Raw genomic sequence first — 49951 nt, forward strand, 5'->3', positions numbered from 1 at the left:
CGGCGCAGCTCTGCGGAGCGAGGAAGCGCGAGGTTTCCAGCCACTTCGGCTGTGGGTAGTAGGCGAACACGTAGCTGCCGCGCTTGAGGGTGTTGATCAGCCGGGCGGCCACGGCCGGGCGTACCGCAGGGCAGCCCTGGCTGCGGCCCAGGCGGCCGAGCCCGGGAACCACCCTGGGATCGGCGTAGGCGGCGGAGTGCATGACGATGGCGCGTTCTTCGCTCTTGTCGTTGAAACCCGGCTCCAGGCCAACCAGGCGCAGCGACTGGCCGTGCTTGCCGGTATAGAGCTGGCCGGTCTGGAACAGCCCGATCGACGACTGGTAGCTGTTCGGCCGGTTGGAGAAGGAGGTGGCAAGGTCATCGCCGCTGTTCTTGCCGTGGGTCACCCACTCTTCGAAGAGCAGCTTGCGGGCCTTCAGGTCGAATACCCAGAGGCGCTTGTCGCGCGACGGCCGCGAGTAGTCGATCACCGTCAGCAGGCCGTTGTCGCCACCCTGGCTGGCACTCGCGCAGGCATAGGCGGTGAGGGCCAGTTCGAGGGTCGGCAGGCTGGCCTGGGGAGCGAGTTTCTGAAGGTCCTTGGCGGAGGGAAGTGGCATGGCGAACACCGGCCCGCTGGCCAGTGCGCAAAGGGTGGCGCCCGCCAGGCTCAGCCTGCGCAGGGCGGCACGGAGGAAGATTGGCATACGAGCAGTATTCCCATCGGTTCAGTGTGGTTTTTACCGGATGAGAGGCATTGTGCTCGATTTTTGAACAACTTGCCGACTACTTTTTAAGCGATTTCGTCGGATTGTTCGGTGTTTCCGTGGCGATCACCGTGAAATCGGAGTCGCTGTGGGTGTCCCGGGTCGAGGCCCAGTCGGTGATCACCAGGGTACTACCGACGTCCATGGCGCTCAGCATTTCGCGGACGAAGGTCGGGTCCATGCGGATCTTGCCCAGTTGCTCGGAGGGTGTCAGGCCCTGTCCCGGGTTGCTCACCTGGACCACCGACCAGCGCAGGTTCGGCGAGGTCTCGCCGATTTCGTCCAGGGTCGGCTTTTCCAGCAGCGAGAACACCGCCATGCCGGTTTGCGGGCGTGCCGGCAACTGCACCGGTGCGGTGCCTATGCGCTGGCCGCCGCGGTAGACATAGGCGCGCTGGTCGGCGCGGCTGATCAGCACCGACAATGGACCGCGCTCCGCGCCGGGGTCGTTCCAGGCGATCTCTCCGGGCTCAACCGGCAGCGTCACCGGTCGCCCGTCCGCTACCGTCGGCGCCAGCAGGCCGGGGTGGTCGACTTCCTTCGGCGCGCTGCTGGCGTTGGAAATGATTACCGTGGTGGAGCTGAATCCGGTGATGCCGTAGAGCTTCTTGGCGAACGCCATGGGCAGGCGGATGCAGCCGTGGGAGGCGGGATAGCCGGGCAGGTTGCCGGCGTGCAGGGCGATGCCGTCCCAGGTAAGGCGCTGCATGTAGGGCATGGGCGCGCTGTTGTAGAGGTCGGACTTGTGGTCGACGCTCTTTTGCAGGATCGAGAACACTCCGGTCGGGGTCTCCCGGCCCTTCTTGCCGGAGCTGAGGGTGCTGACCCCGATGGCGATACCGTTGCGGTAGATGTAGGCCTTCTGTTCGGTAAGGCTGACCACGATGGTCACTGGTCCCTGCGGGGAAACCTCCGGGTACCAGAGGTACTCGCCGGGCTTCATGCTCTTCAGCCGCGCCTTGATGTCGGCCGGCGGCAAAGGCGCGTTCGCTGGGCTGGCGGGCGCCGCGTGGAGGCTGCCGACGGCGAAGGCCAGCAGCAGTACGGCAAGGGATCTTTTCATCGGCGCTTTCTCTTGCTCCATGCGGGAAAGGCTGTCGCTCCGACAGACGCCATTCAGCTTAGCGTCGCTCGCGACGGCCGGCCAAACCCCTGCGGTCCGGCCTCTTTCGGTGGACAGGCGGCGGGCGGCGGGGTTTCACACCGAACAGATTTCTTCAGCATTCAGGGGGCGCCAGGCTCCCGGCGGCAACTGCGGGTCGAGACAAATATCGCCCATGCGCTCGCGGTGCAGGCGCAGCACCTTGTTGTCGAAGTGGCCGAACATGCGCTTGACCTGGTGATAGCGGCCTTCGTGCAGGGTCAGGCGGGCGCAGCGTGGGCCGATCGGTTCGAGCTGTGCGGGGAGGGTGACCAGGTCTTCGAAGCGGAAGTGGAGGCCGGCGGCGAAGGCATCCACGTAGCGTTGGTCGATGGGCGCCTCGGTTTCCACGTAGTAGACCTTGTCGCGCCGGCTGCCCGGCAGGGTCAGGCGGCGCGACCACTGACCATCGTTGGTCAGCAGCATCAGGCCGGTGGTGTTGTAGTCGAGACGACCGCCAATGTGCAGGTCGTCGCGCTGGTCTTCCGGGAACAGGTCGAGGACGGTCGGGTGTTGCGGGTCGCGGGTGGCGCTGACGCAGCCCATCGGTTTATGCAGCATGTAGTAGCGCGCCGGCTTGCCAGCCTGGAGCAGCTGCTCGTCCAGTTCCACCCGGCTGAAGACGCGCACTTCGTGGGTGCCGTCGCGCACCACCTGGCCGTCCACGCGCAGGCGTCCACCGGCGATCAGCATCTGCGCGTCGCGGCGGCTGAGTTCGGGCAGGTTGGCGAGGAAGCGGTCCAGGCGCATCAGTCGTCGGCGTCGGGCGGCAATAGTTGCGCGCAGCGCGGGCAGAGGCAGGCACGGCGGCGCAGCTCGGCGGGAATCCGCTCCAGCGCGGTCGCATCGATTTCCGTGGTGAAGCACCAGCAAGCCTGGGCGGCGCTAGCGGGATCGGCCAGGGTGCAGCGGTTGGATTGCTGGCACAGCGGGCAGCGGCCGGGGTCGATTTCGCTGTTCATGGCGCGGTGGATGGCTGGCGGGTGTCCAGGGTGCAGCGCCCGGCGCGCGGATGCAAGCATCGCGCGCCGGGCGGGGCGTTTCAGCGGCGAACGGCGTTGGTGATCCAGGGCTCCAGGCGCTGGCCGAAGCTGAGATGCAGTTCCAGCGGCGCTAGCCGGTAGTTTTGTCCGTCGACCTTGGCGAATACCGCGTGCCATTGTCGTGGCACGTTGATCGCGGCGAGGTCGGTACGGCTGATGTAGCCGCCGACCAGCGTCCTGCCTTCGTCGACCGCGGACCAGGGACGCACCCGGCCCTTGACGATGGCGTAGCGCTGGCGCTCGGGGTAGCGCTGGCGCAGGGCGGCCAGGTCGAGGCCGGCGTCGACGATGAACAGTCGGCTGGCCTCTCCCTGCTCATGCTTCAGTTGGTGGCGAGCGGCTTCCATCTGGCTGGACAGCATTTCGTCCTTGGGCAGGGCCTTGCTGCGGGCGCGGGCCTCGGCCAGGCGCTCCTCGGCCAGGCGTACTTCGCGGCGATAGGCCGGGCCGTCGAGTTCCAGGACCAGCAGCACCTGTTTTTCCTGTTGGCGGCGGTAGCGCCGTACGCTCTCTTCGTCGAGCGCGTCCGGGATGCTGAAACCGAGGGCGCGCATCTGCTCGGGCGGCAGCGGGGGCGCGAGGTCATTGGGCGGCTCGCCGTTCGGCGAGCGAAGCTCCAGGCGCAGTTCGACGCCACTGTTCTCTTCGCTCCAGAAGCCGTAGGACCAGTTGCGCTGGAGTTCGCGCTGACTGAGCACCAACTTGCTTTCGGCCTCGCCGGACCGGTTCCAGGCGACGCCACCGAGGGCGGCCAGGTTCGCCGCCAGCATCAGGAGGCTGCCGGCGATCAGGGCGTTGCGACGGTTGCGATTCATGCGTCAGTCCTCGCGGCGATGCCCAGGGGCGTGCGCAGGCGGCGCAGGACCAGCAGGATCAGCAAGGCGCTGAGGCCGAGCACCAGGAAGAACAGGTACTTCGGCATCGCTTCCCACCACCAGTCGAAGAACTTGGTGTAGAGGAAGATGACGAAGAAGGTGATCCCGGTATTGCTCACGTCGGCCCAGTTGCGTCGCGCGCCGAGCCAGATCACCAGGGCGGCGGCGACGAAGCCGGCGACCTGGTAGAGCCCCTCGATGAGCGCCGACGGCAGCGCCAGGTAGCTGCCTGAGCCCCAGTTGGCCAGCACCAGCATCGGCAGGAACAGGCCGAGCAGGGCGAACACCCGGTAGATCACGGCGAAGCCGCTGAAGTTGCGCTGCTCGAAGCACAGCGGCACGGCGAAGATCAGCGCGGCGGCGGGGAAGAAGTTCTCCGGTCGCTCGCCTACGCCCAGCCAGTAGCCGCCGCCCCAGGTGCCGACGCGCGCGGCGATGAACCCCATCACGCAGAGGATCGCCGCCGCCAGCAGCAGGCGGGCGTTGCACAGGTAGGCCAGGAGCAGGGCGTAGAGCGCCCAGGGCACCAGGGCCAGGTCGCTGGGGGTGACGTTGAATATCTGCCCGAGCATGGTCAGGTCGAGGACGAAGCAGGCGAACGCGACCATCGCCGCCAGCTTGCTGAAGTAGCCCGAGGCGTCCTTGGCCTGGACCCAGAGCGTGGCGAAGAACGCGACGAAGGCGCTGCCGACCAGGATCGCCACCTGGGCGACGGTAGGGAACAGGCCCCAGAAGCGATAGAACAGCAGGAACACGCTGGCGGCGAAGGCCAGGGCGCCGAAGAACGAGGCCACCCGCATGCCCAGCGAAAGTTGCTGGCTGCGCAGGTCGTGGTCGATGTCGAAACGGTCGCGATAGCTGTCCAGCAGGGCCAGGTGATAGTCGGCGAGTTGCCGGGCCTGGGTCGGTTCGAGGCGGAACGCCTGCTCCTGGTCGAGGCGTTGCAGCTCGCGCTGGAACACCAGGATGTCGTTGGCGCGCTGCTGTGCCTGGGCGCGGTCGATGGGTTGCATGCATGCTCCTTGAGCCTTGCCGGCGGGGCCGACAGTCCTTGATCCGCGCACTCTACCGAGAAACGCCGGCGGCGGTCACGCCCTGGAGGGGCCTGTCGTTGGTCGGATTCAGGGAATTTCCGTTTTTCCCTTCGGTCTCTAGTGCAGCCGGGTTGCAACCGCCGCAACCGGCTTCCCGCTCCATCGGGATCTTGTCCAGGCGTGGTTCGGCTGCGTTCTGCGATGAAGGAGAATGCTGATGGTCATGCGATTGATCGGGCTGCTGCCGGCGGCCTTCCTGGGGAGCGGTTGCAGCGGGGGGCCGGGCGCCTGCGTCGAACTGGACTTCGACCAGGGTTACTACGGCTACCATCGCGGCGGCCCGCCCCATTGTCCTCCAGGCCAGGCCAAGAAAGGCTGGTGCTGAGCCCGCTCCCTTTTCCCGAGTCTTCACGTCGTATGCGCGCCTCGCAGCGTCGCCGGTTGTCCGGCTGGCGGCGGGGCCGCAGGAGGCTGCCATGTGGCGCACATTCCTGAGAGTTCCGCTTCTTCTGCTTCTCGCCAGCCTGGGTGGCTGCGCGGTGTATGACTACGACTACGATGACGGCGACTGGCGCCGCTATCGCGGCCAGCCCTACGCCTACGAAGTGCCACGCTATCGCGTCTACGACGATGGCTGGCGTAGCGAACGGCGCTACTACTCGACGCGCTACTACGACCAACGCTACTACCCGGCGCCACGCCGCTACGATGGCCACCGCGACTACCGGCGCGAGCAATATCGCTACCCGCAGCGCCACCACGAATCGCGCCCGGCCCATCGCGGCGAGCGGCATCCGGGCAACTGGCAGCGCGGTGGCCAGCCGCAATGGCGCGGGCATTCTCCGCAACGCTGGCAGCAACACGGTGGGCAGGATCGTCCGCGGCACCGGGGCCAGCAGGGCGGGGCGCCTCGCTGGCGCAACTGAGGTGCGCAAGGAAAGGCGGCGCCTGCGGGCGCCGTCGTGCTTTCCAGTCGAAAGTGCGGACCCTCTTGGCGCATTTGCTCGGCACACTCTGCCGATACCGAAACGAGGAGGTTCCCATGAGTCATTTTCTGTCGTTCGCCAAGGGCGCCCTGGCGATGTTCTGGCTCGTCGCGCTGGTCAACCTGGCCTACCCGCTGGGCGAGTTGCATCGACCGATCCTGCTGTTGTCCGGCGTGCTGGTGCTGGTCCATGCCGCCGAGATCCTGCTGCTCAACGGGCGTCTCAAGGCGCGCCCGGCACCTTGGCTGGAGCGCCTCCAGGTGCTGCTGTTCGGCGTCCTGCACCTGCGTAGCCTCGGCTGATTTACCCAGGCTTTACCCTCGCCGCGGGCACCGCCCGCGCGCCGCGCAGTCCGATGTGCAGGCTCCGGAACAGGCATTCCTCCCGCATCCGCAGGAGAGGCCGGAGCCGCACAGGAGGCGCCATGCGTCGTTTGCTTTCCTTGCTGATCCTCGTCCTGCCGTTGTCGGCCTGCGTGGTCTACGACCGCGACGACCACCGGTATCGTCCCGACTACCGCTACGAGCACTATCACGACCGTGACCGTGACAACCGCGGGCGCGACTGGAACCGTACCTGGCAGGAGCGCCGCGACGACGGTCGCTGGCGCTGAGCCTCAGGTGGCGGCGAAGCGCCGGTCCTGTTCCAGCACCCGCTCGACGAACACCGCCGCGGCCGGCGACAGGCTGCGGCCGGCACGGCTGACCAGACCGTAGGCGGAGCCCTTGGCGCGGGCGGGCTCGGCGCCGGCGGGCCAGGGCAGCAGCGCCAGGCGGCCGGCCTCGACGTCGGCGGCAACCACGTCCCAGGGCGCCAGGCTGATCAGCTCGCTGGAGCCGACCAGGCCCTTGAGCATCAGCACGTCGTCGCACTGTATGCCGAGCGGTTCGTCGCGTTGCAGCAGGCGCGCCAGGTCGCCGCGGACTTCCGCGGGCAGACGCGGGCCGGCCAGCGGGTAATCGGCCAATTGCCCGGCGCTCGGCCGCTCCAGACCCAGCAGCGGATGGCCGGGGCGGCAGAAGAGTACGCCGGGATGCTCGCGTAGCGGGTGGATGCGCAACTGCGGATCGCCTTGCAGCTCGCGGATATCGGCGACGAAGAGTTCGACGGCGTCATCCAGCAGGCGCTGGCGCAGGGTCTGCCAGTCCTCGATGAGCAGTGCGACGCGCACGCGTGGGTGGGCGCTGGAGAAACCGGCCAGTGCCTCGGGCAACAGCCGTGCGGCGGGGAAGGGACCGCCGCCCAGGCGTAGCTCGCCGCTGTCGAGATTGCCCAGTTGGCTTACCGCGTTGTGCAGTGCGCGATGCCCGGCCAGCAGGCGCCGAGCGTGTTCCAGCACCAGCCGGCCGTGGGCCGTGAGGGCCACGCCGCGGCTGCCGCGCTCCACCAGGGTGCAACCCAACTGTCCCTCCAGCGCCTGGATGCTGCGTGACAGCGCCGGCTGGCTGAGATTCACCGCTTCGGCGGCGCGGGCATAGTGGCCGTGCTCGGCGAGGGCGACGAAGTGGCGGAACTGGCGTAGATCGCTCATGCGGACTCCGCATCGAATATCGGCCTGGAATGCATTGGAATTATTGCCGTGCTGCTCGGCATAGTGCCAGCCGAACCTCACAACAATAAAACGGAGCATCCGATGAGCCGTCTGCTCGCACTCCTGGCGCTCGCCCCGCTACTCGCCGGCGCCGCCGAACCCTCCGCGTCCAAGCCGCCCAGCGCCTTCACCGTCGAGGCCCAGCGGCGGGTCGAAGCGGAATTGCCGTTCGCCGACCGTGCCGACTTCGAGCGCGCCGAACGCGGTCTGATCCGGCGCCCGGAGCGGGTGCTCATCCGCAACCCCGACGGCAGCGTCGCCTGGCAGCTCGGTGGCTACGACTTCCTCCTCGACGGCAAGCCTCGCGACAGCATCAATCCCAGCCTGCAACGCCAGGCCCTGCTCAATCTCAAGTACGGCTTGTTCGAGGTTACCGAGGGTATCTACCAGGTGCGCGGCTTCGACCTGGCCAACATCACCTTCATCCGCGGCGACAGCGGCTGGATCGTGGTCGACACCCTGACCACCCCGGCCACCGCCAGGGCGGCCTACGAACTGGTCAGCCGCGAGCTGGGCGAGAGGCCGATCCGTACGGTGATCTACAGCCACGCCCACGCCGATCACTTTGGAGGCGTGCGCGGTCTGGTCGAGCCACAGCAGGTCGCCAGCGGCGCGGTGCAGATCATCGCCCCGGCTGGCTTCATGGAGGCGGCGATCAAGGAGAACGTCCTGGCCGGCAACGCCATGATGCGCCGCGCCACCTACCAGTACGGCACGCAACTGCCCAAGGGGCCGCAGGGGCAGGTCGACATGGCCATCGGCAAGGGATTGGCGCGCGGACCGCTGAGCCTGCTGGCGCCGACCCGCCTGATCGAAGGCGAGGGCGAGGACCTGGTGCTGGACGGCGTGCCGTTCACCTTCCAGAACACGCCGGGCACCGAGTCGCCGGCGGAGATGAACATCTGGCTGCCGCGGCAGAAGGCCCTGCTGATGGCCGAGAACGTGGTCGGTACCCTGCACAACCTGTATACCCTGCGGGGCGCCGAGGTACGTGATGCGCTGGGCTGGAGCAAGTACATCAACCAGGCGCTGCATCGTTTCGGCAGGCAGGCCGAGGTGATGTTCGCAGTGCACAACTGGCCGCGCTGGGGCAACGCGGAGATCGTCGAGGTGCTGGAAAAGCAGCGTGACCTGTACGGCTTCCTGCACGACCAGACCCTGCACCTGGCCAACCAGGGCGTGACCATCGGCCAGGTGCACAACCGCCTGCGCCTGCCGCCCAGCCTCGACCAGGAATGGTACGACCGCGGCTACCACGGCTCGGTCAGCCATAACGCACGGGCCGTGCTGAACCGCTACCTGGGCTACTACGACGGCAACCCGGCGACCCTCGACCCGCTCAGCCCGGAGGACTCGGCGGGCCGCTACGTGGAATACATGGGCGGCGCCGAGCGCCTGTTGGAGCAAGCGCGGGCGTCGTACGCCAGGGGCGAGTACCGCTGGGTGGTCGAGGTGGTCAACAGGCTGGTCTTCGCCGAGCCGGATAACCGGGCCGCGCGCGAGCTGCAGGCCGACGCCCTGGAGCAGCTCGGCTACCAGGCGGAGAACGCCGGCTGGCGCAACAGCTACCTCAGCGCCGCCTACGAACTGCGCCACGGCGTACCGCGCGACCAGCCGACGATGAAGGCCGGAAGCGCCGATGCCCTGGCGGCGATGGACACCGGCCTGCTGTTCGACTATCTCGGCGTGCGCCTGGACGCCGGCGCTGCGGAGGGCAAGGCGCTGAGCATCAACCTGCGCCTGCCGGATATCGGCGAGAACTACCTGCTGGAACTGAAGAACTCGCACCTGAACAACCTGCGCGGCGTGCAGAGCGAGGACGCCGGGCAGACCGTGAGCATCGACCGCGCCGATCTCAACCGGCTGCTGCTCAAGGAGGTATCGGCGGTACGCCTGGTCTTCGAGGGCAAACTGAAGAGTTCCGGCAATCCGCTGTTGCTGGGGCAACTGTTCGGCATGCTCGGCGACTTCGACTTCTGGTTCGATATCGTCACACCAGCGGCGAAGTCCGAAGGCTGACGACGAAGGCGCCCGAGAGGGGCGCCTGGTCTTTTCAGTAGGCCACGGTGAAGCGCTGGCGATGATGACGGGGCTGCTCGGCCTCGTCGAGCATGGCTACCGCCAGGTCTTCCAGGGAAATCCGGCTCTCGCCCTTGGCGTCAAACAGGACCTGGTCGCCGCCGAGGCGGAACTTGCCGCTGCGCTGGCCGGGTTCGAGGAGCATCGCCGGGCTGAGGAACACCCAGTCCAGTCGTTGCTCGCCGCGCAGTTGGTCGAGGGCGTCGGCGGCGCCGAGGGCGCCCTGCTTCCACTGCTCGGGGAATTCCGGGCTGTCCACCAGGCGCTGGCCGGGGGCGATCTCCAGGCTCCCGGCGCCGCCGAGAACCAGCAGGCGCGGCACGCCGGAGCGTTTCACGCCGTCGAGAATGGCCTGGCTGCCGGCGGCGTGGCGGGCGCGGAGGTCGGCGCTGCCCCAGCCGCCGTTGAAAGCGCTGATGACCACCTCGTGGCCTGCCACGGCGCTGGCCACCTGGGCCGGGTCGCTGACGTCCGCCTGCACTACGCAGAGGCCGTTGCGCGCCGCCAGCTTGCTCGGGTCGCGGACCAGGGCGGTTACCGCGTGGCCGCGTTGCAGGGCTTCGTTGAGGAAATAGTGGCCGACGTGGCCGGTGGCGCCGATCAGGGCGATTTTCATGCTGCACCTTCCGTTCGAGAAATGCCGCAGAGCGGCGTCGATCAGCATCATCCGCCCTGCGCTCGCCGGGATAAACCGCTGCGAGGGGGATGCACTCGTTAGCCCAGCTTAATAATCAGACCTCCTCGCTGTCGCTCATCAGGGTCAGGCTGCGGGCCACGGCGAGGGCGATGAACAGGACCCCGATCACTCCTTCGCTGCCGGCCAGCAGGCGCGCCAGCGGGTTGATCGCCTGGATGTCGCCGTAGCCCACGGTGGTCAGGGTCACCAGGCTGTAGTAGACGAAGGTATCCAGGCCGAGTGCGCCATGGCTGGCGATGAAGCTGGCTGGCTGCATCTGTTCGACCATGTAGTAGGCGAGAGCGAAGGCCAGCGCCATCTGCAGGTAGAGCGCGCAGAGTCCGTAGAGCAGCTCGTGGGTCACCGGGCGCTCCTGGGTGACGCGGCGGAACAGCGCGGCGAACAGGGTCAGGTACAGCAGGATCAGGCTCAGCCCGCGCAGCAGGCCGGGCGGCAGGCTGGAGTAGGGACTGCTGAAGTCCGCAGTGGTGTACAGGGCCAGGCTGAACAGGCCGAAGAAGGCCGTCAGGTAGACCAGCGGGCTGCGTCTGCGCAAGGTGTTCATCCCGGCCAGCACCAGCAGCAGGAGGCTGCCGAGCACCCGTGGCTTGGTGCTCGACGGCAGGCCGAGGATCGCCGTGAACAGCACGGTGGAAAAGAACAGCAGGCGGAAACGGTAACGCAGCAGCAGGGCGTTCAAGGCGGGCTCCTCGCATCGTCGAATCGACCAGCCTGGGCGCGGACCCGCCTGCCTGTCTATTGGCCTTGGGTCGGATCGAACAATTTCTGCACCACGGAAAAGTCCCGCTCCGCATAGCCCTGCTTCAGCAACAGGCGGTACAGGCTCAGCGCCAGGCTGCCCATCGGCGTGCTGCTGGCGCTGGCCTGGGCGGCTTCCTGGGCCAGGCCGAGGTCCTTGGCCATCAACTGGGCCATGAAGCCGCCGCTGTAGTCGCGCGACGCCGGAGCGTTCTCCATCACCCCCGGCCAGGGGTTGTAGACTTCCAGCGCCCAGTTGCCGCCGGAGCTGCGGCGCATGATCTCGGCCAGCACCTTCGCCTCGAGGCCGTTGGCCACGCCCAGGGCCATGGCTTCTGCGGTACCGATCATCAGCACCGCGAGGAGCTGGTTGTTGCACACCTTGGCCACCTGGCCGGCGCCGTCGGGGCCGGCATGGAAGATGTTGCGACCCATGGCCTCGAACAGCGGCCGGGCCTTCTCCAGGGCTTCGGCGTCGCCGCCGACCATGAAGGTCAGGGTGCCGGCTGCCGCGCCGGCAGTGCCGCCGGACACCGGCGCGTCGAGCATCGCCAGGCCGCGCTCGCGGGCGGCGGCGTGGACCTTGCGCGCCGAGGTCGGGGCGATGGTCGAGCATTCCAGCACCAGGGTGCCGGGGGCGATGTGCGCGAGCAGGCCATCGTCGTCGAGGTACAGGCCTTCGACGTGCTGGCTGGCCGGCAGCATGCTGATGACCACGTCGGCGCCCTGCACCGCGTCGCGGGCGCTGCGGGCGGCGCTGGCGCCGGCGGCGACCAGGCCGTCGACGGCGCTCTGCACCAGGTCGAAGACGTTCAGCAGGTAGCCGGCCTTGAGCAGGTTGGTGGCCATCGGCGCGCCCATGTGGCCGAGGCCGATGAAGGCGATCTGTTTCATGGAGCTCCTCCTGTGGCGGCCGCGAGGCCTCTTGGGGATGCTGTGAAACAGCTTAGACGCTATGGACGTGGCGGGCGCGCGCCCTCCTACGGCAGAGGGCGGCGCGGCGGATCAGAGCCCCGCCAGCGGATGCTCGCCCTCCCAGGTCGGCTCGAAGTGCGCCTCGATCACCGCCTGCGGGATCGATTCCACCTGCGGCCAATGCCAGTTCGGTGCGTTGTCGCGATCGATCAGCCTTGCGCGTACCCCCTCGGCGAAGTCCGGATGGCGTGTGCAGTTCAGGCTCATGGCGTATTCCAGGCGGAACACCTCGGCCAGCGACAGGTAGCGCGCACGCTCGATCTGCTGCCAGACCAGATGCGCGGTCATCGGGCAGCCCTCGGCCAGGGTCTTCGCGCCACGCGCAAGCAGCGGGTCGGCGTCGTCGCGCAGCGCCACCAGCGCCTGCCAGGCGCTCGCCAGGTCCGGCTGGTCGAGCAGTGCGTCCAGGCGCGGCCGGCGCGGGAGCAACTGGGCCTCCGGCAGTTCGCCGCGGGCCTCGTGTTCGAGGGCGCGAAGCAGGCTGTGAAGTTGCACCTGGGGCGACTCGTTCCAGTTCATCTGCACCAGGCCGGCGAGCAGGGCGTCCTGCTGGTCGTCGAGAAGGAAGCGGTCGGCCAGGTCGAGGTCGAGAGCGTCGCGGGCGTTCATCTGCGCCGCGCTCAGGCCGAGGAACAGGCCGAGCCTGCCGGGCAGGCGGGCGAGGAACCAGCTGGCGCCGACGTCCGGGTACAGGCCGATGCCGATCTCCGGCATCGCCAGGCGGCTGGACGGGGTGACGATGCGAATCCCGGCACCCTGCATCAGCCCCATGCCGCCGCCCATTACATAGCCGTGGGCCCAGCAGATGAAGGGTTTCGGGTAGGTGTGGATGCGGTAGTCGAGGCGGTATTCATCGGCGAAGAAGCGTCGCGCCAGGGCCGGTACCTCGCCGGGTTGCTCACGGCAGGCGTCCACCAGCTTGCGCACGTCGCCGCCGGCGCAAAAGGCCTTGGCGCCGTTGCCGCGCAACAGCACGCAGGCGATGCCGGCGTCCTCGGCCCAGGCGTCGAGTTTCGCCGCCAGGGCCTCGATCATCGGCAGGGACAGGGCGTTCAGGCTCTTTTCCGCATCCAGGGTGGCAATGCCGATGCGGAAGCCATGCAGGCTCGGGCGTTCTTCGAAAAGCACGTTCATGTCGGGGCTCTCGGCTCGGGCGGGCTGTGGCGCAGCCCGCCGGGTTCGATGGGAAGGCTCAGCAGTTGCGCCACTTGGGATCGCGCTTCTCGAGGAAGGCGTTGACCCCTTCGCGGGTGTCCTGGGCGTCGAACAGATCGACGAAGCGCTCGCGCTCCTCCGGCAGCCAGGTGTTCGGCGCGCGTTCGCGGGCACCCTGGATCAGCGGCTTGATGGTGCGGATCGCCACCGGGCTCTGGCGTGCCACCTTGGCCGCCAGCAGCAGGGCGGCGCCGCGCGCCTCGCCGCTGTCCACCACCTGTTCGACCAGGCCGATGCGCAGGGCGGTTTCCGCATCCACCCGCTCGTTGCAGAGGATCATCCGCTTGGCCCAGCCTTCGCCCACCAGCCAGGGCAGCGCCTGGGTCCCGCCGGCGCAGGGCAGCAGGCCCACCGCGGCCTCCGGGAGGGCCATCTGCGCCTGGCGCTCGGCGATGCGGATGTCGCAGGCGAGGGCGCACTCCAGGCCGCCGCCCATGGCGTAGCCGTTGATCGCCGCGATCGACACCCCGCGGAAATCGCGCAGCGCCTCGAAGGCCTCGCCGAAGCGGCGGGCCATCTCGCGAGCGCGGGCCTTGTCGCCGTCGGCGAACATGTTCAGGTCGGCGCCGGCGGAGAAGAACTTCGGCCCCTGGCCGGTCACTACCAGGGCGTAGATATCGTCGTCGCGGTTGAGGTGCTCGATCAGTTGGCGCAGGCCGATCAGCGAGTCGCGGTCCCAGGTGTTGGCCGGCGGGTGGTTGATGGTGATCAGCGCGGTGTGCCCGTGCTTTTCCACGGTGAGCTTGTGGGTCAGGTCGAAGGAGGAAGCCTTGTAGGGTTCGACGGCAGTGTTCATGAAGTCCCTCACTGGATCATGGGCCGGGGCGTCCCGGCACTATCGGATGCGATGGTTCGCGGCGTTCACAGCAGGCGATCGAGCATGCCGCCCTGCTCCAGCAGGCGGCGGGCGACGATCACCCGCATGATTTCGTTGGTGCCTTCGAGGATCTGGTGCACGCGGGTGTCGCGTACCCAGCGCTCCAGCGGATAATCGTTGAGATAGCCGTAGCCGCCGTGCAGTTGCAAGGCCTCGTTGCAGACATCGAAGCAGCGGTCGGTGGCGAAGCGCTTGGCCATTGCGCAGTACAGGGTCGCCTCGGCGTCGCCGCGGTCCAGCCGATGGGCGCCGAGGCGGACCATCTGGCGGCTGGCGGTGAGTTCGGTGAGCATGTCGGCGAGCTTGAACTGCAAGGCCTGGAAGGTCGCCAGCGGCTTGCCGAACTGCTCGCGCTCCTCGACGTAGCGCATCGACTGCTCCAGCGCCGCCTGGGCGGCGCCCAGGGAACAACTGGCGATGTTCAGGCGGCCGCCGTCGAGGCCTTTCATGGCATAGACGAAGCCCTGGCCCTCCGGGCCGATGCGGTTGCCGGCGGGGATGCGCACGCCTTCGAAGGTGATGGTGCGGGTCGGCTGCGCGCGCCAGCCCATCTTGTCCTCGTTGCGGCCGTAGCGGATGCCGGGCGCGTCGGCCGGCACCAGGAAGCAGGAGATGCCCCTGGCGCCGTCCTCGCCGGTGCGCGCCATGACGATCAGCACCTGGGTGCTGCCGGCGCCGGAAATGAAGCACTTGCTGCCGTCCAGCACGTATTCGTCGCCCTCGCGGCGGGCGCGGGTGCGCAGGCGCGCGGCGTCGGAGCCGGCATCGGGCTCGGTCAGGCAATAGGAGGCGAGCGACTCGCCGCCGATCAGGCCGGGCAGCCAGGCCTCCTTCAGCGCCGCGTCGCCGAACGAGGCGAGCATCCAGGCGGCCATGTTGTGGATGCTGATGTAGGCGGTAGTGGCCACGCAGCCGGCGGCCAGTTGCTCGAAGATCAGCGAAGTGGACAGCCGCGACAGGCCCAGGCCGCCGTCTTCCTCGGCGATGTACAGGCCGAGGTAGCCCTGTTCGGCGGCGGCGCGGAGGACTTCCACCGGGAAGTGATGGTCGCGGTCCCAGTCGGCCGCCTTCGGCGCCAGTTCGTGGCGGGCGAAGGCGCGGGCGCTCTCCACCAGCAGGCGTTGTTCTTCGGTGAGGTCGAAATCCATAGGTCCTCGGGTCACTTGAGATGGATGGTCATGTTCGGGCCGGCCGACGATTCGTCGGTCGTCGGTTCATCGTCGAACCAGCGGCTGGTGACGGTCTTGGTCTCGGTATAGAAGCGCACCGCCTGCTTGCCGTAGGCGTGCAGGTCGCCGTAGAAGGAGCCTTTCCAGCCGGTGAAGGAGAAGAACGGCAGCGGTACCGGGATCGGCACGTTGATCCCCACCTGGCCGACCTGCACCGCGTGCTGGTAGCGCCGAGCGGCGCCGCCGGAGCGGGTGAACAGGCTGGTGCCGTTGCCATAGGGATTGGCGTTGACCAGGGCAATCGCCTCTTCCAGGGTATCGACCTCCAGGCAAGCCAGCACCGGGCCGAAGATCTCCTCGCGGTACAGGCCCATCTTCGGCGTCACTGCGCGGAACAGGGTGGGACCGAGCCAGTTGCCGTTGGGATAGCCTTCGACCTGGCACTGCGAGCCGTCGAGCAGGCACTCGGCGCCTTCCGCCTTGCCTTCGGCGATCAGGCGCAGCACGCGCTGGCGCGCCTGCGGACTGATCAGCGGACCATAAGCGGCGTCCGGGTCCTGCCAGTGGCCGGGGCGCAGGGCGGCCATCCGCTCGGCCAGTTCGGGAATCCACTCGCGCGCCGCGCCGACGAACACCGCCGCGCTGATCGCCATGCAGCGCTGGCCGGCGGCGCCGCAACTGGCACCGACCAGGTTGCCGAGAACCTGGGCCTTGTTCGCGTCGGGGAGGATCACCATGTGGTTCTTCGCCCCGGCGAAGGCCTGCACCCGCTTCAGGTGCGCGGTGCCGGTGCGGTACACGTGCTGGCCGACGGCGACCGAGCCGACGAAGGAAATCGCCCGGATGTCCGGGTGGGTGAGGAGGGCATCGACCTGCTCGCGGCCGCCATGGATCACCTGCAGCACGCCCTTCGGCGCGCCGGCCTCGAGGAACAGCTCGGCGAGGCGATTGGGTGTCAGCGGATCCTGTTCGGAGGGCTTGAGGACGAAGGTGTTGCCGCAGGCGATGGCCAGCGGGAACATCCACAGCGGGATCATCGCCGGGAAATTGAACGGGGTGATCCCGGCGCACACGCCGAGGGGCTGGATCCAACTGGCGGTGTCGATCTCGCGGGCGACGTTTTCCACCGTCTCGCCCATCATCAGGCTGGCCACGTTGGCGGCGTGTTCGACCACCTCGATGCCGCGCCACACGTCGCCCTTGGCATCGGCGAGGTTCTTGCCGGTCTCCCGGGCCAGCAGTTCGCCGAGTTCGTCGTGGTGTTCCTTGAGCAGGTGCTGGTAGCGCAGCATCAACCGCGCTCGCTCGGGAGCCGGGACTTCGCGCCAGGTCTCGAAGGCGCGCTGGGCGCTGGCGATGGCCTGCTCGATCTCGTCGGCGGTGGCCTTCGGCGCCAGCGCGAGGACGTCCTGGGTCGCCGGATCGGTGACTTCGATCAGTTCGCGGGAACGGCTGCCGCGCCATTCGCCGTCGATCAGCTGGGGGATTGCCTTGGCCATCGTCGCCTCCGCTTCCCGGTGGACCGGGATGTTGTTTTGAGTCGTTATAGCCGGCCGCAAGCCGCCTGTGGATTGACGATCTTGCGCAAGGGATGGACGATCTTGGGATTCAGACTACCGAGTCGCGTCGCCGTGAAGCGTTCCGTACTGACCTCCGCCTGGCCCCTGCCAAACCAGGGGGTGCGTTTCATCACGCCGCCCCGCCTGCGTCGCGCCCTGGCCCGCCATCCGCTCGGCCAGGCCTGCTACCCGCTGGCCCTCGGTTACTACCCGGAGGCGCATGGCCACCACATGCAGCGGCGCGCGCCGGACGACCATCTGTTGATCTACTGCCGTGCCGGACGCGGCTGGCTGGAGTGCGCCGACGAGCGCGTCGAGGTCGGCGGCGGCGACCTGCTGGTCCTGCCCAAGGGCCTGGAACACGCCTACGGCGCCGACCCGCAGCGGCCCTGGAGCATATACTGGGTACATTTCGAAGGCCTCCTGGCGGAGGACTTCCTGCGCCCGCTGGGCAGCGCTCCGCGCCTGCGCCTGGGCATGCAGCCGCGCCTGCTGGCGGAGTTCGACGCGCTGCTGGCGCTGCGTCGCCAGGGCCTCAGCCTGCCGCACTTCATCCATGCCGCGCACCTGTTGCAGGGCCTGCTCACCTCGCTGGCGGTGCGTCCGGCGCGGGCCAGCCTGAAGTCCGGGCGGGTGCTGGACATCGACGCGGTGCAGGCGCTGATGCGCGCGCACCTGCACGACAGCCTCAACCTCGACGAGCTGGCGGCGCAGTTCAAGCTGTCGCGCTTCCATTTCGCCAAGACCTACCGCGCCCTGACCGGCCAGGCGCCGATCCAGGACTTCATCCAGATGAAGATGGCCCACGCCTGCCGCCTGCTCGACGAGGGCGCGCTGGAGGTGCGGCAGATCGCCGAGCAGCTCGGCTACGCCGATCCCTATTACTTCTCGCGGCTGTTCCGCAAGGTGGTGGGCATGGCGCCCAGTCACTACCGGGCGCTGCACCAGGGCTAGTGCTCCGGGCATAATGCTGCCTCCGGCCCGTGGGCCGAGACCGACAAGGATCGTCGATGCGCAAACCCCTATCGCTCTACCACCCCTGGCTCTACTGGCTGCGGGTCTGGCAACGACGTCTCTGGCGGCACTGCCGCTGGCGTCTTGGCGGCCGTCGCTACGTGCGGCTGCCATCGGTCGACGAGCGCCTGCCGTACCGCTACATCAAGCACACCTCGAAGTTGATCCGCCGCCTCGGCGACAGCGACCTCGCCCTGCAACGCAACAAGGTGGTCAACCTGCGCCTGGCGGTGGACTGCATGAACGGCGTGCGCATCGGCCCCGGCGAGTACTTCTCGTTCTGCCGGCTGGTCGGTCGGCCCAGCGCCCGGCGTGGCTTCGTCGAAGGCATGGAGTTGTCCTTCGGCGAGGCGCGCAGCGGAATCGGCGGCGGCATCTGCCAACTGAGCAACCTGATCCACTGGATGACCCTGCATTCGCCGCTGCGCGTGGTGGAGCGGGCCAACCACAGCTTCGACCCGTTTCCCGACGAGGGACGGATCCTGCCGTTCGGCTCGGGCGCGGCGATCTTCTACAACTTCATCGACCTGGTGCTGCACAATCCGACGGCGGATACCTTCCAGTTGCGCTTCCATATCGCCGCCCACCAACTGGAAGGCGAACTGCTGTGCAGTGCGCCGCGCCCTGTGCGCTACCACGTCTACGAGAGGGCCCAGCGTTTTGTCCGCGACGGCGAGGCAGTGCTGAGGCTCAACGAGATCTGGCGCGACATCCGGGAAAAGGGCCAGGCCGGCACCTTGCTGGCCAGCGAGTGCCTGTACCGCAACCGGGTGCGCGTGAAGTATCCGCTGGAGGAGGCCCGCCTGTCCCGAGATTGACAAGCGCGGCGGGCTTTTCTACGGTTCCGCGGCCACAGGCTGTCGGCGACCTTCTGAAAAAGGCCGGACGACTTTTTCAGTACCGAGACAGGGGGTTCCATGACCGATAACGACGACCGCATCAAGCTCGAGGCGAGCTGGAAGGAAGCGCTGCGCGAGGAATTCGACAAGCCCTACATGAAGCAACTGGGCGAGTTCCTGCGCCAGGAGAAAGCCGCCGGCAAGGCGATCTTCCCGCCCGGGCCGTTGATCTTCAACGCGCTGAACACCACGCCGCTGGAGAACGTCAAGGTGGTGATCATCGGCCAGGATCCCTACCACGGGCCGGGCCAGGCCCACGGCCTGTGCTTCTCGGTGCAGCCCGGCGTGCCGACGCCGCCGTCCTTGCAGAACATCTACAAGGAACTCAACCGCGACCTGAACATCCCGATTCCCAACAACGGCTACCTGCAGCGCTGGGCGGAGCAGGGCGTGCTGTTGCTCAACACCTCGCTGACCGTCGAGCAGGCCAAGGCCGGCTCCCACGCCAATGCCGGCTGGCAGCCGTTCACCGACCGCGTCATCGAGGTGGTCAACGAGCGTTGCGAGCGCCTGGTGTTCCTGCTCTGGGGCAGCCACGCGCAGAGCAAGCAGAAGCTGATCGACCCGCAGCGCCACCTGATCCTCAAGTCGGCGCACCCGTCGCCGTTGTCGGCCTACCGCGGTTTCCTCGGCAACGGCCACTTCAGCCGCACCAACAAGTTCCTCGAGCAGAACGGCAAGACGCCTATCGACTGGTCGCTGCCGGACCTCTGAAGGCCGCTGTCGCCCAACTCTTCACATGGCGGGCGCCGCTGTGTGCCCTCTGGCCGCGCGCGGAATAAAAAAGCCCGCACGAGGCGGGCTGGAAAACGCCACACATCCAGTGTGGCGGCGTGGCTCGATCAGCCGGCGCGCTTCCTCCAGTAGCGGAAGCACGGCTCGGCGAGGAACAGCACCAGCAATAGCCGCAGCACCTGCAGGGCGGTGACCAGCGGCACCGAGAGCTGCAAGGCTTCGGCGGTCAGGCTCAGCTCGGCGATGCCGCCGGGCATCATGCCGAGCATCAGCGACTGGTGGTCGAGGGTGGTCAGCCAGCCGAGCAACTCGGCGGCGAGCGCCGCGGCGAACATCATCCACAGCGTGCAGACCAGGGTGCGACTGACGAAGGCCGGAGCGCTGCGAAAGAAACTGCGGTTGAAATGGCAACCCAGGGCGCTGCCGATCAGCCATTGGCCAACGCCGCTGGAACCGGCCGGCAGGCCGATATGCAGGTCGAAGCCGAGGCTGACGCTGGCCGCCAGCAGCAGCGGGCCGAGTAGCCAGGGATTGGGTTGGCGCAACTTCTGCCAGCCCAGCGCGACCAGCGCCCCGGCCGGGAACAGCAGGGCCAGCCAGCGCCAGTCCACCGGCGCGGCCTGGTGCGGGCCCGGCTGGCCGCCGCCGAGCAGGTACTGGAACGCCGCCGGCACCAGCAGCACCACCAGCAACAGGCGCAGGCTCTGCGCTGCGGCGACGCGGCTGAGCACCGCGCCGTGGCGCTGCCCGAGGTTGACCATCTCGCTGGCGCCGCCGGGCATGCTGGCGAAGAACGCGGTGGCGCGGTCCTCGCCGCTGCGGCGCATGAAGGCGATCGCCAGTACGCTGGAAAGCGTGGTGGCCACGGCGCCGAAAACGATGATCGCGCTGTGCGCCAGCACTTGCTCGATCACTGCCGGAGTGAAGTGCAGGCCGATGCCGATGCCGACGATCCATTGCCCGCACTTGCGTGCCCCCGGCACTTCGGCCAGCGGCAGGTCGGCCAGGCAGCGCACCAGCATCACCGCCAGCAGCGAGCCGATCATCCACGGCAGCGGCCAGCCGACCAGGCTTGCCAGCCAGCCGCCAAGGGCGCCGACCAACGGCGTCGCCCAGTACAGCCTCCAGGTGACGCGCTCAGGCATCGGCCAGCCCTGTCGCGCGACGGGTCGCGCGGCGGCGCCAGGCGCGGACCAGCGGCAACAGCAGCATCACCACCACCAGGGCCCAGGTCACCAGGCTGATCGGGCTCGACCAGAGGATGCCCAGTTCGCCGTTGGAGATCGACAGCGCGCGGCGCAGGTTCTGTTCCATCAGCCCGCCGAGGATGAAGCCCAGCAGCAGCGGCGAGAGCGGGAAGTCGAGCTTGCGCAGGATGTAGCCGAGCACGCCGATGCCGACCATCAGGAACAGATCGAAGGTAGTCGCGTGCACGCCGTACACGCCGATCCCGGTGATGATCGCGATGGCCGGCACCAGGGCCCAGTTCGGCACCGCGAGGATGCGGGTGAACACACGGACCATCGGCACGTTGAGGATGATCAGCATGACGTTGGCGATGAACAGCGAGGCGATCAGGCCCCAGACGATGTCCGGTTGCTGCTGGAACAGCAGCGGGCCAGGAGTGATGTTGTACAGGGTCAGGGCGCCGATCATCACCGCGGTGGTGCCCGAGCCGGGCACGCCGAGGGTCAGCATCGGCACCATGGCGCCGCAGGCCGCGCCGCCAATGGCGGTCTCCGGGGCGGCGAGGCCGCGCATGTCGCCCTTGCCGAACTCGCCCTTGGCGCCGGCCAGCTTCTTCTCGGTCATGTAGGCCACGGCGCTGGCCAGGGTCGCGCCGGCGCCGGGCAGCACGCCCATGACGAAGCCGAGCACGCCGCAGCGCAGGTTGACCAGGAATACGCTGGCGGCTTCCTTGAAGTTGAACATCATCCGCCCGGTGGCCTTGACCGCTTCCTGGCCGTGGTGGGTCTTTTCCAGCAACAGGAGAATCTCGCTGACCGAGAACAGACCCAGTACCAGGACCACGAACTGGATGCCGTCGGCGAGGTGGATGCTGTCCCCGGTGAAGCGGTACACGCCGCTGTTGGCGTCGATCCCGACGCAGGACAGGAACAGCCCGAGCAACGCCGCCAGCAGCGTCTTCAGTGGCTTGTCGCCGGCCATGCCGCCGAGGCAGACGATGGCGAAGACCATCAGTACGAAGTATTCCGCCGGACCGAAGGCGATCGCCCACTTGGCCAGCAGCGGGGCGAACAGGACCATCCCGCAGGTGGCGATGAAGGCGCCGATGAAGGAACTCCAGGCCGACAGCGACAGGGCCACGCCGGCCAGGCCCTTGCGTGCCATCGGGTAGCCGTCGAGGGTGGTCATCACGGTCGAGGCTTCGCCGGGGATGTTGAGCAGGATCGAGCTGATCCGCCCGCCGTACTCGCAGCCCAGGTACACGGCGGCGAGCAGGATCAGCGCGGTTTCCGGTGGCAGGCCCAGGGCGAAGGCCACCGGGATCAGCAGCGCCACGCCGTTGATCGGGCCGAGGCCCGGCAGCAGGCCGACGATAGTGCCGATCAGGGTGCCGATCAGCGCGGTGATCAGGTTGGTCGGGGTCATCGCGACGCCGAAGCCCTGGCCGAGGTAGTTCAAGGTTTCCATCGCGAAGTCCTCACAGCGGCAGGAAGTCGAGGACGCCCAGCGGCAGCGGGACGTCCAGGGCGCGGTCGAACAGCCAGTAGAGGCCGATCCCGAGCAGGCTCGCGGTGATCACCGCGGGCAGTGGCCGGGCGCCGTAGAGAATGGCCATGCAGGAGCCGACCAGGGCGGCGCTGAGGATGAAACCGAGCGCTTCGAACAGACCGGCGAACACCAGCAGCAGGGCGATGCAGGCGAGCACCTTGAGCAGCACGGCGCCGCTCAGCGGCTGTTCGTCCTCGGCGTGGCGAATCGGCGTCGGCCGCACGATCAACCAGGCCAGGCCGGCGCCCATCAGCGCCAGGCAGAGCAGCGGGTAGGCGCGCGGGCCGACCGGTTCGTAGGAAAACGGCGCCTGGTAACGCCAGCCGGCGACCGCCAGGCCGACGCAGGCGAGCAGCCAGAGCCCGGCGAACAGGCGCTGGTACAGGTTGGAACGGGTCATGGGACTATCCTCGTGGCGCGGCCGGGGCCCGGCCGCGCGCGGGCTGGCTTACTGGATCAGGCCGAAGTCCTTGGCCAGTTGCTTGTACTGCTGGACCTGCTGCTTCACGTAGCCGTCGAGTTCCTCGCCGGTCATGGCGAAGGGGAACAGCTCGCGCTGGTCGCGCAGCTTGGCGAAGTCCTCGGAGGCCAGCAGTTGGTCGAAGGCGTTCTTCCACCAGGCGTAGTCTTCGTCGCTGACCTTCGGCCCGAGGTAGAACCCGCGAACCACTGGCCAGACGATGTCGTAGCCCTGTTCCTTGGCGGTGGGGATGTTGGCCATCGCCGCCTCCGGCAGGCGTTCTTCGGAGAACACCGCGAGCAGGCGCATGTCGCCGCTGAGGATGTGCGGCATGGAGTCGGAAATGTCGGTGCTGCCGACCTGGATGTGCCCGCCGAGCAGCGCGGTGGCGATCTCGCCGCCGCCTTCCAGGGCCACGTAGCGCAGGTCGCGCGGATTGATCCCGGCGGCCTTGGCGATCAGCGCGGTCTGCATCCAGTCCTGGCTGCCGACGGTGCCGCCGGAGCCGATCACCACCTTGCTCGGGTCGGCCTTGAGCGCCTTCACCAGGTCGTCGAGGTTCTTGTAGGGCGAGTCGGTGCGCACCGCGATGGCGCCGTAGCTGGTGCCGATGGCGGCCAGCCATTTCACCGCGTTCTCGTCGAAGCGGCCGAACTTGCCCTGGGCCAGGTTCAGCAGCGAGCCGCTGGAGAAGGCGGTGATGGTGCCGGCATCGCCCGGGCGTTGGGCGACCACCGCGTTATAGGCGACCGCGCCGACGCCGCCGGGCATGTAGGTGACGCGCATCGGCTTGCTCAGCAGCTTGGCCTCGACCAGGGCGCTCTGCGCCAGCTTGCAGGTGAGGTCGAAACCGCCGCCGGGGGACGCCGGGGCGATGCATTCGGGACGCTTGGGTTCGGCCACGGCGGCGCCGGCCAGCAGCAGGCCGGCGGCAACCAAGGCGAGGGGACGAAAAGACAGTTTCATCATCATCGGTGCTCCTGTGGAGTTCTTGTTCTGGCTTACCAGATCGGCAGGGTATAGCTGACGATCAGGCGGTTCTCATCGATGTCGCGGGTGAAATTGGAACGGAAGGTCGCGTTGCGCCAGCGGATTCCGAGGTTCTTCAGCGCGCCGCTCTGGAACACGTACTGCAGTTCGGTGTTGCGTTCCCATTCGCGGCCTTCGCCGCGCTGCCCGGCGAGTTCGACATTGTCGCCCTTGACGTAGCGGGTCATGAAGGTCAGGCCGGGAATGCCGAGGCCGACGAAGTCGTAGTCGTAGCGCAGTTGCCAGGAACGCTCCTTGGGGCCGGCGAAGTCGTTGACCTGGACGAAGTTGACCAGGTAGGGGTTGCTGCCTTCCAGGTAGGGGAAGGCGTCGTCGCCGTTCATTCGCTGCCAGGCCGCGCCGAAGGCATGGTTGCCAAGGCTGTAGGTGAACATGCCGTTGAGCGACTTGTTGTCGATGCCGCCGGCCTTGGCCGAGCCGCTGTCGGTGCTGCGGGCGAAGCGCAGGTCGCTGGTCAGTTCGCCGGGACCGATCGGCCAGCTGTGCAGCAGGCCGACGAAGTGCTGGCGGTAGACGTCCTGCAGGTTGCTGTAGTGATAGCTGGCGGTGAGTTGGTCGGTGAGCTTGTAGTCCAGTCCGCCGAGGTCGAAGTGATCGGCGCTGACCCCGGCGAAGCGGCCGTTCTTGTCGTTCAGCGCGAGGTCCTCGGAGTCGCTGGAGTCGCGGATCTTGGTCTTTTCCAGGCGCCCGGCGGTGAAGCCGAGGTCCTTGATCTCCTTCGAGGTGAGCAGCGCACCTTCGAATATCTGCGGGAAGATCCGCCCGTTGTTCGGTTGTACCGATGGCAGCTTCGGAATCAGCGTGCCGACCTTCAGCTCGCTCTGCGAGACCTTGACCTTGGCGGTCAGGCCCAGTTTCGAGTAGGTGTCCGGCGCGCGGCCGTCGGAATCCTTCGGCAGCAGTCCGGTACCGCTGCGGCCGCGGCCGGAGTCGAGCTTGACGCCGAGCATGCCCATGGCGTCGAGGCCGAAGCCGACGGTGCCCTGGGTGTAGCCGGACTGCAGGTTGAGGATGAAGCCTTGCGCCCACTCCTCGCGCTTGGACTGGCCGGGGCCGTCGCGGAAGTCCCGGTTCATGTAGAAGTTGCGGGTTTCCAGGCTGGCCTTGCTGTCTTCGAGGAAGCCGGCGGCGTTGCCCAGGGGCGCGATGCCGGCGAGCACGACGGCGGTGGTGGTCAGGGTGGTGCTGCGGGACAAACGTACAGACCTTGCGGCCTGCGGCAGGGAAGTCGACATGCAGTGGTCTCCGATTCTTGTTCTTGTACGCCGAGCACCACGCTGCAGGGCGTTTTGGCGGACGATCTGCGCCGTCCATCGACTGATCCTAAGACGCCAAGCTTTCGCCAGGCTTTCAGCAATCCCCGGTGGCAGAGAAGCCATTTACCGGAGGGTTTTCCCCGGTACACTTCGCCTCTTGTGCCCTCATCCGGTGGTGGAGAACCGTCCATGCGCATCCTTCTGGTGGAAGATCATCCGCAGCTCGCCGAAAGCGTGGTCCAGGCGCTCAAGGGCGCCGGCTGGACGGTAGACCTGCTGCAGGACGGGGTGGCCGCCGACCTGGCCCTGGCCAGCGAGGAGTACGCCCTGGCGATCCTCGACGTCGGCCTGCCGCGGATGGACGGCTTCGAGGTGCTGGCGCGCCTGCGCGGGCGCGGCAAGACTCTGCCGGTGCTGATGCTGACTGCGCGCGGCGAGGTGAAGGACCGGGTGCACGGCCTCAATCTCGGCGCCGACGACTACCTGGCAAAGCCTTTCGAACTGTCCGAGCTGGAGGCGCGGGTCAAGGCCCTGCTGCGCCGCAGCGTGCTCGGCGGCGAACAGTTGCAGCGCTGCGGCGCCCTGGTCTACGACCTCGGCACCCGGCGCTTCAGCCTCGACGAGCAGCCGCTGACCCTGACCTCGCGGGAACAGGCGGTGCTGGAAGCGATGATCGCCCGTCCGGGGCGGGTGATGAGCAAGGAGCAACTGGCCGCCCAGGTCTTCGGCCTGGACGAGGAGGCCAGCGCCGACGCCATCGAGATCTACGTCCACCGCCTGCGCAAGAAGCTGGAAGGCGGCGCCGTGCGCATCGTCACCTTCCGCGGCCTCGGCTACCTGCTGGAGGCGCAGGGTGACTGATGCCGGCAGTCTGCGCGGACGGCTGCTGCTGTGGCTGGCCCTGCTCCTGCTGCTGGTGCTCCTGGCGAGCGGCCTGAGCGCCTACTGGAACGGTCGCGAGGTGGCCGACACCGCCTACGACCGGACCTTGCTGGCCTCGGCGCGGGCGATCGCCGACGGGCTCTACGAGAAGGACGGCACCCTGCGCGCCGACGTCCCCTACGTGGCACTGGATACCTTCGCCTACGACAGCGCCGGGCGGATCTTCTACCAGGTCAACGACATCCATGGTCGGATGATCTCCGGCTACGAGAATCTTCCGGCAGCACCCGCCGAGACCCTGCGCACCGACGACTACCCGGCCTTGGCGAAGTTCTACGACGGCGTCTACCAGGGCGTCGACGTACGCGTGGTGAGCCTGCTGCAACCGGTCAGCGAACCGAGCATGAGCGGCATGGCGGAGATCCGCGTGGCGGAGACCGAAGGCGCCCGCGAGCGCATGGCGCGCAGCCTGATGACCGATACCCTGCTGCGCCTGGGCGTCCTCGGCGTCGGCGCGCTGGTGCTGGTGTGGCTGGCGGTGAGCGCCGCGCTGCGTCCGCTGGATCGCCTGCGCCGCGAGGTGGAAGAGCGCCAGCCGGACGACCTGCGGCCGTTGCCGATGCTCGAGGTCCAGCATGAATTGCGGCCGCTGGTGGAGTCGCTGAACCACTTCACCCAGCGCCTGCGCAGCCTGTTCGAGCGGCAGTCGCAGTTCATCGCCGATGCCGCCCACGAGTTGCGCACGCCGCTGGCGGCGCTCAAGGCGCGCCTGGAACTGGGCCTGCGCGAGCAGGAGCCGGAAGCCTGGCGTTCGACCCTGGAGACCACGGCGAAGAACACCGACCGCCTGATCCATCTGGCCAACCAGCTGCTCTCCCTGGCGCGCATCGAAAGCGGCGCCCAGGCCATCGCCGAGGGCGGCGCCGAGCGTATCGACCTGACCGCCCTGGCCCGGGAACTGGGCCTGGCGCTGGCGCCGCTGGCCTATGCGCGGGGAGCCTCGCTGGCGCTGGAAAGCGCCGGGCCGGTGTGGATCCAGGGTGAACCGACGCTGCTCAACGAATTGCTCAGCAACCTGCTGGACAACGCGCTGGCGCACACCCCGCAGGGCGGCAACGTGATCCTCAGGGTGCTGGAGGGGGGAGTGCTGGAAGTGGAAGACGATGGTCCGGGAATTCCCGCCGCCGACCGCGAGCGGGTCTTCCAGCGCTTCTACCGGCGCGGCGACAGCCCCGGCAGCGGCCTGGGGCTGGCGATCGTCGGCGAGGTCTGCCGGGCGCACCGGGCGCAGATCCAGCTCGACCAGGGCGAACTGGGCGGCTTGCTGGTGCGGGTGCGCTTCCCGGCGGAGTAGGGCGGGCCTATTGCAGCATGCTGGTGGCGGCTTCCAGGGCGCTGGAGAGGTCCTCGTCTTCCTTCATGTCGACGGTCGGTTCGAGGCCGAGCTTGGCGAACGCCGGGATCTGGCTCCAGTCCAGGCGGGTATAGGGATGCTCGCTGCCAAGGTAGCTCTGCAGGGTGGCGACCTGGACCAGGTCGGTATAGTCGGCGCGCGGCGAGTTGCGGGTGAAGTCCAGGTGCTGGCGCGGGACCTCGGCGATCGGTGCGGGGAAATCCCAGGCCTTGAGGATGCGCTCGCCGATCAGCGGATGGATGCGCTCGATCACGTGGCTCAGGCTGATGGAGTCCGACAGCAGCTCGTTGTGATCCTCGGCGTAGGTGAGGATCGGCAGCACGCCGATCTGGTGCACCAGCCCGGCCAGGGTCGCCTGGTCCGGCGCCAGGCGGGTGTAGTGACGGGCCAGCACGTGGCAGATGCCGGCGATCTCGGTGCTCTTGTTCCAGACTTCGCGCATCTTGCGGTCGACCACGTCGGTGGTGGCCTGGAACATCTGCTCCATGGCCAGGCCGGTGGCCAGGTTGCAGGTGTAGTTGATGCCCAGCCGGCTGATCGCCATCTGCAGGTCGGTGATTTCCTTCGGGCTGCGTAGCAGCGGACTGTTCACCACGCGGATGATGCGCGCGGTCAGCGCCGCGTCGTTGCCGATCACCTTGCTCAGGGCCTGGATGCTGACATCCGGGTCTTCCGCCGCCTCACGGACCTGCAGGGCCACCTCGGGCAGGGTCGGCAGCACCAGTTCATCCTGATCGATGGCGCGGATCAGGTCCTGTTGGACTTTGTCGGCAAGCTTGCTCATGGCATTTCCTTTGAAAACGCAATGGCCGGAGCACGCTCTACGTGCACCGGCCATGGGAATACTGGCGGGCCGTCCGCGGACGGCGAGGCACAGTTTACGGTCAGCGCTGGATTTCGCGGTCGCTGTCCAGCGTGTAAGGCAGATTGAGGAGGACGAGCGGCGCTCCTTCGGCGCTTCCGAGGCTGATCCGGCCGTCGGCGACAGCGTCGTCCTGCAGCACGGCGAGCAATTCCACGCTGTTCTCCGGCGTACGGGCGGCCAGTACCACTTCGCCGACGCTGGTGGAATGGACCGGCGAGAACAGCCCGGTGCCGGGCGCCGGCACCTCGTCTCCGCCCAGCGCCAGGCGATACAGGCGGCGCTTGAGGCGGCCGAGATACTGCATGCGGGCGACGATTTCCTGGCCGGTATAGCAGCCCTTCTTGAAGCTGACCCCGCCGACCGCCTGCAGGTTGATCATCTGTGGGATGAACAGCTCGCGGGTAGCGCCGAACACCTGGCCGACGCCGGCGCGCACCTGGCCGAGCAGCCAATCGTCGAGCGGCGCCTCGCGGCTGTGCTCGCGGAGCGTGGCAAGCACCGTCTCGGCACGCTGCGCCGGAATCCACAGCTCGACGCGGGCGTCGCCCAGGGCGACGGCGAGCAGGTCGCCGTGGCGGACGATCCTGCCGCTCTCTGCCGGTGCCTCGATCCCCAGGGCGCGTAGCGCCTCGCCGGCGTCACGCAGGCCGACGCGGAGCCAGGCTGCGCTCTCGTCGGCAAGGCTGGCCTTGGAGAATACGGCGTATTTCTTCAGCTCCGCCAACTGGGCCTCGAGCAGCTCGCCGGCCATCGCCAGCAGCAGGCCGTCGCCCTCGGGCAGGATGCGGAAGCTCGATAGCAGGCGACCCTTGATGTTGCAGCGGCCGCCGAGGCTGGAGGTCTCGTCGTTCAGATAGGCGAGGTTGCAGGTCAACTGGCCCTGGAGGAATTTGGCGGCGTCCGGGCCGCGGACGGCGAGGATGCCTTCATGGACTAGCGGAGTGTGGAAAGCGGGGTCGGCCATTGCGATGCTGCGCGGTCAGTCAGTCAGGACCGTCATCATAGAACTCGGTCCGAGGCTTGTCAGCGGGCAAGACTGCCTGACGCATCCGCCTTGACGGTTGTCGGACACTTCCGAGGCCGCCGTCGGCATGGGCCTGCGTCCCGCGCGGATGCCCTTGGTTTTCCGGGCAATACGACCAAGGGCGGACGCCGGCGGAGCGACGCCTCGTCATCAGGCCGCGCCATTCGAGCGCAACCGCCCTATAATGCCGGGCGTTTTCGAGGAGCCCGAACATGGCAGATGAAACCGAACTGAAACGACTCTACTGGCACAGCCGTCGCGGCATGCTGGAACTGGATGTGCTGCTGGTGCCTTTCGTGCAGGAGGTTTACCCGGGCCTGGACGCCGAGGACCAGGCGCGCTTCCGCAAGCTGCTGGAGTGCGAGGACCAGGACATGTTCGGTTGGTTCATGCAGCGCGGCGAGCCGGAAGACGCCGACCTGCGGCGGATGGTGCGGATGATCCTGGACCGTGTCCAGCCGGATTGAGCCGTTCGAATGCCGCTGGCGGGTCTCTCCGATCCTGCTGGCGGCGAGCCTGGCACTGTGGGCCCTGGCGCTGCTGTCGATCCTGCTGGCGGCGCAGCCGGTCTGGCTGAAGCCGCCGCTGGCGCTGGTCTGCCTGGCCTACGGTGCCTGGGGGCTGTACCGCCAGGTACTGCTGCGCGGCTCGCGGGCCTTCCGTGGCTTGCGCCATGACGAGCGGGGCTGGCAGCTGTGGAGCGCCGGAAGCGGCTGGCAAGCGGTGCAATTGCGCCCTGACAGCCTGGCGCTGCCCTGGCTGATCGTACTGCGCGTGCGCCTGCCGGGCCGCTGGCGCATCCTTGGCTGCTGTATCCCGGCCGATGCGTTGGGGGCCGACAGCCATCGGCGCCTGCGTGTCCGCCTGCGCTTCAGTCGCCGTAGATGGGCGGCACCAGAATAGTGTCGCGGGCTTCGGGCAGCAGGTCCGGATAATCCAGCGTGTAGTGCAGGCCCCGGCTTTCGCGGCGCTGCATGGCCGAGCGGATGATCAGTTCGGCGACCAGCGCCAGGTTGCGCAACTCGATCAGGTCGCGGCTGACCTTGTAGTTGCTGTAGAACTCGTCGATCTCGCTGAGCAGCAGGCGCACCCGGTGCTGGGCGCGCTGCAGGCGCTTGTTGGTGCGCACGATACCGACGTAGTCCCACATGAAACGCCGCAGTTCGTCCCAGTTGTGCGCGATGATCACGTCCTCGTCGGAGTCGGTGACCTGGCTGGCGTCCCAGCTCGGCAGGCTTTCCGGCAGGGGCGTGCCGGGCAGGCGCTGGAGCATGTCGGCGGCGGCAGAGCGGGCATAGACGAAGCATTCCAGCAGCGAATTGCTGGCCATGCGGTTGGCGCCGTGCAGGCCGGTGAAGGTGGTCTCGCCGATGGCGTAGAGGCCCGGCACGTCGGTATGCCCGTGCTGGTCGACGAGCACGCCGCCGCAGGTATAGTGCGCGGCCGGCACTACCGGGATCGGTTGCTGGGTAATGTCGATGCCGAAGTCCAGGCAGCGCTCGTAGACGGTGGGGAAGTGCGCCTTGATGAACTCGGCCGGCTTGTGGCTGATGTCCAGATAGACGCAGTCGATCCCCAGGCGCTTCATTTCATGGTCGATGGCGCGGGCCACGATGTCCCGGGGCGCCAGTTCGCCACGCGGGTCGAAGCGCGGCATGAAACGCTCGCCATTGGGCAGGCGGAGCAGGGCGCCTTCGCCGCGCAATGCCTCGGTGATGAGGAAACTCTTGGCCTGCGGGTGGTACAGGCAGGTCGGGTGGAACTGGTTGAACTCCAGGTTGCCGACCCGGCAGCCGGCGCGCCAGGCCATGGCGATGCCGTCGCCGGAGTTGCCGTCGGGATTGCTGGTATAAAGGTAGACCTTGCTCGCGCCGCCGGAGGCCAGCACGCTGAAGCGGGCACGGAAGGTGTCGACTTCGCCGCTTTCCCGATTCAGCACGTAGGCGCCCAGGCAGCGCTTGCTCGGCAGGCCGAGCTTGCGCTCGGTGATCAGGTCGACCGCCACCCGCTGCGACAGCAGCTCGATGTTCGGTCGCCGCCGGGCCTGGGCCAGCAGGGTATTGAAGATCGCGGCACCGGTGGCGTCGGCGGCATGGATGATGCGCCGGTGGCTGTGCCCGCCTTCGCGGGTCAGGTGGTATTCGAAGCTGCCTTCCTCGTGGTTGTGCTGCTCGTCGCGGGTGAAGGGCACCCCCTGTTCGATCAGCCACTGGATCGCCTCGCGGCTATGCTCCACGGTGAAGCGCACCGCGTCCTCGCGGCACAGGCCGCCACCGGCGACCAGGGTGTCCTCGACGTGGGATTCCACGGTGTCGGTATCGTCCAGCACGGCGGCCACGCCGCCCTGGGCCCAGTAAGTCGAGCCCTGCGACAGTTCGCCCTTGCTGAGGACGGCGATGCGCAGGTGTTCCGGAAGGGTCAGGGCCAGACTCAGGCCGGCGGCGCCGCTGCCGATGACCAGTACATCGTGTTGATAATGTTGGCTCATGCCCGCATTTCCCCGTGGTGGAGCCCTAGTATATAGAAGGGCCTGGCGGCACAATAGCGCACCCCCGCTGCCGGTCCGGCGGATGAGCTGCGGGCCTGTCATCGGCAGGCGTCATCAGAGCGGGGCGATGTAGTGCTGGAACTTTCTTAGACGCATCGGTTCCAAAGCAGGATGCCTGAAGACCTCGTCCGGTTGGCCTACCCAGCGGCACAGAGGCCGGGCCCTGAGCCCGATGCAATCCATTTTCGCGGGGCCCGGACACGATGTCCGGGGCCGCACGTCACGAGCGAGGAAAAAACTCGTGACGCATGCTTGGAGGGGAGAACTTTTGCAAGAAGCCCGAGTCTATCTTGGCAAGACGATTCGCTGGGACGCTCGAAGCTCCTCCAGGTTCGAAGAGGAGCTTTCATGCTAACCCAGGAACAGGATCAGCAACTGGTTGAACGGGTACAGCGCGGAGACAAGCGGGCTTTCGATCTGCTGGTACTGAAATACCAGCACAAGATACTGGGATTGATCGTGCGGTTCGTGCACGACGCCCAGGAAGCCCAGGACGTAGCGCAGGAAGCCTTCATCAAGGCATACCGCGCGCTCGGCAATTTCCGCGGCGATAGTGCTTTTTATACCTGGCTGTATCGGATCGCCATCAACACCGCGAAGAACCATCTGGTCGCTCGCGGGCGTCGGCCACCGGACAGCGATGTGACCGCAGAGGATGCGGAGTTCTTCGAGGGCGACCACGCCCTGAAGGACATCGAATCGCCGGAACGGGCGATGTTGCGGGATGAGATCGAGGCCACCGTGCACCAGACCATCCAGCAGTTGCCCGAGGATTTGCGCACGGCCCTGACCCTGCGCGAGTTCGAAGGTTTGAGTTACGAAGATATCGCCACCGTGATGCAGTGTCCGGTGGGGACGGTGCGGTCGCGGATCTTCCGTGCTCGCGAAGCAATCGACAAAGCTCTGCAGCCTTTGTTGCGAGAAGCCTGACACAGCGGCAAATGCCAAGAGAGGTATCGCTATGAGTCGTGAAGCCCTGCAGGAAACTCTGTCCGCTGTGATGGATAACGAAGCGGATGAACTCGAGTTGCGGCGGGTGCTCGCAGCTTGCGGCGAGGATGCCGAGCTGCGTTCCACCTGGTCGCGCTACCAGTTGGCGCGGTCCGTCATGCACCGCGAGCCTACCCTGCCGAAGCTGGATATCGCTGCGGCGGTCTCGGCTGCCCTGGCCGACGAGGCCGCTCCGCCGAAAGCGGAGAAGGGGCCGTGGCGGATGGTCGGTCGCCTGGCGGTCGCTGCCTCGGTGACCCTGGCGGTGCTGGCCGGCGTGCGTCTGTACAACCAGAACGACGCCCTGCCGCAGATGGCGCAACAGGGGACCACCCCGCAGATCGCCCTGCCGCAGGTGAAAGGCCCGGCCGTGCTGGCCGGCTACAGCGAAGAGCAGGGGGCGCCGCAGGTGATCACCAACTCCTCGTCCAGCGATACCCGCTGGCATGAGCAGCGTCTGCCGATCTACCTGCGTCAGCACGTGCAACAATCCGCCGTCAGTGGTACAGAGAGCGCGCTGCCCTACGCTCGGGCAGCCAGCCTGGAAAACCGCTGAGGAGAGACATGCGCACCACCTCCCTGTTGCTTTTGCTTGGCAGCCTGATGGCGGTTCCCGCCACTCAGGCTGCCGACGCTTCCGACTGGCTGAATCGCCTCGCCGAGGCCGATCGCCAGAACAGTTTCCAAGGCACCTTCGTCTACGAGCGCAATGGCAGCTTCTCCACCCATGAGATCTGGCATCGCGTGGAGAGCGATGGCGCGGTTCGCGAGCGCCTGCTCCAGCTCGACGGCGCGCGCCAGGAAGTGGTCCGGGTCGATGGGCGCACCCAGTGCATCAGCGGCGGCCTTGCCGACCAACTGGCCGATGCCCAGCTGTGGCCGGTGCGTAAGTTCGATCCTTCCCAACTGGCTTCCTGGTACGACCTGCGCCTGGTCGGCGAATCCCGTGTCGCCGGCCGCCCGGCAGTGGTCCTCGCGGTGACCCCGCGCGACCAGCATCGCTACGGCTTCGAGCTGCACCTGGACCGCGAGACCGGCCTGCCGTTGAAATCGCTGCTGCTGAACGAGAAGGGGCAGTTGCTCGAGCGCTTCCAGTTCACCCAGTTGAATACCGGCGCGGCACCTGCCGAAGACCAGTTGCAGGCGGGCGCCGAATGCCAGGTCGTCGGCCCGGCCAAGGCCGACGGCGAGAAGGCCGTGGCCTGGCGCTCGGAGTGGCTGCCGCCAGGTTTCACCCTGACCCGCAGTTTCATGCGTCGCAGTCCGGTCACCCCCGATCCGGTCGCCTGCCTGACCTATGGCGATGGCCTGGCACGATTCTCGGTGTTCATCGAGCCGCTGCACGGTGCCATGGTTGGCGACGCGCGCAGCCAGCTCGGCCCGACCGTGGTGGTTTCCAAGCGCCTGCAGACCGATGACGGCGGCCAGATGGTGACCGTCGTCGGCGAAGTGCCGCTGGGCACCGCCGAGCGGGTGGCGCTGTCCATCCGGCCCGAGGCCGCCGCCCAGAAATGATCGAGGAGCAGGGGCGAGTGGTGGCGACCGAGCCGGGAGCGGTATGGGTCGAGACCGTGCGCCGCAGTACCTGCTCGTCCTGCTCGGCCAATGCCGGTTGCGGCCAGGGGCTGATGCAGCGCCTGGGCGTCGGCGCGGGGCGTGCCCGGGTGCGCGCGTTGAGCGACCTGAGCCTGCGGGTCGGCGATGCGGTCGTCCTAGGAATTCATGAAGACCTGTTGTTGCGCGCCTCCGTCTTCTTCTATCTTTTCCCTCTGCTCGGGTTTTTCGTGGCAGCATTGCTGGCGACCCGGGCGGGCCTTGTCGAACCTCTGATCATCGTGTCCGGGCTGGCGGGTTTGCTGGCGGCCTGGCTATTGGTGCGTCGGCATGCTCGTCGTCATGCCGATGATCCAGCCTCGCAGCCGGTGGTTCTGCGAGCGCTGATTTCCGGGCCGTCCGATTCGGCCTGAGTCTTTCTCTTCCCTCGAACATCACGGGAGCTGTAGTCGATGCATACCCTAAAACGCTGTATGGCTGCGATGGTGGCCTTGCTGGCCTTGAGCCTGGCGATGACGGCCCGGGCAGAACTGCCGGACTTCACGCCTTTGGTCGAACAGGCGTCGCCGGCGGTGGTGAATATCAGTACGCGGCAGAAGCTGCCGGATCGCGCCATGGCGCGCGGGCAGCTGTCGATCCCCGACCTCGAAGGGCTGCCGCCGATGTTCCGCGACTTCCTCGAGCGCAGCATCCCGCAGGTTCCGCGCAATCCGCGCGGCCAGCAGCGCGAGGCGCAATCGCTGGGTTCCGGCTTCATCATCTCCAACGACGGCTACATCCTCACCAACAATCACGTTGTGGCCGATGCCGACGAGATCCTGGTGCGCCTGTCCGACCGTAGCGAGCACAAGGCCAAGCTGGTCGGCGCGGACCCGCGCAGCGACGTGGCGGTGCTGAAGATCGAGGCGAAGAACCTGCCGACCCTGAAACTGGGCGATTCGAACAAGCTGAAAGTGGGCGAATGGGTCCTGGCCATCGGTTCGCCGTTCGGCTTCGATCACTCGGTCACCGCCGGTATCGTCAGTGCCAAGGGGCGTAGCCTGCCGAACGAGAGCTACGTACCCTTCATCCAGACCGACGTGGCGATCAACCCGGGCAACTCCGGCGGTCCGCTGCTGAACCTGGAGGGCGAAGTGGTCGGTATCAACTCGCAGATCTTCACCCGTTCCGGCGGCTTCATGGGCCTGTCCTTCGCCATCCCGATCGATGTCGCGCTGAACGTCGCTGACCAGTTGAAGAAAGCCGGCAAGGTCAGCCGCGGCTGGCTGGGTGTGGTGATCCAGGAAGTGAACAAGGATCTCGCCGAGTCCTTCGGCCTCGACAAGCCGTCCGGCGCGCTGGTGGCGCAACTGGTGGAAGACGGCCCGGCGGCCAAGGGCGGCCTGCAGGTGGGCGATGTGATCCTCAGCCTGAACGGCCAGTCGATCAACGAGTCCGCCGACCTGCCGCACCTGGTGGGCAACATGAAGCCGGGCGACAAGATCAACCTGGACGTGATTCGCAACGGCCAGCGCAAGTCCTTGAGCATGGCGGTAGGCAGCCTTCCGGACGACGACGAGGAAATCGCCTCGATGGGCGCTCCGGGCGCCGAGCGCAGCAGCAACCGCCTGGGCGTGACCGTCGCCGACCTGACCGCCGAGCAGCGCAAGAGCCTGGATATCCAGGGCGGCGTGGTGATCAAGGAAGTCCAGGACGGTCCGGCCGCGGTCATCGGCCTGCGTCCGGGCGATGTCATCACCCACCTGGACAACAAGGCGGTGACCTCGACCAAGATCTTCGCCGACGTGGCCAAGGCCCTGCCGAAGAACCGTTCGGTTTCGATGCGGGTACTGCGCCAGGGGCGCGCCAGCTTCATCACCTTCAAGCTGGCCGAATAAGCCGGCTGGCGAAAAAAGGGCGGTTTCCACCGCCCTTTTTCATGCCCGTCAATCCGTTACCTGCGTGACGCCTTGCCCGAGCATCAGGTAAACTCCCCGGCTATTTTTCGGCGGATTGCCGCCCTTGCCCTTTTCGAGTGTGTTGAGCCGTGAGCGACCTGAGCCATATCCGCAATTTCTCCATCATTGCCCATATCGACCATGGCAAGTCGACGCTGGCCGATCGCTTCATCCAGATGTGCGGCGGTCTCTCCGATCGCGAAATGGAGGCCCAGGTCCTGGACTCCATGGACCTGGAGCGCGAGCGCGGGATCACCATCAAGGCCCACAGCGTGACCCTGCACTACAAGGCGCAGGACGGTAAGACCTACCAGCTCAACTTCATCGATACCCCCGGCCACGTCGACTTCACCTACGAAGTCAGCCGCTCGCTGGCCGCCTGCGAGGGCGCGCTGCTGGTAGTGGACGCCGGCCAGGGCGTCGAGGCGCAGTCCGTCGCCAACTGCTACACCGCCATCGAGCAGGGGCTGGAAGTGATGCCCGTGCTGAACAAGATGGACCTGCCCCAGGCCGAGCCGGAGCGGGTGAAAGAGGAAATCGAGAGCATCATCGGCATCGACGCCACCGACGCCGTGGCCTGCAGCGCCAAGAGCGGGATGGGCGTGCTGGAGGTGCTGGAGCGCCTGGTGACCGCCATCCCCGCCCCGGAAGGCGAGATCGAGGCGCCGCTGCAGGCGCTGATCATCGACTCCTGGTTCGACAACTACCTCGGCGTGGTCTCGCTGGTGCGGGTGAAGAACGGCCGGGTGAAGAAGGGCGACAAGATCCTGGTGAAGTCCACCGGCAAGGTCCACCAGGTGGACAGCGTCGGGGTATTCACTCCGAAGCACACCGAGACCGTCGACCTGAAGGCGGGCGAGGTGGGCTTCATCATCGCCGGTATCAAGGATATCCACGGCGCGCCGGTGGGCGATACGCTGACCCTTAACAACACGCCGGACGTCGAGGTCCTGCCGGGCTTCAAGCGGGTCAAGCCGCAGGTCTACGCGGGCCTGTTCCCGGTCAGCTCGGACGATTTCGAGGACTTCCGCGACGCCCTGCAGAAGCTGACCCTCAACGACTCGTCGCTGCAATACGAGCCGGAAAGCTCCGAAGCCCTGGGCTTCGGCTTCCGTTGCGGCTTCCTTGGCATGCTGCACATGGAGATCATCCAGGAGCGCCTGGAGCGCGAATACGACCTGGACCTGATCACCACCGCGCCCACGGTGGTCTTCGAGATCGTGCAGAAGAACGGCGAGATCATCTACGTCGACAACCCGTCCAAGCTCCCGGACCTGGCGTCGATCCAGGAAATGCGCGAACCGATCTGCCGCGCCACCATCCTGGTGCCCAAGGACCACCTGGGCAACGTGATCACCCTGTGCATCGAGAAGCGCGGCGTGCAGCGCGACATGCACTTCCTCAGCGGCCAGGTGCAGGTGGTCTACGACCTGCCGATGAACGAGGTGGTGCTCGACTTCTTCGATCGCCTCAAGTCCACCAGCCGCGGCTATGCTTCCCTGGACTACAGCTTCGATCGTTTCGAGCCGTCCAACCTGGTTCGTCTCGACGTGCTGATCAATGGCGAGAAGGTCGACGCCCTCGCCCTGATCGTCCACCGCGACAACGCCCCCTACAAGGGCCGCCAGCTGGTGGAGAAAATGAAGGAACTGATCCCGCGGCAGATGTTCGACGTGGCGATCCAGGCAGCCATCGGTGGGCAGATCATCGCCCGCTCGACGGTCAAGGCGCTCAGGAAGAACGTGCTGGCCAAGTGTTACGGTGGCGACGTGAGCCGTAAACGCAAGCTGCTGGAGAAGCAGAAGGCTGGTAAGAAAAGGATGAAGCAGGTCGGTAGCGTGGAAATTCCCCAGGAAGCCTTCCTCGCCGTGCTCAAAGTGGATAGCTAGAACCCATGACACTCAATTTCCCGTTGTTGCTGGTCATCGCCGTGGCTGTATGCGGCGCCCTGGCCCTGGTCGACCTGGTGCTGTTCGCGCCGCGTCGGCGGGCCGCGATCTCTTCCTACGAAGGGCAGGTGAACGAGCCCGATCCGGCAGTGCTGGAGAAGCTCAACAAGGAACCGCTGCTGGTGGAGTACGGCAAGTCGTTCTTCCCGGTGCTGTTCATCGTGCTGGTGCTGCGTTCCTTCCTGGTCGAGCCGTTCCAGATTCCCTCGGGGTCGATGAAACCTACCCTTGAGGTCGGCGATTTCATCCTGGTCAACAAGTTCGCCTACGGCATCCGCCTGCCGGTGCTGGACACCAAGGTGATCCCGATCGGTGATCCGCAGCGCGGCGATGTCATGGTGTTCCGCTATCCCAGTGAACCGAACATCAACTACATCAAGCGCGTGGTCGGCCTGCCCGGCGACACCGTGCGCTACACCAGGGAAAAGCGCCTGTACGTCAACGGCGAGCTGGTGGCGGAGAAATTGGTCGGCGAGGAACCGGGTACCCTGGGCAGCGTGACCCTGTACCAGGAGAAGCTGGGCCAGGCCGAGCACCTGATCCGCAAGGAAATGAGCCGCTATCGCATCGAGCCCGACCGCCAGTGGACCATTCCCGCCGGCCACTACTTCATGATGGGCGACAACCGCGACAACTCCAACGACAGCCGCTACTGGAACGATCCGAAGATCCCCAAGGATCTGCTGGGCATGGTTCCGGACCGCAATATCGTCGGCAAGGCCTTCGCCGTGTGGATGAGCTGGCCCGATCCGAAGATGAGCAACCTGCCGAACTTCTCCCGGGTCGGCGTGATTCACTGACCTGTGCGCAGGTTCGCCACGCGGAAGGGCGCTCCTGCTGAATAATCGCGAAGCGGGGCTGCTCCCGAGGGCAGCCCCGCTTTCACTTCCGCGAACGCCGCCGCAGGGCCCTGCCCGATGGCGTTACCGCTCGCTGGACGGAATAACTACACTGACATGAGGTCCGACATGAGGTTCGCGCGTTCGCAGAAGGGGATGTCCCTGCTGGGGTGGCTGGTGGTGCTGGGCGTGGTGGCGTTCTTCGCCAGTGCCGCATTCAAGATCATCCCGCACTACATGGATTACTACTCGCTGGAGAAGGTGATCACTTCCGTGGAGACCGACAAGGCGGCCGAGGTGCGTTCCGTGCCGGAGTTCTACAGCTACGTCGGCAAGGGGATGCAGATCAACGGCATCCGCAACCTGGACCTGGAGAAGGCCCTGGAGGTGCAACTGGAAGACAACCAATTCCGGGCGCACCTGAAATATGAAAAACGCGAGCCACTGATCAGCAACATCGACCTGGTGGTCCACTTCGACAAAGAATTCCGTGTACGCATGCCGTGAGTAATTCGCTGGACCGACTCGAGCGCAAGCTCGGCTATACCTTCAAAGACCGGGACCTGATGGTCCTGGCCCTGACCCATCGCAGCTACGCCGGGCGCAACAACGAGCGCCTGGAGTTCCTCGGTGACGCCATTCTCAACTTCGTCATCGGCGAGGCGCTGTTCCACCACTTCCCGCAGGCTCGCGAAGGCCAGCTTTCGCGCCTGCGCGCGCGACTGGTCAAGGGCGAGACCCTGGCCCTGCTGGCGCGCGGCTTCGAGGTGGGCGACTACCTGCGGCTGGGCTCGGGCGAGCTGAAGAGCGGCGGGTTCCGCCGCGAGTCGATCCTCGCCGATGCGATGGAAGCCCTGATCGGCGCCATCTACCTGGATACCGGCATGGACTCCGCACGCGAGCGGATCATCGCCTGGCTCGGACCGCAACTGCGCGAGCTGACCCCGGTGGACACCAACAAGGACCCCAAGACCCGCCTGCAGGAGTTCCTGCAGTCGCGTGGCTGCGACCTGCCGCGCTACGAGGTGGTGGATATCCAGGGCGAACCCCATTGCCGGACCTTCTTCGTCGATTGCGAAGTGGCCCTGCTGAGCGACAAGACCCACGGGCACGGCGGCAGCCGCCGCATCGCCGAGCAGGTGGCCGCGGCCGCCGCGCTGGTGGCCCTGGGCGTGGAGAATGGCCATGACTGACATGCACGACGACATCCCCGCCGGCAGCCGTTGCGGCTACGTGGCGATCGTGGGGCGCCCCAATGTGGGCAAGTCCACCCTGCTCAACCACATCCTCGGGCAGAAGCTGGCGATCACCTCGCGCAAGCCGCAGACCACCCGTCACAACATGCTCGGGATCAAGACCGAGGGCGAGGTGCAGGCCGTCTACGTCGATACGCCCGGCCTGCACAAGAGCGGCGAGAAGGCCCTCAACCGCTACATGAACCGTACCGCCAGCGCGGCATTGAAGGATGTCGACGTGGTGATCTTCGTGGTCGACCGCACCCGCTGGACCGAAGAGGACCAGATGGTCCTGGAGCGCGTGCAGTACGTCAGTTGCCCGGTGCTGATCGCGGTGAACAAGACCGACCGCATAGAGGAGAAGGCCGACCTGCTGCCGCACCTCGAATGGCTCACCCAGCAGTTGCCGAAGGCCGAGGTAGTACCGATCTCGGCGCAGCACGGGACCAACCTGGACGTGCTGGAGAAGCTGGTCGCCGAGCGTCTGCCGGAAAGCGAGCACTTCTTCCCCGAAGACCAGATCACCGACCGCAGCAGCCGCTTCCTGGCCGCCGAGCTGGTCCGCGAGAAGATCATGCGCCAGCTCGGCGCCGAGCTGCCCTACCAGATCACCGTGGAGATCGAGGAGTTCAAGCAGGAAGGTCGCATCCTGCATATCCATGCGCTGATCCTGGTGGAGCGCGAGGGGCAGAAGAAGATCATCATCGGCGACAAGGGCGAGCGGATCAAAAGCATCGGCCAGAACGCGCGCAAGGACATGGAAGTGCTGTTCGACTCCAAGGTCATGCTCAACCTCTGGGTCAAGGTCAAGGGCGGCTGGTCCGACGACGAGCGTGCCCTGCGCTCGCTGGGCTACGGCGACCTCTGACCGTTCCCGGCAGCCCGGCGCCAGCCGGGCGCCATTCCTCTCGCGCCCGGTCGACCCGCCATGTCCTTCGCCGCCGCCCAAGCCACCTACGTGCTGCATAGCCGGCCGTACAAGGAAACCAGCGCCCTGGTGGACTTCTTCACCCCGTTGGGTCGCCTGCGCGCGGTCCTGCGCGGCGCCCGCGGCAAGGCTGGCGCCCTGGCGCGGCCATTCGTGCCGCTGGAAGCGGAGTGGCGCGGGCGCGGCGAACTGAAGACCGTGGCCCGCCTGGAAAGCGCCGGTATTCCCAACCTGCTCAATGGCCAGGCGCTGTTCAGCGGTCTCTACCTCAACGAGCTGTTGATCCGCCTGTTGCCGGCGGAAGACCCGCAGCCGGAAATCTTCGCCCACTACGCCGCGACCCTGCCGCTGCTGGCGGCGGGGCGACCCATCGAACCGCTGCTGCGCGCGTTCGAATGGCGCCTGCTGGAGCAACTGGGCTATGGTTTCGCTCTCGATGTCGACATCGATGGGCGCCCGATCGAGCCGCAGGCGTTGTACCAGCTTTTGCCAGAGGCCGGCCTGGAGCCGGTGGCGCAGCTGCAACCCGGGCTGTTCCAGGGCTCCGAACTGTTATCCATGGCCGACGCCGACTGGAGCGCCCCCGGCGCCCTGGCGGCGGCCAAGCGCCTGATGCGCCAGGCGCTCGCTCCCCATCTGGGCGGCCGGCCGCTGGTCAGCCGCGAGCTGTTCATGAACCGTAAGGAGTCACCCCGTGACTGAAGCCACTCGAATTCTGCTCGGCGTGAACATCGATCACGTCGCCACCCTGCGCCAGGCCCGGGGCACCCGCTATCCGGACCCGGTGAAGGCCGCCCTGGACGCCGAGGAAGCCGGCGCCGACGGTATCACCGTGCACCTGCGCGAGGACCGCCGGCATATCCAGGAACGCGACGTGCGGGTGCTCAAGGAAGTGCTGCAGACGCGGATGAACTTCGAGATGGGGGTCACCGAGGAAATGCTCGCCTTCGCCGAGGAGATCCGGCCGGCGCATAGCTGCCTGGTCCCCGAGCGCCGCGAGGAACTGACCACCGAGGGCGGCCTCGACGTCGCCGGCCAGGAACAGCGCATCCGCGACGCGGTACGACGCCTGGCTGCGGTGGGCAGCGAAGTGTCGCTGTTCATCGATCCCGATCCGCGGCAGATCGAGGCCTCCGCCCGGGTCGGCGCGCCGGCTATCGAACTGCATACCGGTCGCTACGCCGACGCCGAAGACCCCGAGGAGCAGGCCCGTGAGCTGCAGCGGGTACGCGAGGGCGTGGCCCTCGGGCGTTCCCTCGGCCTGATCGTCAACGCCGGGCATGGCCTGCACTACCACAATGTCGAGCCGGTCGCGACCATCGACGGCATCAACGAGCTGAACATCGGCCACGCCATCGTCGCCCACGCCCTGTTCGTCGGCTTCAGGCAGGCGGTGGCCGAGATGAAAGCGCTGATGCTGGCCGCGGCGACCAAGCGCTGAGGCAATCGCGCCCCGCTTGCCGTCGACCTGCGGGGCGGATGAAGCCATGAAAAAAAGCCCATCCGAGGATGGGCTTTTCCCTATTTGCTGTCAGGGCTTGCGCGCCACCAGCGTGGCGCGCATCGGTGCCGGCAGGCCCTCGACGGTTCGCGAACGGTCCTGCGGATCGAGGAATTCCGGCAGCGACTGGAAACGCATCCATTCGGTGGAGCGTTGTTCCTCGACGCTGGTCAGGCTGACGTCGACGCAGCGCGCGTCGGCGAACCCGGCGCGGCGCAGCCAGAGCTCCAGGGCTGCCACCGAGGGCAGGAACCAGACGTTGCGCATCTGCGCGTAGCGGTCCTCGGGCACCAGCACGGTGCTGGCGTCGCCTTCCACCACCAGGGTCTCCAGGACCAGTTCGCCGCCGCGCTTCAGGCAGTCCTTGAGCGCCAGCAGGTGGTCGATGGGCGAGCGACGGTGATAGAGCACACCCATGGAGAACACCGTGTCGAAGCCTTCGAGCTTCTCCGGCAGGTCTTCCAGGGCCAGCGGCAGGTGCCAGGCCGTCAGCTCCGGCAGGTAGCGCTTGGCGGCGAGGAACTGGCAGAGGAACAGCCAGTTCGGATCGACCCCTACCACGCTTTCCGCGCCGGCGCCGAGCATGCGCCACTGGTAGTAGCCGTTGCCGCAGCCGACGTCGAGGACGCGTTTGCCACGCAGTTCGACATGCGGCGAGACACGCTCCCATTTCCAGTCGGAACGCCATTCGGTATCGACCTGTACGCCGAAGAAGTCGAACGGCCCCTTGCGCCAGGGAATCAGCCCTTGCAGCGCTTCCTTCACCTGCGCTTGCAGCGCCGCATCGTGGTCGCTGTGCAGGGCGAAGCGCTGGGCCAGTTCGACCTTCGGCGCGGGCACCTGGGGCAGGCGCTGGACCGCGCTCCACCAACGGGCCAGGTCGCCGTGGCCTTCCTCGATGCGCGCGGCGATCTGCGCGGGCAGGCTGGTCGCCCAGCCGTACAGCGGCGAGCCGGCGAGGTGTCGCTGGAGGGCGTCGAGGGCGAGGTGCTGGATCATGGCAGGGCGATCATCGAGGCGAAGTTGAGACACTGGAACCATTGGCTGACCCGGCTGAAGCCGGCGGCCAGCAGCCGTTCACGGTGTTCCTCGAAGGTGTCGGGGAGCATGACGTTTTCCAGCGCGCTGCGTTTCTGCGCGATTTCCAGCTCGCTGTAGCCGTTGGCACGCTTGAAGGCGATGTGCAGGTCGGTGAGCAGCGCGTGCTCCTGCGCATCGGCGAAGCGCAGTTTCTCCGAGAGGATCAGCGCGCCGCCGGGCAGCAGTGCCTGGCGGATCCTGCGCAGCAGGCCGAGGCGCTGGTCGGGGGCGACGAACTGCAGGGTGAAGTTCATCGCCACCAGCGAGGTGGGTTGCAGGTCCAGGGCGAGAATGTCGGCCTCGATCAGCTCGACCGGCAGCAGCTCCTGGTACATGGCGTCCTGGGCATGCAGGTATTCACTGCAGCGCTCGATCATCGCGTGCGAGTTGTCCACCCCGATCACCCGGCAGCCGTCGTTGCGGACGTGGCGGCGCAGCGACTGGGTGACCGCGCCGAGCGAGCAGCCGAGGTCGTAGAGCACGCTGTTCGGCTGGGCGAACTGCGCGCCGAGTACGCCGATGTTCTCGACGATGGTGGGGTAGCCCGGCACGGAGCGCTTGATCATGTCGGGGAACACGCGCACCACGTCTTCGTTGAATACGAAGTCGGCGACACGTTGCTGGGGTTGGGCGAACAGGCGATCGGACTCGCTCACGCGGGTGACCTCGGGCATCACGGCTTTTCAGGGGGCCGAATTGTAGCCGAGGGACGAGCGTCGCCCAACTGCGCGGCGACGATTCACCCATGCGCGCAGGCGAATCACCTGAGCTTGTCGGAGAAGTACTCTCCCGCGCCCTGCAGCGGACCCAGCGGGTTTTTCTTGTCTTCCAGGCGATGGATGTTCGGTTCGCCGTTGCTGACCTTGTGCACCAGCACGTCGTTGACGAAGACGAACACTGCCTTGAACGACCAGCCCTGCAACTCCCGTTTCTTGCGGAAGTTGAACACGTCCGCCCAGAAGCTGCCGACCCGCTGGGTGTCGGTCTTGCTGAAATCGAAGGCGTAGCCGATGCAGCGGTCCTTCGCTTCCAGGCATTGCACCAGGCCGCCCGGCAGGTAATCGATGGGGATGTTCGGCTGGATGAACATGAGCCGCACGTCGATGAACGACAGCATGCGGCCGTTGCCCTGGGTCAATGGATCGAAACCCAACCCGAACAGCTGCGAACGGGTCGTGCTGCCGGGTTGCGCCTGGGAATAGCGCAGTTCGGCATCGAGGTAGTCGACGAAGGGGGATTGGACTTCCGCTCGTTCGCTGGGCAGCAGGCTGCCGCAGGAGGAAACGAAGACAGTGGATGCCCAGAGCAGTGAGTAACGAAGAGCGGTGCCCATGACGCGCCTCCTTTCGGTGCCGTCGTAGATTGAGTAATAGACGACGCCAAAAAGGCCTGCCGGAATTTATTCAATCGGCTGAAAGCAGCGTGGTTGCTGGTCTGGCGGCGGATTTCCGGCGGCCCGGAAAGTCATTCGAAAGAAAGCCTATAGCGCTCGCCGAGGACCTTCAGGGTGCCTTCGCGACGCAGTTGGCGCAGCCCTTCGTCGAGTTCCGCGAGACGCGCGTCGACCTCCGGCAGGTGCGGACTGAGGCCGACGTGCAGCGGCTGCCGCCCGGGCAGTTCGCCAGCGCGGCGGACCTGTCCGGCGAGCTGCGGATGATGCTCCAGGTAGTGCTCGATGATGTCGCGGTCTTCCAATAGCACGTCGATGCGGCCGAGCAGCAGTTTCTGCAGGTTGCGCGGCAGCACGCGCTCGCCGCCGAGGACCTGCAGGTGCAGGTCGTCGTCGCCGGCCTGGCTGCGCCAGGCTTCGAAGCGCGGATTGTTCACGTAGCCCTGGGCGAGGCCCAGGCGCTGGCCGAGCAGGGATGCATCGCCGGAGTAGCGCCAGTCGCTGTCGTGGCGGGTGTAGAAGGCCAGCCCGACCCAGCCGATGGGCTCGCTGCCGACCCGCAGGCCGTCGAGTCCATAGGCGCCGACCAGGCCGTCGCGATGGCCGTCGCGGACCATCTGCACGGCGCGCGGCCAGGGCAGGCTGTCGAAGTGCGGTGGCTCCCGAAGGACCTGGCTGAGCGCCTCGACCAGGTAGCCGGGCCGCTGCGGCGTGCCAGGGCACAGGTAGGGGCAGCCGTCGTCGCCTGCGAAGCGCAACGGTTCGGCCAGCGTGGGCAGCGGAGCGGCGCAGGACAGGGCGAGCAGGACGAAGGAGGCGCGGAGCATGGAGTCCTCGGGGCGACGGGGCCTGTCAGGATAGGCCAGGTCGCCACGGCGCAGGACGTCGGTCTTCGTACAGAATGTGTCCGCCGGGGGCAGCGGTTTCAGCGCACCTGGATCGCGCAGGAAAAGCTTTCCGCCGGTTCCGCGTCCTTTTCCCAGGGCCGCCGGTAGACCAGTTCCAGGCGGTCGTCGCCGCTGGCGGCGACGCGGAAGCGCCAGGTCGATTCGCCGCCGCTGCCAACCAGGCCGCTGTCTTCTTCGGAATTGCTGTAGACCTCCGGGCCAAGGCGCTTGAGCACACTGGCGGCGGGGTTGCGCAGTTCCCAGCGGAAGCCGGTGGTGGGATTGCTCGGCAGGGTCAGCACCAGTTCCTGGCCTTGCGTCAGCTTCAGCGGCGAACAGTCGTCGGCGTCGTCCAGGGTGACCACCGGCTTCTGTTGCCCGGCGCAGCCGGCCAGGACCACGATGGACAATGGCAGCAGCAGACGGGAGGGGGAAAAGGACATGCAGCGCTCCTCGGCTCGAATGGAAAGGGCGCCAGCATAAACCCTGCCGGCGCCCGAGCGCCAAGGTTGGCGCGGCGGATGGCCGAACCGGTCGGCCATCCGCCGCCGGCTCAGGCCGGGAACAGCACCTTGGCCACGTCGCCGTAGCGCTTGGCGAAATGCACGGTGAGCCCTTCCTTGAGATAGTCGGGCAACTCTTCGAAGTGGCCGCGGTTGGCTTCCGGCAGGATCAGCTCGAAGATCTTCTGCCGGCGCGCGGCGATCACCTTCTCGCGGACCCCGCCGATGGGCAGGACCTGGCCGGTCAGGGTCAGTTCGCCGGTCATCGCCACGCCTTTCTTCGGCACCTGGTTGCGCGCCAGGGAGAGCAGGGCGCTGGCCATGGTGACGCCGGCGCTGGGGCCATCCTTGGGCGTGGCGCCTTCCGGCACGTGCAGGTGGACGAAGGCCTGGTCGAAGAAGGTCGGGTCGCCGCCATACTTCTTCAGGTGCGAGCCGATGTAGCTATAGGCGATCTCGGCGGATTCCTTCATCACGTCGCCGAGCTGGCCGGTGAGCTTGAAGCCACGGTTCAGCGTGTGGATGCGGGTCGCCTCGATCGGCAGGGTGGCGCCGCCCATGCTGGTCCAGGCCAGCCCGGTGATCACGCCGATCCCGGAAAGCACCTGCTCGCTGCGGAACACCGGCATGCCGAGGTAGTCCTCGAGGTCCCTGGGACCGATCTTCACCTTCGACTCGGGATCCTCCAGCAGCTTGACCACCGACTTGCGCACCAGCTTGCCGAGCTGTTTCTCCAACTGGCGCACCCCGGCTTCCCGCGCATAGCCCTCGATCACCGCACGCAGCGCGGCATCGCTGATGCTCAGGCGGCCCTTGGGCACGCCGGCCTTTTCCAACTGCTTGGGCCACAGGTGACGCTTGGCGATGGCCAGTTTTTCCTCGGAGATGTAGCCGGACAGGCGGATCACTTCCATCCGGTCGAGGAGCGGTCCGGGGATCGAGTCGAGGGTGTTGGCGGTGCAGACGAACAGCACCTTGGACAGGTCCAGGCGCAGGTCCAGGTAGTGGTCGAGGAATTCGACGTTCTGCTCCGGGTCGAGGGTTTCCAGCAGCGCCGAGGCCGGGTCGCCCTGGTAGCTGGCGCCGAGCTTGTCGATTTCGTCGAGCATGATCACCGGGTTCATCACCTCGACTTCCTTCAACGCCTGCACCAGCTTGCCGGGCAGGGCGCCGATGTAGGTGCGGCGGTGGCCCTTGATCTCCGCCTCGTCGCGCATGCCGCCGACGCTGAAACGGTAGAACGGCCGGCCGAGGCTCTCGGCGATGGATTTGCCGATGCTGGTCTTGCCCACCCCCGGCGGGCCGACCAGGAGCACGATGGAACCGGCGATCTCGCCCTTGAAACTACCCACGGCGAGGAATTCGAGGATGCGATCCTTGATGTCGTCGAGGCCCGCGTGATGCTTGTCGAGGACCTTGCGCGCATGCTTGAGGTCGAGCTTGTCCTTGCCGTACACGCCCCAGGGCAGGGCGGTGGCCCAGTCCAGGTAGTTGCGGGTGACGGCGTACTCGGGCGAGCCGCTCTCGAGGATCGACAGCTTGTTCAGCTCTTCGTCGATACGCTTGCGCGCCTGCTCGGGCAGCACCTTGCCTTCCAGGCGGGCGCGGAATTCGTCGGCGTCGGCGCTCTTGTCGTCCTTGGTGATGCCCAGCTCCTGCTGGATGATCTTCAACTGTTCCTTGAGGAAGAATTCGCGCTGGTGTTCGCCGATCTTGCGGTTGACCTCGGCGGACAGCTCCTTCTGCAGGCGCGCGACTTCCACCTCCTTGCGCAGCAGCGGCAAGACCTTCTCCATCCGCTTGAGGATCGGCACGGTGTCCAGCACTTCCTGCAGTTCGCCGCCGGGCGCGGTGGTCAGGGCCGCGGCGAAGTCGGTGAGCGGCGACGGGTCGTTGGGACTGAAGCGGTTCAGGTAGTTCTTCAGTTCCTCGCTGTACAGCGGGTTGAGCGGCAGCAGCTCCTTGATCGCGTTGATCAGGGCCATGCCGTAGGCCTTCACTTCGTCACTGGGATCGATCGGGGTCTTCGGATAGTCCACCTCCACCATGAACGGCGGACGATGGCGCTTGATCCAGCCCCGGATACGCACCCGCGACAGGCCCTGGGCGACGAACTGCAGCTTGCCGCCCTCGCGCGAGGCATGGTGCACCCGGACCAGCGTGCCGTGCTCGGGCAGGCTGTTGACGTCGAAGTGGCGCGGGTCTTCCGGAGGATTGTCCATGAAGAACAGGGCCAGCGAATGGTGGTCGGTCTTGGCCACCAGTTCGAGGGTTTCCGCCCAGGGTTCTTCGTTGACGATCACCGGCAGCACCTGCGCCGGGAAGAACGGGCGATTGTGGATCGGGATCACGTAGAGGGTGGTCGGCAGGGTCTGGCCGGGCAGCACCAGGCCGGTGCCGGCGGGTTGCGCGTCGCTGATGTGTTCGGGATTAACGTCCTGGTCGCTCATGAGGCACCTGACTGACTGAAACATGAGAATCTAGATGGGGCCCCGGGGGCGGGTTTCAATCCCTGTCCGTTCAAGGATGTTGCCGAAGGTTTCCACGCAGCACGCGGTACGCGGGTACCACTTGCGGCAAGGTGCTGGGCAGCGTCGGGCAAGTCGAGTAGAGTGCGCAAAAATTGAGCAGTTGCCGTTCATGTTCGACACCCGCCTCATCTGTCTGCCCGACCAGTCGCACACCCACGCCCACGAACATCACCAACTGGTGATGTCGCTGGCCGGGCGCGCCGAATTCGAGGTCAATGGCTGTGGCGGGGAAGTCTGCCGGATGCGCGCCTGCCTGGTGCCGGGCGAGGCGGGCCACGTGTTCGCCGGGGTGGGCGACAACCGCATGCTGATCATCGACCTGGGCGAGGACAACCCGACCCCGGAAGACCCCGACCTGCTTGCGCGCCTGTTCGAGGCGCCGCGCTACCCGACCCTGGACGCCGACTTCCAGAACCTGCTCAGCTACGCCGGCGCCGAACTGGCCCGCTACGGCAGCGACCCGCTGCTGACCCGTGCCCTCGGCGGAGTGCTGATCCGCGCCCTGCACCTGCGCCTGTTCGGCGAGCAGCAGCCCCTGGCGGCCAGCGGGCCGCTCGACCTGGAGCGCCTGGACGCGTATATCGTGCGGAACCTGGCGCGACGCATCACGGTCGCCGAACTGGCCCAGGTCGCCTGTCTCAGCCCGAGCCATTTCCACGCGCAGTTCAAGGACAGCGTCGGCCTGACCCCGCACCAGTACCTGCTCAAGGTCCGCCTCGACTGCGCCGCGCGGTTGCTGCGGGAAAGCCGCCTGCCCCTGGTGCGGATCGCCGAGGAATGCGGCTTCTCCAGCCAGAGCGCGCTGACCACGGCGATGCGCCGCTACCTGGGGCTGACGCCGAAGTCGCTGCGCAAGGGCTGAGCGCCATCCGCCACCTTCGGCGGATAACCGCAGGCGGTTATTCGTATATGGACTCCTCCCGGTTTGCCAGTGTTTGTCTTGATTTCAAACCTGTGTACGACTGCATCCGTATATCCGGCTTCATGGAGTGGTGTTGCAACTCCCGAGCCCTGATG

The 49951-nt window shown here is 67.0% G+C and carries 53 protein-coding genes (1 of these 53 running past the window's edge); 25 read left to right on the top strand and 28 right to left on the bottom strand.

Translation table 11 applies throughout. The features are described from left to right. The 6 genes from AC4OR5_RS27285 to AC4OR5_RS27310 all read right to left on the bottom strand — a co-directional run. On the bottom strand, positions 1-688 hold the 5' portion of the coding sequence (locus tag AC4OR5_RS27285) for a murein L,D-transpeptidase catalytic domain family protein (RefSeq protein ID WP_003140965.1). The gene continues 50 nt to the left of window position 1, outside the view; only the first 688 of its 738 coding nucleotides appear in the window; its start codon is at positions 686-688; the stop codon falls past the left edge of the window. Positions 689-767: 79 nt separating this feature from the next. After that, the gene (locus AC4OR5_RS27290) at positions 768-1811 is read right to left on the bottom strand and encodes a L,D-transpeptidase (protein WP_003134392.1); all 1044 of its coding nucleotides are present in this window, start codon (positions 1809-1811) and stop codon (positions 768-770) included. Between the two features lie 135 nt (positions 1812-1946). Beyond that, entirely contained in the window at positions 1947-2639 is a 693-nt protein-coding gene (locus AC4OR5_RS27295; protein ID WP_022579823.1) for a pseudouridine synthase, read from the bottom strand. Beyond that, a complete protein-coding gene (locus tag AC4OR5_RS27300; protein WP_015503462.1) occupies positions 2639-2851 on the bottom strand; it encodes a cysteine-rich CWC family protein in 213 nt (70 codons plus the stop codon). Before AC4OR5_RS27300 ends, AC4OR5_RS27295 begins: the two co-directional genes overlap by 1 nt. Before the next feature lie 80 nt (positions 2852-2931). Further along, positions 2932-3747 (bottom strand): DUF4824 family protein, encoded by an 816-nt coding sequence (locus AC4OR5_RS27305; RefSeq protein WP_058160269.1) that lies wholly within the window; start codon positions 3745-3747, stop codon positions 2932-2934. Beyond that, positions 3744-4820 (bottom strand): DUF2157 domain-containing protein, encoded by a 1077-nt coding sequence (locus AC4OR5_RS27310; RefSeq protein ID WP_023096061.1) that lies wholly within the window; start codon positions 4818-4820, stop codon positions 3744-3746. Before AC4OR5_RS27310 ends, AC4OR5_RS27305 begins: the two co-directional genes overlap by 4 nt. A gap of 232 nt (positions 4821-5052) precedes the next feature. Between AC4OR5_RS27310 and AC4OR5_RS27315 the strand changes: the two genes are divergently transcribed. The 4 genes from AC4OR5_RS27315 to AC4OR5_RS27330 all read left to right on the top strand — a co-directional run bounded on the left by AC4OR5_RS27315 (position 5053) and on the right by AC4OR5_RS27330 (position 6440). Beyond that, entirely contained in the window at positions 5053-5226 is a 174-nt protein-coding gene (locus AC4OR5_RS27315) for a hypothetical protein (protein WP_009878032.1), read from the top strand. A 91-nt stretch (positions 5227-5317) separates the two neighbouring features. After that, positions 5318-5767 carry a hypothetical protein gene (locus AC4OR5_RS27320; RefSeq protein ID WP_003085474.1) on the top strand — a complete coding sequence of 150 codons (450 nt, stop codon included), beginning with the start codon at positions 5318-5320 and terminating at the stop codon, positions 5765-5767. Between the two features lie 116 nt (positions 5768-5883). After that, positions 5884-6129: a DUF1145 domain-containing protein gene (locus tag AC4OR5_RS27325; RefSeq protein ID WP_003085479.1), complete on the top strand. Its 246-nt coding sequence runs from the start codon at positions 5884-5886 to the stop codon at positions 6127-6129. Positions 6130-6251: 122 nt separating this feature from the next. Next, the gene (locus AC4OR5_RS27330) at positions 6252-6440 is read left to right on the top strand and encodes a hypothetical protein (protein WP_023084580.1); all 189 of its coding nucleotides are present in this window, start codon (positions 6252-6254) and stop codon (positions 6438-6440) included. 3 nt (positions 6441-6443) lie between these two features. On the opposite strand, the gene AC4OR5_RS27335 is transcribed toward AC4OR5_RS27330, so the two are convergent. Beyond that, positions 6444-7358 carry a LysR family transcriptional regulator gene (locus tag AC4OR5_RS27335; RefSeq protein ID WP_022579822.1) on the bottom strand — a complete coding sequence of 305 codons (915 nt, stop codon included), beginning with the start codon at positions 7356-7358 and terminating at the stop codon, positions 6444-6446. A gap of 102 nt (positions 7359-7460) precedes the next feature. Here AC4OR5_RS27335 and AC4OR5_RS27340 point away from each other — a divergent pair, with 102 nt between their 5' ends. Continuing rightward, positions 7461-9437, top strand: a complete 1977-nt coding sequence (locus tag AC4OR5_RS27340; RefSeq protein ID WP_058010999.1) for an alkyl/aryl-sulfatase — start codon at positions 7461-7463, stop codon at positions 9435-9437. 34 nt (positions 9438-9471) lie between these two features. Here AC4OR5_RS27340 and AC4OR5_RS27345 read toward each other — a convergent pair whose 3' ends face one another. The 7 genes from AC4OR5_RS27345 to AC4OR5_RS27375 form a co-directional block, all read right to left on the bottom strand. Next, positions 9472-10113, bottom strand: coding sequence for an NAD(P)-dependent oxidoreductase (locus tag AC4OR5_RS27345; RefSeq protein WP_058160268.1), 642 nt, complete (start codon positions 10111-10113; stop codon positions 9472-9474). Between the two features lie 115 nt (positions 10114-10228). Next, positions 10229-10873, bottom strand: a complete 645-nt coding sequence (locus AC4OR5_RS27350) for a potassium channel family protein (protein WP_003085490.1) — start codon at positions 10871-10873, stop codon at positions 10229-10231. 56 nt (positions 10874-10929) lie between these two features. Further along, a complete protein-coding gene (gene mmsB, locus AC4OR5_RS27355; protein ID WP_003116513.1) occupies positions 10930-11826 on the bottom strand; it encodes a 3-hydroxyisobutyrate dehydrogenase in 897 nt (298 codons plus the stop codon). A gap of 111 nt (positions 11827-11937) precedes the next feature. Next, positions 11938-13041 carry an enoyl-CoA hydratase/isomerase DspII gene (gene dspII / locus AC4OR5_RS27360; protein ID WP_003114169.1) on the bottom strand — a complete coding sequence of 368 codons (1104 nt, stop codon included), beginning with the start codon at positions 13039-13041 and terminating at the stop codon, positions 11938-11940. Between the two features lie 58 nt (positions 13042-13099). Beyond that, positions 13100-13918: an enoyl-CoA hydratase gene (locus AC4OR5_RS27365; protein ID WP_003085498.1), complete on the bottom strand. Its 819-nt coding sequence runs from the start codon at positions 13916-13918 to the stop codon at positions 13100-13102. 65 nt (positions 13919-13983) lie between these two features. Further along, a complete protein-coding gene (locus AC4OR5_RS27370; RefSeq protein WP_003140948.1) occupies positions 13984-15147 on the bottom strand; it encodes an isobutyryl-CoA dehydrogenase in 1164 nt (387 codons plus the stop codon). 11 nt (positions 15148-15158) lie between these two features. After that, complete coding sequence (locus AC4OR5_RS27375; RefSeq protein WP_003085501.1) at positions 15159-16667, bottom strand: CoA-acylating methylmalonate-semialdehyde dehydrogenase; 1509 nt, start codon at positions 16665-16667, stop codon at positions 15159-15161. A gap of 132 nt (positions 16668-16799) precedes the next feature. On the opposite strand from AC4OR5_RS27375, the gene AC4OR5_RS27380 reads away from it, so the two are divergent. The 3 genes from AC4OR5_RS27380 (at position 16800) to ung (ending at position 19354) form a co-directional block, all read left to right on the top strand. Beyond that, entirely contained in the window at positions 16800-17681 is an 882-nt protein-coding gene (locus AC4OR5_RS27380) for an AraC family transcriptional regulator (RefSeq protein ID WP_023107221.1), read from the top strand. Between the two features lie 56 nt (positions 17682-17737). Continuing rightward, a complete protein-coding gene (locus AC4OR5_RS27385; RefSeq protein WP_023107220.1) occupies positions 17738-18559 on the top strand; it encodes a VanW family protein in 822 nt (273 codons plus the stop codon). 99 nt (positions 18560-18658) lie between these two features. Beyond that, positions 18659-19354: a uracil-DNA glycosylase gene (gene ung, locus AC4OR5_RS27390; protein WP_003085510.1), complete on the top strand. Its 696-nt coding sequence runs from the start codon at positions 18659-18661 to the stop codon at positions 19352-19354. Between the two features lie 128 nt (positions 19355-19482). On the opposite strand, the gene AC4OR5_RS27395 is transcribed toward ung, so the two are convergent. From AC4OR5_RS27395 to AC4OR5_RS27415, 5 genes are read right to left on the bottom strand one after another with little or no spacing between them, the layout of a single operon-like run. Continuing rightward, on the bottom strand, positions 19483-20520 hold the full coding sequence (locus AC4OR5_RS27395) for an AbrB family transcriptional regulator (protein ID WP_003134364.1): 1038 nt from the start codon (positions 20518-20520) through the stop codon (positions 19483-19485). Then, complete coding sequence (locus AC4OR5_RS27400; RefSeq protein ID WP_003085514.1) at positions 20513-22030, bottom strand: tripartite tricarboxylate transporter permease; 1518 nt, start codon at positions 22028-22030, stop codon at positions 20513-20515. The genes AC4OR5_RS27395 and AC4OR5_RS27400 overlap by 8 nt, the downstream gene beginning before the upstream one ends. A 10-nt stretch (positions 22031-22040) precedes the next feature. Continuing rightward, entirely contained in the window at positions 22041-22511 is a 471-nt protein-coding gene (locus AC4OR5_RS27405) for a tripartite tricarboxylate transporter TctB family protein (protein ID WP_003085516.1), read from the bottom strand. Positions 22512-22559: 48 nt separating this feature from the next. After that, complete coding sequence (locus AC4OR5_RS27410; protein ID WP_003085519.1) at positions 22560-23543, bottom strand: tripartite tricarboxylate transporter substrate binding protein; 984 nt, start codon at positions 23541-23543, stop codon at positions 22560-22562. A 29-nt stretch (positions 23544-23572) separates the two neighbouring features. Then, on the bottom strand, positions 23573-24856 hold the full coding sequence (locus AC4OR5_RS27415) for an OprD family porin (RefSeq protein WP_003134362.1): 1284 nt from the start codon (positions 24854-24856) through the stop codon (positions 23573-23575). A gap of 210 nt (positions 24857-25066) precedes the next feature. Here AC4OR5_RS27415 and AC4OR5_RS27420 point away from each other — a divergent pair, with 210 nt between their 5' ends. Together AC4OR5_RS27420 and AC4OR5_RS27425 are read left to right on the top strand one after the other, a co-directional pair. Next, positions 25067-25738 carry a response regulator gene (locus tag AC4OR5_RS27420; RefSeq protein ID WP_003085524.1) on the top strand — a complete coding sequence of 224 codons (672 nt, stop codon included), beginning with the start codon at positions 25067-25069 and terminating at the stop codon, positions 25736-25738. Then, on the top strand, positions 25731-27113 hold the full coding sequence (locus AC4OR5_RS27425) for a sensor histidine kinase (protein WP_003085526.1): 1383 nt from the start codon (positions 25731-25733) through the stop codon (positions 27111-27113). Before AC4OR5_RS27420 ends, AC4OR5_RS27425 begins: the two co-directional genes overlap by 8 nt. Positions 27114-27120: 7 nt before the next feature. Here AC4OR5_RS27425 and AC4OR5_RS27430 read toward each other — a convergent pair whose 3' ends face one another. Together AC4OR5_RS27430 and ygfZ are read right to left on the bottom strand one after the other, a co-directional pair. Beyond that, the gene (locus AC4OR5_RS27430; RefSeq protein ID WP_003085528.1) at positions 27121-27957 is read right to left on the bottom strand and encodes an HDOD domain-containing protein; all 837 of its coding nucleotides are present in this window, start codon (positions 27955-27957) and stop codon (positions 27121-27123) included. 100 nt (positions 27958-28057) lie between these two features. Further along, the gene (gene ygfZ, locus AC4OR5_RS27435; protein WP_071536177.1) at positions 28058-29002 is read right to left on the bottom strand and encodes a CAF17-like 4Fe-4S cluster assembly/insertion protein YgfZ; all 945 of its coding nucleotides are present in this window, start codon (positions 29000-29002) and stop codon (positions 28058-28060) included. Positions 29003-29274: 272 nt separating this feature from the next. Between ygfZ and AC4OR5_RS27440 the strand changes: the two genes are divergently transcribed. Then, positions 29275-29529 (top strand): FAD assembly factor SdhE, encoded by a 255-nt coding sequence (locus AC4OR5_RS27440; RefSeq protein ID WP_003085532.1) that lies wholly within the window; start codon positions 29275-29277, stop codon positions 29527-29529. Beyond that, the gene (locus AC4OR5_RS27445; protein WP_058160266.1) at positions 29513-29965 is read left to right on the top strand and encodes a protein YgfX; all 453 of its coding nucleotides are present in this window, start codon (positions 29513-29515) and stop codon (positions 29963-29965) included. The genes AC4OR5_RS27440 and AC4OR5_RS27445 overlap by 17 nt, the downstream gene beginning before the upstream one ends. Here AC4OR5_RS27445 and nadB read toward each other — a convergent pair. After that, on the bottom strand, positions 29934-31550 hold the full coding sequence (nadB, locus tag AC4OR5_RS27450) for an L-aspartate oxidase (RefSeq protein WP_003110247.1): 1617 nt from the start codon (positions 31548-31550) through the stop codon (positions 29934-29936). The two genes, AC4OR5_RS27445 and nadB, sit on opposite strands and share 32 nt — an antisense overlap. 408 nt (positions 31551-31958) lie before the next feature. Here nadB and rpoE point away from each other — a divergent pair, with 408 nt between their 5' ends. From rpoE to pdxJ, 12 genes are all read left to right on the top strand, one after another. Beyond that, a complete protein-coding gene (gene rpoE / locus AC4OR5_RS27455; RefSeq protein WP_003085543.1) occupies positions 31959-32540 on the top strand; it encodes an RNA polymerase sigma factor RpoE/AlgU in 582 nt (193 codons plus the stop codon). Between the two features lie 31 nt (positions 32541-32571). Then, positions 32572-33156 (top strand): anti-sigma factor MucA, encoded by a 585-nt coding sequence (gene mucA, locus AC4OR5_RS27460; protein WP_003101958.1) that lies wholly within the window; start codon positions 32572-32574, stop codon positions 33154-33156. Between the two features lie 8 nt (positions 33157-33164). Further along, positions 33165-34115 carry a sigma factor AlgU regulator MucB gene (gene mucB / locus AC4OR5_RS27465; RefSeq protein WP_015503450.1) on the top strand — a complete coding sequence of 317 codons (951 nt, stop codon included), beginning with the start codon at positions 33165-33167 and terminating at the stop codon, positions 34113-34115. After that, on the top strand, positions 34112-34567 hold the full coding sequence (mucC, locus tag AC4OR5_RS27470; RefSeq protein WP_003140935.1) for an alginate biosynthesis regulator MucC: 456 nt from the start codon (positions 34112-34114) through the stop codon (positions 34565-34567). The genes mucB and mucC overlap by 4 nt, the downstream gene beginning before the upstream one ends. A 39-nt stretch (positions 34568-34606) precedes the next feature. Beyond that, positions 34607-36031 (top strand): serine protease MucD, encoded by a 1425-nt coding sequence (gene mucD / locus AC4OR5_RS27475; RefSeq protein ID WP_004364147.1) that lies wholly within the window; start codon positions 34607-34609, stop codon positions 36029-36031. 149 nt (positions 36032-36180) lie between these two features. Continuing rightward, positions 36181-37980 carry a translation elongation factor 4 gene (lepA, locus tag AC4OR5_RS27480; RefSeq protein WP_003085555.1) on the top strand — a complete coding sequence of 600 codons (1800 nt, stop codon included), beginning with the start codon at positions 36181-36183 and terminating at the stop codon, positions 37978-37980. 5 nt (positions 37981-37985) lie between these two features. Continuing rightward, entirely contained in the window at positions 37986-38840 is an 855-nt protein-coding gene (lepB, locus tag AC4OR5_RS27485; protein ID WP_003085558.1) for a signal peptidase I, read from the top strand. A gap of 168 nt (positions 38841-39008) precedes the next feature. Next, entirely contained in the window at positions 39009-39386 is a 378-nt protein-coding gene (locus AC4OR5_RS27490; RefSeq protein WP_003085562.1) for a DUF4845 domain-containing protein, read from the top strand. Beyond that, entirely contained in the window at positions 39383-40072 is a 690-nt protein-coding gene (gene rnc, locus AC4OR5_RS27495) for a ribonuclease III (protein ID WP_003085565.1), read from the top strand. The genes AC4OR5_RS27490 and rnc overlap by 4 nt, the downstream gene beginning before the upstream one ends. Beyond that, positions 40065-40982 carry a GTPase Era gene (era, locus tag AC4OR5_RS27500; RefSeq protein ID WP_003085566.1) on the top strand — a complete coding sequence of 306 codons (918 nt, stop codon included), beginning with the start codon at positions 40065-40067 and terminating at the stop codon, positions 40980-40982. Before rnc ends, era begins: the two co-directional genes overlap by 8 nt. 60 nt (positions 40983-41042) lie before the next feature. Then, entirely contained in the window at positions 41043-41744 is a 702-nt protein-coding gene (gene recO, locus AC4OR5_RS27505) for a DNA repair protein RecO (protein ID WP_003085569.1), read from the top strand. Next, entirely contained in the window at positions 41737-42483 is a 747-nt protein-coding gene (gene pdxJ / locus AC4OR5_RS27510) for a pyridoxine 5'-phosphate synthase (protein WP_023092190.1), read from the top strand. Before recO ends, pdxJ begins: the two co-directional genes overlap by 8 nt. 90 nt (positions 42484-42573) lie before the next feature. Here the strand turns inward: pdxJ and cmoB are convergent, their stop codons facing one another. From cmoB to lon, 6 genes are all read right to left on the bottom strand, one after another. After that, on the bottom strand, positions 42574-43542 hold the full coding sequence (cmoB, locus tag AC4OR5_RS27515; protein WP_023092189.1) for a tRNA 5-methoxyuridine(34)/uridine 5-oxyacetic acid(34) synthase CmoB: 969 nt from the start codon (positions 43540-43542) through the stop codon (positions 42574-42576). Then, on the bottom strand, positions 43539-44279 hold the full coding sequence (gene cmoA, locus AC4OR5_RS27520; RefSeq protein WP_003123029.1) for a carboxy-S-adenosyl-L-methionine synthase CmoA: 741 nt from the start codon (positions 44277-44279) through the stop codon (positions 43539-43541). The genes cmoB and cmoA overlap by 4 nt, the downstream gene beginning before the upstream one ends. A 104-nt stretch (positions 44280-44383) precedes the next feature. Continuing rightward, positions 44384-44956, bottom strand: coding sequence for a hypothetical protein (locus AC4OR5_RS27525; protein ID WP_003085577.1), 573 nt, complete (start codon positions 44954-44956; stop codon positions 44384-44386). Between the two features lie 131 nt (positions 44957-45087). Beyond that, complete coding sequence (locus AC4OR5_RS27530; RefSeq protein WP_009315260.1) at positions 45088-45840, bottom strand: substrate-binding periplasmic protein; 753 nt, start codon at positions 45838-45840, stop codon at positions 45088-45090. A 98-nt stretch (positions 45841-45938) separates the two neighbouring features. Next, complete coding sequence (locus AC4OR5_RS27535; RefSeq protein WP_003085581.1) at positions 45939-46343, bottom strand: protease inhibitor I42 family protein; 405 nt, start codon at positions 46341-46343, stop codon at positions 45939-45941. Positions 46344-46453: 110 nt separating this feature from the next. Beyond that, complete coding sequence (gene lon / locus AC4OR5_RS27540; RefSeq protein WP_003085583.1) at positions 46454-48853, bottom strand: endopeptidase La; 2400 nt, start codon at positions 48851-48853, stop codon at positions 46454-46456. A 190-nt stretch (positions 48854-49043) separates the two neighbouring features. Here lon and AC4OR5_RS27545 point away from each other — a divergent pair, with 190 nt between their 5' ends. Beyond that, entirely contained in the window at positions 49044-49796 is a 753-nt protein-coding gene (locus AC4OR5_RS27545) for an AraC family transcriptional regulator (RefSeq protein ID WP_043104356.1), read from the top strand. The last annotated feature ends 155 nt before the right edge of the window (positions 49797-49951 follow it).

The organism is Pseudomonas sp. YA1, assembly GCF_058680555.1.

What these genes read in the sequence shown, in the direction of transcription:
- AC4OR5_RS27290 (WP_003134392.1), bottom strand. Translation starts at nt 1,811, where the DNA reads ATGAAAAGATCCCTTGCCGTACTGCTGCTGGCCTTCGCCGTCGGCAGC.
- AC4OR5_RS27295 (WP_022579823.1), bottom strand. Translation starts at nt 2,639, where the DNA reads ATGCGCCTGGACCGCTTCCTCGCCAACCTGCCCGAACTCAGCCGCCGC.
- AC4OR5_RS27300 (WP_015503462.1), bottom strand. Translation starts at nt 2,851, where the DNA reads ATGAACAGCGAAATCGACCCCGGCCGCTGCCCGCTGTGCCAGCAATCC.
- AC4OR5_RS27305 (WP_058160269.1), bottom strand. Translation starts at nt 3,747, where the DNA reads ATGAATCGCAACCGTCGCAACGCCCTGATCGCCGGCAGCCTCCTGATG.
- AC4OR5_RS27310 (WP_023096061.1), bottom strand. Translation starts at nt 4,820, where the DNA reads ATGCAACCCATCGACCGCGCCCAGGCACAGCAGCGCGCCAACGACATC.
- AC4OR5_RS27315 (WP_009878032.1), top strand. Translation starts at nt 5,053, where the DNA reads ATGCTGATGGTCATGCGATTGATCGGGCTGCTGCCGGCGGCCTTCCTG.
- AC4OR5_RS27320 (WP_003085474.1), top strand. Translation starts at nt 5,318, where the DNA reads ATGTGGCGCACATTCCTGAGAGTTCCGCTTCTTCTGCTTCTCGCCAGC.
- AC4OR5_RS27325 (WP_003085479.1), top strand. Translation starts at nt 5,884, where the DNA reads ATGAGTCATTTTCTGTCGTTCGCCAAGGGCGCCCTGGCGATGTTCTGG.
- AC4OR5_RS27330 (WP_023084580.1), top strand. Translation starts at nt 6,252, where the DNA reads ATGCGTCGTTTGCTTTCCTTGCTGATCCTCGTCCTGCCGTTGTCGGCC.
- AC4OR5_RS27335 (WP_022579822.1), bottom strand. Translation starts at nt 7,358, where the DNA reads ATGAGCGATCTACGCCAGTTCCGCCACTTCGTCGCCCTCGCCGAGCAC.
- AC4OR5_RS27340 (WP_058010999.1), top strand. Translation starts at nt 7,461, where the DNA reads ATGAGCCGTCTGCTCGCACTCCTGGCGCTCGCCCCGCTACTCGCCGGC.
- AC4OR5_RS27345 (WP_058160268.1), bottom strand. Translation starts at nt 10,113, where the DNA reads ATGAAAATCGCCCTGATCGGCGCCACCGGCCACGTCGGCCACTATTTC.
- mmsB (WP_003116513.1), bottom strand. Translation starts at nt 11,826, where the DNA reads ATGAAACAGATCGCCTTCATCGGCCTCGGCCACATGGGCGCGCCGATG.
- dspII (WP_003114169.1), bottom strand. Translation starts at nt 13,041, where the DNA reads ATGAACGTGCTTTTCGAAGAACGCCCGAGCCTGCATGGCTTCCGCATC.
- AC4OR5_RS27365 (WP_003085498.1), bottom strand. Translation starts at nt 13,918, where the DNA reads ATGAACACTGCCGTCGAACCCTACAAGGCTTCCTCCTTCGACCTGACC.
- AC4OR5_RS27370 (WP_003140948.1), bottom strand. Translation starts at nt 15,147, where the DNA reads ATGGATTTCGACCTCACCGAAGAACAACGCCTGCTGGTGGAGAGCGCC.
- AC4OR5_RS27375 (WP_003085501.1), bottom strand. Translation starts at nt 16,667, where the DNA reads ATGGCCAAGGCAATCCCCCAGCTGATCGACGGCGAATGGCGCGGCAGC.
- AC4OR5_RS27385 (WP_023107220.1), top strand. Translation starts at nt 17,738, where the DNA reads ATGCGCAAACCCCTATCGCTCTACCACCCCTGGCTCTACTGGCTGCGG.
- ung (WP_003085510.1), top strand. Translation starts at nt 18,659, where the DNA reads ATGACCGATAACGACGACCGCATCAAGCTCGAGGCGAGCTGGAAGGAA.
- AC4OR5_RS27395 (WP_003134364.1), bottom strand. Translation starts at nt 20,520, where the DNA reads ATGCCTGAGCGCGTCACCTGGAGGCTGTACTGGGCGACGCCGTTGGTC.
- AC4OR5_RS27400 (WP_003085514.1), bottom strand. Translation starts at nt 22,030, where the DNA reads ATGGAAACCTTGAACTACCTCGGCCAGGGCTTCGGCGTCGCGATGACC.
- AC4OR5_RS27405 (WP_003085516.1), bottom strand. Translation starts at nt 22,511, where the DNA reads ATGACCCGTTCCAACCTGTACCAGCGCCTGTTCGCCGGGCTCTGGCTG.
- AC4OR5_RS27410 (WP_003085519.1), bottom strand. Translation starts at nt 23,543, where the DNA reads ATGATGATGAAACTGTCTTTTCGTCCCCTCGCCTTGGTTGCCGCCGGC.
- AC4OR5_RS27415 (WP_003134362.1), bottom strand. Translation starts at nt 24,856, where the DNA reads ATGTCGACTTCCCTGCCGCAGGCCGCAAGGTCTGTACGTTTGTCCCGC.
- AC4OR5_RS27420 (WP_003085524.1), top strand. Translation starts at nt 25,067, where the DNA reads ATGCGCATCCTTCTGGTGGAAGATCATCCGCAGCTCGCCGAAAGCGTG.
- AC4OR5_RS27430 (WP_003085528.1), bottom strand. Translation starts at nt 27,957, where the DNA reads ATGAGCAAGCTTGCCGACAAAGTCCAACAGGACCTGATCCGCGCCATC.
- ygfZ (WP_071536177.1), bottom strand. Translation starts at nt 29,002, where the DNA reads ATGGCCGACCCCGCTTTCCACACTCCGCTAGTCCATGAAGGCATCCTC.
- AC4OR5_RS27440 (WP_003085532.1), top strand. Translation starts at nt 29,275, where the DNA reads ATGGCAGATGAAACCGAACTGAAACGACTCTACTGGCACAGCCGTCGC.
- nadB (WP_003110247.1), bottom strand. Translation starts at nt 31,550, where the DNA reads ATGAGCCAACATTATCAACACGATGTACTGGTCATCGGCAGCGGCGCC.
- rpoE (WP_003085543.1), top strand. Translation starts at nt 31,959, where the DNA reads ATGCTAACCCAGGAACAGGATCAGCAACTGGTTGAACGGGTACAGCGC.
- mucA (WP_003101958.1), top strand. Translation starts at nt 32,572, where the DNA reads ATGAGTCGTGAAGCCCTGCAGGAAACTCTGTCCGCTGTGATGGATAAC.
- mucB (WP_015503450.1), top strand. Translation starts at nt 33,165, where the DNA reads ATGCGCACCACCTCCCTGTTGCTTTTGCTTGGCAGCCTGATGGCGGTT.
- mucC (WP_003140935.1), top strand. Translation starts at nt 34,112, where the DNA reads ATGATCGAGGAGCAGGGGCGAGTGGTGGCGACCGAGCCGGGAGCGGTA.
- mucD (WP_004364147.1), top strand. Translation starts at nt 34,607, where the DNA reads ATGCATACCCTAAAACGCTGTATGGCTGCGATGGTGGCCTTGCTGGCC.
- lepB (WP_003085558.1), top strand. Translation starts at nt 37,986, where the DNA reads ATGACACTCAATTTCCCGTTGTTGCTGGTCATCGCCGTGGCTGTATGC.
- AC4OR5_RS27490 (WP_003085562.1), top strand. Translation starts at nt 39,009, where the DNA reads ATGAGGTTCGCGCGTTCGCAGAAGGGGATGTCCCTGCTGGGGTGGCTG.
- era (WP_003085566.1), top strand. Translation starts at nt 40,065, where the DNA reads ATGACTGACATGCACGACGACATCCCCGCCGGCAGCCGTTGCGGCTAC.
- recO (WP_003085569.1), top strand. Translation starts at nt 41,043, where the DNA reads ATGTCCTTCGCCGCCGCCCAAGCCACCTACGTGCTGCATAGCCGGCCG.
- cmoB (WP_023092189.1), bottom strand. Translation starts at nt 43,542, where the DNA reads ATGATCCAGCACCTCGCCCTCGACGCCCTCCAGCGACACCTCGCCGGC.
- AC4OR5_RS27525 (WP_003085577.1), bottom strand. Translation starts at nt 44,956, where the DNA reads ATGGGCACCGCTCTTCGTTACTCACTGCTCTGGGCATCCACTGTCTTC.
- AC4OR5_RS27530 (WP_009315260.1), bottom strand. Translation starts at nt 45,840, where the DNA reads ATGCTCCGCGCCTCCTTCGTCCTGCTCGCCCTGTCCTGCGCCGCTCCG.
- AC4OR5_RS27535 (WP_003085581.1), bottom strand. Translation starts at nt 46,343, where the DNA reads ATGTCCTTTTCCCCCTCCCGTCTGCTGCTGCCATTGTCCATCGTGGTC.
- lon (WP_003085583.1), bottom strand. Translation starts at nt 48,853, where the DNA reads ATGAGCGACCAGGACGTTAATCCCGAACACATCAGCGACGCGCAACCC.
- AC4OR5_RS27545 (WP_043104356.1), top strand. Translation starts at nt 49,044, where the DNA reads ATGTTCGACACCCGCCTCATCTGTCTGCCCGACCAGTCGCACACCCAC.